The 57,671-nt window shown below is 31.4% G+C and carries 52 protein-coding genes and 1 riboswitch (1 of these 53 running past the window's edge); of the genes, 13 read left to right on the forward strand and 39 right to left on the reverse strand.

Translation table 11 applies throughout. The features are described 5' to 3' along the window. Positions 1-546 (reverse strand): hypothetical protein (locus tag CCE28_RS06315; protein WP_141228327.1); only part of this gene is annotated, 546 nt, incomplete at its 3' end. Positions 547-916: 370 nt separating this feature from the next. Here CCE28_RS06315 and CCE28_RS06320 point away from each other — a divergent pair. From CCE28_RS06320 to CCE28_RS06335, 4 genes are all read left to right on the forward strand, one after another. Next, positions 917-1,996 carry an HD-GYP domain-containing protein gene (locus CCE28_RS06320; protein ID WP_095132107.1) on the forward strand — a complete coding sequence of 360 codons (1,080 nt, stop codon included), beginning with the start codon at positions 917-919 and terminating at the stop codon, positions 1,994-1,996. 340 nt (positions 1,997-2,336) lie between these two features. Beyond that, on the forward strand, positions 2,337-4,457 hold the full coding sequence (locus CCE28_RS06325) for a BglG family transcription antiterminator (protein WP_095132109.1): 2,121 nt from the start codon (positions 2,337-2,339) through the stop codon (positions 4,455-4,457). After that, on the forward strand, positions 4,450-4,734 hold the full coding sequence (locus CCE28_RS06330) for a PTS sugar transporter subunit IIB (RefSeq protein WP_095132111.1): 285 nt from the start codon (positions 4,450-4,452) through the stop codon (positions 4,732-4,734). Before CCE28_RS06325 ends, CCE28_RS06330 begins: the two co-directional genes overlap by 8 nt. Continuing rightward, the gene (locus CCE28_RS06335) at positions 4,721-6,016 is read left to right on the forward strand and encodes a PTS transporter subunit IIC (protein WP_095132113.1); all 1,296 of its coding nucleotides are present in this window, start codon (positions 4,721-4,723) and stop codon (positions 6,014-6,016) included. The genes CCE28_RS06330 and CCE28_RS06335 overlap by 14 nt, the downstream gene beginning before the upstream one ends. Before the next feature lie 154 nt (positions 6,017-6,170). Here the strand turns inward: CCE28_RS06335 and pgtP are convergent, their stop codons facing one another. Then, positions 6,171-7,523, reverse strand: a complete 1,353-nt coding sequence (gene pgtP, locus CCE28_RS06340) for an MFS transporter (RefSeq protein WP_095132115.1) — start codon at positions 7,521-7,523, stop codon at positions 6,171-6,173. A gap of 341 nt (positions 7,524-7,864) precedes the next feature. Between pgtP and CCE28_RS06345 the strand changes: the two genes are divergently transcribed. Further along, complete coding sequence (locus CCE28_RS06345; RefSeq protein WP_095132120.1) at positions 7,865-8,875, forward strand: ABC transporter substrate-binding protein; 1,011 nt, start codon at positions 7,865-7,867, stop codon at positions 8,873-8,875. Positions 8,876-8,907: 32 nt separating this feature from the next. On the opposite strand, the gene CCE28_RS06350 is transcribed toward CCE28_RS06345, so the two are convergent. From CCE28_RS06350 to CCE28_RS06425, 16 genes are all read right to left on the reverse strand, one after another. Further along, the gene (locus tag CCE28_RS06350) at positions 8,908-10,551 is read right to left on the reverse strand and encodes a YegS/Rv2252/BmrU family lipid kinase (RefSeq protein ID WP_095132122.1); all 1,644 of its coding nucleotides are present in this window, start codon (positions 10,549-10,551) and stop codon (positions 8,908-8,910) included. A gap of 70 nt (positions 10,552-10,621) precedes the next feature. After that, positions 10,622-10,921, reverse strand: coding sequence for an MGMT family protein (locus tag CCE28_RS06355; RefSeq protein WP_095132124.1), 300 nt, complete (start codon positions 10,919-10,921; stop codon positions 10,622-10,624). A gap of 91 nt (positions 10,922-11,012) precedes the next feature. Beyond that, a complete protein-coding gene (locus CCE28_RS06360; protein ID WP_095132126.1) occupies positions 11,013-11,213 on the reverse strand; it encodes a cold-shock protein in 201 nt (66 codons plus the stop codon). A gap of 175 nt (positions 11,214-11,388) precedes the next feature. Further along, complete coding sequence (locus CCE28_RS06365) at positions 11,389-13,152, reverse strand: flavin monoamine oxidase family protein (RefSeq protein ID WP_095132128.1); 1,764 nt, start codon at positions 13,150-13,152, stop codon at positions 11,389-11,391. 109 nt (positions 13,153-13,261) lie between these two features. Next, positions 13,262-14,650: a sodium:solute symporter family protein gene (locus CCE28_RS06370; protein WP_095132130.1), complete on the reverse strand. Its 1,389-nt coding sequence runs from the start codon at positions 14,648-14,650 to the stop codon at positions 13,262-13,264. A gap of 130 nt (positions 14,651-14,780) precedes the next feature. Further along, a complete protein-coding gene (locus tag CCE28_RS06375) occupies positions 14,781-15,212 on the reverse strand; it encodes a GNAT family N-acetyltransferase (protein ID WP_176461695.1) in 432 nt (143 codons plus the stop codon). A 43-nt stretch (positions 15,213-15,255) separates the two neighbouring features. Then, positions 15,256-16,140 carry a transposase gene (locus tag CCE28_RS06380; RefSeq protein WP_095132133.1) on the reverse strand — a complete coding sequence of 295 codons (885 nt, stop codon included), beginning with the start codon at positions 16,138-16,140 and terminating at the stop codon, positions 15,256-15,258. 135 nt (positions 16,141-16,275) lie between these two features. After that, a complete protein-coding gene (gene mnmA / locus CCE28_RS06385; protein ID WP_095132135.1) occupies positions 16,276-17,370 on the reverse strand; it encodes a tRNA 2-thiouridine(34) synthase MnmA in 1,095 nt (364 codons plus the stop codon). Between the two features lie 93 nt (positions 17,371-17,463). Beyond that, complete coding sequence (locus CCE28_RS06390) at positions 17,464-18,153, reverse strand: FadR/GntR family transcriptional regulator (protein ID WP_095132137.1); 690 nt, start codon at positions 18,151-18,153, stop codon at positions 17,464-17,466. 347 nt (positions 18,154-18,500) lie between these two features. Next, entirely contained in the window at positions 18,501-20,069 is a 1,569-nt protein-coding gene (gene sdaAA, locus CCE28_RS06395; RefSeq protein ID WP_095132505.1) for an L-serine ammonia-lyase, iron-sulfur-dependent, subunit alpha, read from the reverse strand. 9 nt (positions 20,070-20,078) lie between these two features. Then, on the reverse strand, positions 20,079-21,044 hold the full coding sequence (locus CCE28_RS06400; RefSeq protein WP_095132139.1) for an ornithine cyclodeaminase family protein: 966 nt from the start codon (positions 21,042-21,044) through the stop codon (positions 20,079-20,081). 329 nt (positions 21,045-21,373) lie between these two features. Beyond that, a complete protein-coding gene (locus CCE28_RS06405) occupies positions 21,374-22,252 on the reverse strand; it encodes an alpha/beta hydrolase family protein (protein WP_095132141.1) in 879 nt (292 codons plus the stop codon). A 179-nt stretch (positions 22,253-22,431) separates the two neighbouring features. Beyond that, positions 22,432-22,962: an O-acetyl-ADP-ribose deacetylase gene (locus tag CCE28_RS06410; protein WP_095132143.1), complete on the reverse strand. Its 531-nt coding sequence runs from the start codon at positions 22,960-22,962 to the stop codon at positions 22,432-22,434. Between the two features lie 15 nt (positions 22,963-22,977). After that, the gene (locus CCE28_RS06415) at positions 22,978-23,403 is read right to left on the reverse strand and encodes an HNH endonuclease (protein ID WP_095132145.1); all 426 of its coding nucleotides are present in this window, start codon (positions 23,401-23,403) and stop codon (positions 22,978-22,980) included. A gap of 1,141 nt (positions 23,404-24,544) precedes the next feature. Further along, a complete protein-coding gene (locus CCE28_RS06420) occupies positions 24,545-24,922 on the reverse strand; it encodes a RidA family protein (RefSeq protein WP_095132148.1) in 378 nt (125 codons plus the stop codon). Between the two features lie 195 nt (positions 24,923-25,117). Next, positions 25,118-25,822, reverse strand: coding sequence for a B3/B4 domain-containing protein (locus CCE28_RS06425; protein WP_095132150.1), 705 nt, complete (start codon positions 25,820-25,822; stop codon positions 25,118-25,120). A gap of 196 nt (positions 25,823-26,018) precedes the next feature. On the opposite strand from CCE28_RS06425, the gene CCE28_RS06430 reads away from it, so the two are divergent. Both CCE28_RS06430 and CCE28_RS06435 read left to right on the forward strand, forming a co-directional pair. Beyond that, a complete protein-coding gene (locus tag CCE28_RS06430; protein WP_095132152.1) occupies positions 26,019-27,116 on the forward strand; it encodes an alanine racemase in 1,098 nt (365 codons plus the stop codon). A gap of 38 nt (positions 27,117-27,154) precedes the next feature. Then, positions 27,155-28,606, forward strand: coding sequence for an aminotransferase-like domain-containing protein (locus CCE28_RS06435; protein ID WP_095132154.1), 1,452 nt, complete (start codon positions 27,155-27,157; stop codon positions 28,604-28,606). 60 nt (positions 28,607-28,666) lie between these two features. Here CCE28_RS06435 and CCE28_RS06440 read toward each other — a convergent pair whose 3' ends face one another. From CCE28_RS06440 to CCE28_RS06520, 17 genes are all read right to left on the reverse strand, one after another. Then, positions 28,667-30,664 carry a molybdopterin-containing oxidoreductase family protein gene (locus CCE28_RS06440; RefSeq protein ID WP_095132156.1) on the reverse strand — a complete coding sequence of 666 codons (1,998 nt, stop codon included), beginning with the start codon at positions 30,662-30,664 and terminating at the stop codon, positions 28,667-28,669. Between the two features lie 340 nt (positions 30,665-31,004). Then, positions 31,005-31,619 carry an energy-coupled thiamine transporter ThiT gene (thiT, locus tag CCE28_RS06445; protein WP_095132158.1) on the reverse strand — a complete coding sequence of 205 codons (615 nt, stop codon included), beginning with the start codon at positions 31,617-31,619 and terminating at the stop codon, positions 31,005-31,007. A 12-nt stretch (positions 31,620-31,631) separates the two neighbouring features. Continuing rightward, entirely contained in the window at positions 31,632-32,294 is a 663-nt protein-coding gene (gene tenA, locus CCE28_RS06450; RefSeq protein WP_095132160.1) for a thiaminase II, read from the reverse strand. A 269-nt stretch (positions 32,295-32,563) separates the two neighbouring features. Beyond that, positions 32,564-32,663, reverse strand: a riboswitch (TPP riboswitch). 50 nt (positions 32,664-32,713) lie between these two features. Continuing rightward, on the reverse strand, positions 32,714-33,184 hold the full coding sequence (locus CCE28_RS06455) for an NUDIX hydrolase (RefSeq protein ID WP_095132162.1): 471 nt from the start codon (positions 33,182-33,184) through the stop codon (positions 32,714-32,716). A 14-nt stretch (positions 33,185-33,198) separates the two neighbouring features. Beyond that, a complete protein-coding gene (locus CCE28_RS06460; protein WP_095132164.1) occupies positions 33,199-33,987 on the reverse strand; it encodes a hypothetical protein in 789 nt (262 codons plus the stop codon). 167 nt (positions 33,988-34,154) lie between these two features. Continuing rightward, on the reverse strand, positions 34,155-35,687 hold the full coding sequence (yfcC, locus tag CCE28_RS06465; RefSeq protein ID WP_095132166.1) for a putative basic amino acid antiporter YfcC: 1,533 nt from the start codon (positions 35,685-35,687) through the stop codon (positions 34,155-34,157). A gap of 152 nt (positions 35,688-35,839) precedes the next feature. Then, positions 35,840-37,894, reverse strand: a complete 2,055-nt coding sequence (locus CCE28_RS06470) for a sigma 54-interacting transcriptional regulator (RefSeq protein WP_095132168.1) — start codon at positions 37,892-37,894, stop codon at positions 35,840-35,842. Between the two features lie 103 nt (positions 37,895-37,997). After that, entirely contained in the window at positions 37,998-39,173 is a 1,176-nt protein-coding gene (gene iadA, locus CCE28_RS06475; RefSeq protein WP_095132170.1) for a beta-aspartyl-peptidase, read from the reverse strand. Positions 39,174-39,306: 133 nt separating this feature from the next. Then, entirely contained in the window at positions 39,307-40,020 is a 714-nt protein-coding gene (locus CCE28_RS06480) for a YaaA family protein (RefSeq protein ID WP_095132171.1), read from the reverse strand. Between the two features lie 193 nt (positions 40,021-40,213). Then, on the reverse strand, positions 40,214-42,031 hold the full coding sequence (locus CCE28_RS06485) for a copper amine oxidase N-terminal domain-containing protein (protein WP_095132173.1): 1,818 nt from the start codon (positions 42,029-42,031) through the stop codon (positions 40,214-40,216). A 219-nt stretch (positions 42,032-42,250) separates the two neighbouring features. Further along, on the reverse strand, positions 42,251-43,441 hold the full coding sequence (locus tag CCE28_RS06490) for an anti-sigma factor domain-containing protein (protein ID WP_095132175.1): 1,191 nt from the start codon (positions 43,439-43,441) through the stop codon (positions 42,251-42,253). Next, complete coding sequence (gene sigI / locus CCE28_RS06495; protein ID WP_176461696.1) at positions 43,431-44,165, reverse strand: RNA polymerase sigma-I factor; 735 nt, start codon at positions 44,163-44,165, stop codon at positions 43,431-43,433. Before sigI ends, CCE28_RS06490 begins: the two co-directional genes overlap by 11 nt. 214 nt (positions 44,166-44,379) lie before the next feature. Beyond that, entirely contained in the window at positions 44,380-45,327 is a 948-nt protein-coding gene (locus CCE28_RS06500; protein WP_095132179.1) for a DUF1848 domain-containing protein, read from the reverse strand. Between the two features lie 187 nt (positions 45,328-45,514). Further along, entirely contained in the window at positions 45,515-46,747 is a 1,233-nt protein-coding gene (locus CCE28_RS06505; RefSeq protein ID WP_095132181.1) for an FAD-dependent oxidoreductase, read from the reverse strand. Positions 46,748-46,765: 18 nt separating this feature from the next. Then, on the reverse strand, positions 46,766-47,323 hold the full coding sequence (locus tag CCE28_RS06510; protein WP_095132184.1) for a YeeE/YedE thiosulfate transporter family protein: 558 nt from the start codon (positions 47,321-47,323) through the stop codon (positions 46,766-46,768). A 38-nt stretch (positions 47,324-47,361) separates the two neighbouring features. Then, entirely contained in the window at positions 47,362-47,589 is a 228-nt protein-coding gene (locus CCE28_RS06515; RefSeq protein ID WP_095132186.1) for a sulfurtransferase TusA family protein, read from the reverse strand. A 22-nt stretch (positions 47,590-47,611) separates the two neighbouring features. Next, positions 47,612-48,328, reverse strand: coding sequence for a YeeE/YedE thiosulfate transporter family protein (locus CCE28_RS06520; RefSeq protein ID WP_095132188.1), 717 nt, complete (start codon positions 48,326-48,328; stop codon positions 47,612-47,614). Positions 48,329-48,683: 355 nt separating this feature from the next. Here CCE28_RS06520 and CCE28_RS06525 point away from each other — a divergent pair, with 355 nt between their 5' ends. After that, complete coding sequence (locus CCE28_RS06525) at positions 48,684-49,583, forward strand: LysR family transcriptional regulator (protein WP_095132191.1); 900 nt, start codon at positions 48,684-48,686, stop codon at positions 49,581-49,583. Here CCE28_RS06525 and CCE28_RS06530 read toward each other — a convergent pair. Then, positions 49,580-49,798 carry a sulfurtransferase TusA family protein gene (locus CCE28_RS06530; protein WP_176461697.1) on the reverse strand — a complete coding sequence of 73 codons (219 nt, stop codon included), beginning with the start codon at positions 49,796-49,798 and terminating at the stop codon, positions 49,580-49,582. The two genes, CCE28_RS06525 and CCE28_RS06530, sit on opposite strands and share 4 nt — an antisense overlap. Positions 49,799-49,899: 101 nt before the next feature. Between CCE28_RS06530 and CCE28_RS06535 the strand changes: the two genes are divergently transcribed. The 3 genes from CCE28_RS06535 to CCE28_RS06545 all read left to right on the forward strand — a co-directional run bounded on the left by CCE28_RS06535 (position 49,900) and on the right by CCE28_RS06545 (position 53,980). Next, positions 49,900-50,673, forward strand: a complete 774-nt coding sequence (locus CCE28_RS06535; RefSeq protein ID WP_095132197.1) for a glycosyltransferase family 2 protein — start codon at positions 49,900-49,902, stop codon at positions 50,671-50,673. Next, on the forward strand, positions 50,609-51,880 hold the full coding sequence (locus CCE28_RS06540) for an ATP-grasp domain-containing protein (RefSeq protein ID WP_242972919.1): 1,272 nt from the start codon (positions 50,609-50,611) through the stop codon (positions 51,878-51,880). The genes CCE28_RS06535 and CCE28_RS06540 overlap by 65 nt, the downstream gene beginning before the upstream one ends. A 633-nt stretch (positions 51,881-52,513) precedes the next feature. Then, the gene (locus CCE28_RS06545; RefSeq protein ID WP_095132200.1) at positions 52,514-53,980 is read left to right on the forward strand and encodes a methyl-accepting chemotaxis protein; all 1,467 of its coding nucleotides are present in this window, start codon (positions 52,514-52,516) and stop codon (positions 53,978-53,980) included. 474 nt (positions 53,981-54,454) lie between these two features. Here CCE28_RS06545 and CCE28_RS06550 read toward each other — a convergent pair whose 3' ends face one another. From CCE28_RS06550 to CCE28_RS06555, 3 genes are all read right to left on the reverse strand, one after another. Further along, a complete protein-coding gene (locus tag CCE28_RS06550) occupies positions 54,455-54,637 on the reverse strand; it encodes an aspartyl-phosphate phosphatase Spo0E family protein (protein ID WP_095132202.1) in 183 nt (60 codons plus the stop codon). Between the two features lie 370 nt (positions 54,638-55,007). Then, positions 55,008-55,166 (reverse strand): hypothetical protein, encoded by a 159-nt coding sequence (locus CCE28_RS22180; RefSeq protein WP_176461698.1) that lies wholly within the window; start codon positions 55,164-55,166, stop codon positions 55,008-55,010. Positions 55,167-55,326: 160 nt separating this feature from the next. Beyond that, positions 55,327-55,587, reverse strand: coding sequence for a hypothetical protein (locus CCE28_RS06555; protein ID WP_095132204.1), 261 nt, complete (start codon positions 55,585-55,587; stop codon positions 55,327-55,329). Between the two features lie 551 nt (positions 55,588-56,138). Between CCE28_RS06555 and CCE28_RS06560 the strand changes: the two genes are divergently transcribed. After that, complete coding sequence (locus CCE28_RS06560) at positions 56,139-56,309, forward strand: DUF362 domain-containing protein (RefSeq protein ID WP_095132206.1); 171 nt, start codon at positions 56,139-56,141, stop codon at positions 56,307-56,309. 418 nt (positions 56,310-56,727) lie between these two features. Next, positions 56,728-57,671, forward strand: partial view of an arsenic resistance protein gene (locus CCE28_RS06565; protein WP_095132208.1) — the 5' portion only. It continues 31 nt past the right edge of the window; 944 of the gene's 975 nt are visible here — the first part of the coding sequence; its start codon is at positions 56,728-56,730; its stop codon lies beyond the right edge, outside the window.

Here is a 57,671-nt window from a genome sequence, read left to right on the forward strand (position 1 = left end):
ATGAGAATCTATTACTGCACCAGGTTGATTTTGGGTAGGAGATGTGGATCCAGGTTGAGCTGTTGGTATTGGGGTAGCTGGTAAAAATTCCGTAGAAAAATACATTCCCACTGGAGCATCTAAAACTTGTACTTCGTATTCTGTCACTGCAGTAATATCAACTGGTAAAAATACCGTTGATTGAGGTTGAACTTGTATAGTTTGACTAAAAAATAATACTTTTTGTTCTTGTACTAGGCAATTATCCTTTGTTTTAGTTTCTTTTTTGCCAGGAATAAAAGGAGCCAAGTCATAGAAATATACAGTTGCCGTTTGAGGTCGACTTGTATTATTTAATGCTTTAACTATTACGAAGTTAGGAGTTGGCTGTTGTTTCAGTGAATTATTATCAAATCTAACAGGTTTAATTACAGGCCCTGTAGTATAATTACGTTTCTTTCTTCTGCATGATCTTTTTAAAAGTTCTGCAATTTGTTTTAATTCTGGTTCTGGTTCTAATATAGCAGCCTTAATTTCTTTTAAAATATCCTTTTCATTAGATAGCATTTTTTATCTCATCCTTTTTAATTTTTTGTGTATTGAAAAAACCATACTCATAATGAGGAGTAAATATTAGTAAAATCACTTTCTCCCCTTTGTAGTTTTTTCACTTCAATATATGTACAAATAAATATTTTGTGCCTTTTATGAATAATTAAAAATCCTAATTAAATTTCACAAAATAATATTGTTTGATTATTAAAAAAGAAAAGTATAATATATTAAATAGGAAAACACGTGAGAATATAGGTGTAGAATTTAATAAAGTTCAAACTTTATTTGAAAATATATAGATACTTGGTACGAAGTTTCAAGGTTTATAGACAATATTTGGTTCAATATTTATTTTAAAAATTACACTAGGGGGGGAAGACCTATGAGATTTGTACCAACCTTTTGTTTAAGAGAAGGTATGATAGTAGGTAAAAAGCTGTATGGAAACAATGGACAAATATTAATTTCTGAAAACACAGAAATAAGACAATCCTACATAGATAAAATTAAACTTTTAGGATTTAGTGGAATTTATGTGGAAGATAATATTTCAAAAGATATCCATATTAAGAATGTGATAGATGAAGATTTAAGAATAAAAACAGTTAAAGGCATTAAAGAAATGTTTATAGAGTCAGAAAAAGGCAATAAAATTTCTACACCTAGAATTAATGAAGCCAGGCTAATGGTTGAAAATATTATAGAGAATATATTAGAAAATAAAAATTTGATGGTAAATATGATTGATTTAAAAACCTTTGATGATTATACATTTTACCACTCTGTAAATGTGGCAGTATTGTCAATTGTAATTGGAGTTGCATTAAATTTAAATAAAAATGAATTATATAAACTTGGTTTAGGAGCTCTAATGCACGATATAGGTAAGGTTTTTATAGAAAAAGAAATTTTAAATAAGAAGGAAAAATTAACAGATGACGAATATGTGGCAATTAAAGAACATTCTGAACTAGGGTATAAGTACTTAAAAGAAAATTTTGATATACCAATCACATCTTACGTGGGTACTTTACAGCATCACGAAAGATTTGATGGCAGTGGATATCCTAATGGAAAAAGTGGCAAAGATATTTCACTTTTTGGAAGAATAATAAGTATTACTGACGTGTATGATGCACTAACTTCAGATAGACCATATAGAAAAGGCTTACTTCCGTCTGAAGCAATGGAATATATTATGGCTAGCGGAGGTTCACTCTTTGATCCTGACTTAGTTAAAATATTCGTAAAAAAAATTGCAGCATATCCTATTGGCACATGCGTAAAACTTAGTAATAATATTACAGCCATTGTTGTAGATAATTTTGAGTATTTTGTTATGAGGCCAAAAATAAAAGTGTTAACAGATGAAAATGGCCACATGGTTGAACCATATTATATTGATTTAAAAAATGATAAAAATTATATGAATGTTACAATTGTTGACATTGCAGATATGTAACATATAAAAAAAACACCCCCTAAAGTATTTATAGATACTTTAGGGGGTGTAATGCTTCAATACCCTAATCTCATTACTTATATATGCTTATAAAACCCATTTAAAATCTCAGGTGCTCATACATGGCATTATTCTTCTCACTATATATGTATGCAATTGGTTCCTATAACGGGACAAGTTAAATTGAATTTATTCATAAAATCCTATTCTTTTTCTCATATTGGAATATCTAAATAAATGGTTAATTATGATATACTTATATGATGAGAAATGTTTAACAAGGCTATTAAAAAAGTTTTTAATATATTAAACTTTTTTAATAACCTAAAGGAGATCTTTTATGACTTTAAAAAATAGAAGTTTACAACAAATTATAGATATTTTAAAATCTGATACATACATACCCTATAGTTTTTTTACAACAAAATATAATATAAGCGAAAGATCTTTAAGAAATGATTTAAACCTAATAGATAATTGGCTTTCTTCAAAAAAATTACCTATTCTTAAAAGAAATAAGTTTGAAGGTATATTTTTAGATGTTACTCCACTTATTAAAAATAGAATTATGAGTAAGTTTAAAGACCTTTCCCTTGAATTATATGTAAAAAATAGTTATGAACGAAGCATTTTCATATTAATAGAATTATTTTTTAAAGATTCTATGACCTTATCCGAATTAAGTGATTCATTAAATGTAAGTAGAAACTCCATCTTAAAAGATTTAAAATGGATAGAATCCTATGTGAAAAATTTCAATTGCAAATTGGAGAAGAAAAAAAGAGTGGGCCTATATATAGAGGGCAGTGAATATAACATTCGTAACATGTACATAAATCTTTTAATAGACCACTGTCAACTGGACCGTTGGGACATGTTTTCTAATGAAATAATAGATGAAAAATACGACTTTTTTTACAGGAAGATAATAAACCGAATTTTTAAATCTTTAGATAAAACTTTTTTAATAAATACTATGGAAACTTTAGAAGAACAATTATCCTTAAAATATACGGATAGATCTAAATACATGACCATGGCAGCCATGGCCATTACTAAATCTAGAGTATTCCGTGGAAAATATATAAGCTTCAATAAAATATTATTTTATGAAACTTTAAAAATATCTAAAGAGTATAAAATTCTAAAGGATTTACTTGAAAATTCTTTTAACTCTTTTAAATCCTGGAATAAGGAAATAGCTTACATATCCATATATTTACTTACTAAAACTGTTCTAGATGGAAGTATTGAGGAAGATAGCTTTGATAACTTAAAAGAAATCGTTCATAATATGATCGAAATAATGGAAGATAGTTCCAATACCCAAATTAAGGATCGAGAAAAATTATTGAAAGGTCTAGTCCTTCATTTAGAACCAGCCATATACAGAATGAAATATGGCATTCATATAGAAAATCCTTCCATAGATCATATTAAAACAAAATATACTTCTGCTTATAACGCCTCAAAAATGGCTTGTAGCTTTTTAGGGGAACAATTAAAATTAACTATTCCAGAGGAAGAAATATGTTATGTGGCAATTCACTTTGGAAGTGCCATAGAAACTCAAAATAAAGTAGTCCAGACAAATATAGTTCTTGTATGCAATGCGGGTATAAGTACAGTAAAAGTATTAGAAAAATCCTTAGAGGAAAATTTCAGTAACTTTAAAATTATCAATATACTTAGTTATTTTGAATATATGAGAAAAAAAGATTTAATTTCTGATTTGATAATTACTACAATACCCTTAAAGGAAAGGGAAGATAAATTTATACAAGTAAACCCCTTTTTAACAAAGGAAGATATAGAAAAATTATCTGGCTATCTTGTGAAGAAAAAGGAAGTTAAACAGGAATCAAAATCTCTAGATCTAAAAGATATAATTGGAGTAGTAAAAAAATATTGTAATATATATGATGAAGAAAAACTCAATCAAGAATTAGACTTCCTTCTAAGGGGAATGAAGCAACCTTCTTTATTAGATCTAATTCAAAAAGATAGATTCCACATTGTAGATAGTATTTCCACTTGGGAAGATAGTATAGACTTAGCTAGTAACCCCCTTTTATCTAAGGGCATAATAACGGAGAACTATATTAATGTTATGAAGAATAATATAAAAAGGCTCCGTGCCTATGTGGTTATTAAGAAGGGCGTGGCCATCCCCCATGCTAAACCTAACGATGGTGCATTAGAGCTGGGATTTAGCCTTTTATTAATTAAAAAGGGAGTAAACTTTAATCACAAAAAAAATGATCCTGTTAATGTTGTTTTAGTAACATCGTCCCTAGACAGAATAAGTCATCTAAAGGCCTTAAACGAATTTTTAGATATTGTAAAAAAAGATACAAATCTAAAGAAATTAGCGAAGGTTAATAATTATAATGAATTCAAAGAACTTATAGAAATCCTACTAAAAAAAACACAGTCCAAGGAGAATGTAGACTATGCTTAAGATAATTGTTGTATGCGGTATGGGGTTGGGAAGTAGCCATTATATTTCTATGAACGTAATAGATATTTTAAAGTCTCATGAAATTCATGCTAACGTGGAAAATTGTGATCTTTTAAGCGCTTTTTCAAAGGAAGGTCATATATTTATAGGTGCAGATTATTTTATGGAACAATTAGAGGACCAGCCTTTTAAAGTATGCCTTGATGACTTATTTGATAAAGAAGAACTAGAGAAAAAATTGTTAGAGGCGGTGGACTCATTCTATGAATCTAATTGAAGCCTTAGGGGTAAATATATTTAAAAATACATATCTCATAATTGCCTTTTATATGTTTTTAGGATCCTTTTTTGATAAAAAAAGCATCACAAAGACCTTTAGTTCTCTTTTCAAGACTTTAATGGGACTATTTATAATGGAAATTGGATTAGAAGTAATCATTAGTAGTGTAAGTAATTTAAACTATATGATTCCAAGAGCCTTTAAGTTCATCAGCATAATTCCACAAAATGAAGGAGCCGCTGCCCTTGGAGAATTTAGATATGGTGATGTAATCAATAGCATCATGTTTATTGGCATGATAGTAAACCTTTTAATAGCAAAGTTCACCCGATTTAAATATATATTCTTAACAGGACAACAAATCATATATATGAGTAGCTTATTGGCCATAGTATTTATTCCCTTAGGAGTAGACAGCCATAAAGCTTCCCTAGTGGGAGGAATCCTCCTTGGTGTATTAATGAGTATACTTCCAAGCTTGATTCACCCTTATACTATGAAAATAACTAAGAATAAAAACATAACTGTGGGGCATTTTAGTACCATAGGTTTTTACCTTAGCTGTAGGATAGGGGAAATGGTAGCATCTACTGCTCGAAAGATAAAGTTCCATAGGCAGTTATTTGTACCTAAAAAAGAAAAAAATATGAGCCTTAAAAAATTAAATATAATGTTTTTAGATTCTACCTTAATAACAGCCATTTTTATGGTCATAATATTTCTGTTAAGTGCCTTTTTATCTGGAAAGGAATACGTGGAAGACATAAGTGGTGGAAGTAGCTTTATAGTATTTTCATTTAAACAAGCGCTACTTTTCGCCTGTGGCGTATATATAGTTCTAACTGGAGTTAGAATGCTAATTCAAGAAATAATTCCAGCCTTTAGATCTGTGGCAAAAAAGATTGTGCCAGAAGCTGTAGTTGCCCTTGACGTATCCATACTATTTCCTTATAAGGAAAACATCATGTTATTAGGATTCATATTTAGTTTTTTAGGTGGAGTACTGGCAACTTTTATAACTTCTATTAATAGTGTTTTGGTAGTTCTTCCATCCATATTAATACACTTCTTTACAGGAGGTGGTTGTGGAATATACGGCTATACCACAGGTGGCAAGAAGGGATGTATTATAGCATCCTTCATAATGGGATTTGTAATAAGTCTAACACCCTTTTTATTAATAGACCACTATAAAAGTATTGGTTTTAGCAGAATAGTTTTTGGTGAAATAGATCTTTCTTTAATAGGATTCATGTTAAAGAAACTAATAGAATTATAAAAGGGATGGTTAAATAACCATCCCTTTTCCCATAATTGAGGATATTATAGGAATACTAATATGCACATATGGGACAAGGGCTGGAGTTCCCTTTCATAAATGTCCCTGGCGCAAACTATCTTTCATATATAATATAAGTGAGTAAAACTCATTGTTATGCTGCTTTTTTACTTTGTGCTCTTACACTGTTAGTATCTGCATTCCAAGTAAATGCTAAGAATATACTTGCTAATACAGATGCACCGATCATGAACATGAATCCTGAGTTCCATCCATAGTTGTCAACAATGTATCCGATAGCAACGTTAGCCATTACTGAACCACCCAGGTATCCGAATAATCCTGTAAATCCAGCTGCTGTTCCTGCTGCTTTCTTAGGTACATAGTCAATAGCTGCAACACCGATAAGCATTACTGGTCCGTATATTAAAGCACCAATCATTGCTACTGAAACGTTGATAAGTATTACACTTGTGCTTGTCCAGTATGTAAATAATGCTGCTGTTACACCAACCATACAGATAATTCCAATAGGAGCACGTCTTCCCTTGAATATATTATCACTAATCCATCCAACAATGATAGTTCCTGGAATAGCTGCAAATTCGAATAAGAAGAATGACCAGCTTGAACTTTCCATATCAAATCCTTTAACTTCTGTTAAATAAACTGGTACCCAGTCCATAACACCATATCTTACAAGATAAACAAATATATTAGCTAAAGCTATAGCCCATACAAACTTATTAGTTAAAACATAGTCGAAAAGAATTTCCTTAGTAGAAAGTTCTCTTTCGTTGTCTTCAATTGCTTTTTTATCCATATTTTCTGGATAATCGTTCTTATACTCTTCAATAGGTGGTAATCCTACAGATTGAGGAGTATCCCTTGCAAAGAAAATAATTCCTAATGCTACCAATATACAGATAACTGCTGGTAAATAGAATACACCTGCTTGCCAAGTAGCTAAAGCACCTACACCAAACATTGCAAGTGGTGCTATGATACCTCCACCAATGTTATGAGCCGTATTCCACCAAGCCATTTTAGTTCCACGCTCTTTGTTAGAGTACCAGTGGGCCATAATTCTACCACATGGTGGCCATCCCATGCCTTGGAACCATCCATTTAAGCACATTAAAACGAATAATAAAGTTACACTTGTAGTAAATCCAAATGCAATGTTAACTATTGCTGATAATATAAGTCCTGCTGCCATAAAATATCGAGGATTACATCTGTCTGATATGTTCCCCATTATGAACTTACTAAGCCCATAAGCAATACCTAAACCTGAACCAATAAAACCGATTTGTGTCTTTGTGAATCCAAGTTCGTTAATAAAGTATGGAGATCCAATTGCAAAGTTCTTTCTTATTAGATAATAAGCTGCATATCCAATGTAAATGCTAAGGAATTGTTGTAATCTATACTTCTTGTAAGCTGAATCAATTTTCTCCTTCGGCAGTCTCTCTATGGGAGCTGGAGGAGCAAAAAATTTAAACATCCAATATAGCCTCCTTTTTAAATCTTTTTTTGCCGTTAAAATTTTCATTTATTACTTTTCGCGAAAATTAATTTACAGGATTGATTATAGATGTGGATACCTATTATTTCAATGTTTTTTCCCATAATTCTTAATACCTTCCATAAAATCTTTTATAGGAAAACTTTTTCCTGACCTGTCAATTTCAACGCAGGAAAACAATTGCTTTTTAATAAAAGTACTTTTTTTGCCGCATTTCTTTGTAACCTAATATATATTAGAACATATAACTATGTCCTTTTTAGGTAAATGGATTTTTGGTATGATATAGTTAAAGTTAAGTTTTAATTAGGAGAGTATATATGAAAAGATTTTTTGTATTTATAGTAATAATAACAATTATTTTTAGCACCCTTACAGTTGGACACAGGGATAAAAAATCAGATATGGAATTAACTATATATGCCTCACTCATGGAGGAACAGGCCATTGCAGCTGTTGATAAGTTTGAAAGGGAGACTGGCATAAAAACCAATTTCATACGAATGAGTAGTGGTGAAATACTAAAAAAAATAAGGGAAGAAAAGGATTCTATGAAAGCTTCCGTCTGGTATGGTGGAACAGCCGATACTTTTATAGCCGCTTATGAAGAAGGGCTAATCGAACCTTATATTTCTCCTAATGCATCTATTATTCCACCTAAATATAAGGATGGAGATGGCACATGGACTGGAATCTATGTGGGTTACTTAGGATTTGTTGCTAACGATAGATGGTTAAAGAACAACAATTTAAATATGCCTAACTCTTGGGATGATCTTTTAAAACCAGAATTTGAAGGAAATATAGTACTTCCTAACCCGGCCACTTCTGGAACCGCTTATACTATGGTATCTACCATAGTTCAACTTATGGGAGAGGAAAAGGGATTTGAGTACTTAAAAAAATTAGATAAGCAAGTTATAAAATATACTAAATCGGGCCTAACTCCTGGAATAGTTGTGGGCATTAACGAAGCAGGAGTAGGAGTTACATTTTTAAATAATGTAGTTAGATATAAAAAGGACGGATATAGAAACATAATAATGTCTACTCCTATGGAGGGGACTGGCTATGAAATTGGTGCCGTTGCCCTTTTAAAGAATGCTCCCAATAAGGATGCTGCCAAAATGTTTATAGATTGGGCCTTAACAGAAAAAGCTCAAGAGATAGGTCAACAAGTTGGTTCTTATCAGCTCCTTACCAACCCTAAGGCTACACCGCCTAAAGAGCCTGAATATCTTACTAAGGTAAATTTAATAGATTATGATTTTCAATACGCAGGAAAAAATAGAAATTACTTAATAGATAAGTTTATAAAAAACACTAAATAATTAAGGACGGTTAAAAAACCGTCCTTAATTATTTATTCCAATATTTCATTTAAAAACATTTTACTACAATACTCTAGAACTCTTTCATAATCTAACTCCACAAAATCTGTAGGCCTCACTTCTTCAGGCTTTTTGTTAAAGTATTCTAAGTTGGCCACCTTTAACATGGTATACACAAATTGAGAACAAAACATAATATTTTTCTTACAGGAATAGGGTAGAAAAAGTCCTAATAAATTATAAGAACTTCCCTGTTCATTTATTTTTCTAATTTCATTTAATACTATCTCTTTCTGTTCCCTAGTAGCTTTTATTTTGTAAACTATTATATTTGCATCCTTCTTTTTATTAAAAAACTCAATCATCTCTTGATTTAATCCTGGAGAATAAATATTTTCTCCTCCATTATAGCTAATAATAGTCTTTAATTCTTCATCAAAGGATATGGAAGCATGGGCATATTCTCTTTTAGTAACCTTACCTATTATTTTTCCCGCTGCACTTCCCGTACTAGATAGTACAATATATAAATATCCATTATCTAAAGTCTTTTGAGCTTCCATAAAATATTCTTCTTCTAGGGATTCCTTGTTCACATAACTAAAGGTATTGTGCCGTGGCAAATCTTTAATTATGGTCTTTATATCCTCTACTGCTGCCACTTCTATATTAATGTCCGATAAGGGCCTTTTGATTTCTTTTAAAACGCCCTTTGACACATTAGTTACCTGTCCAAATGTATTTTTCACATCATAAAAACTAAAAGATCTTAAAGATGAAAACCCATCTTCATTATTAGCCTTTGTATTTATTCTAAGTTTCTTATTTACCACCTTTATATCTAATGGGAAATCACATCCCTCTTCTCCATCCAAATCTGTACTAACTTCTTCATCACATTCTATTTTTAGATGGTCTGTTTGAAAATACTTAACGTATGGGCTAGAAAAATGCTCTCCATTTACTACCTTTACAAGTAATGGGAACAAATCATATAATGGGCATTTCTTAAATATAAATACGTCCAACAAACCATCGTTAATAGATGCAAAGGGAGCCACTTTCTTAAATCCACCTATTGATTTACCATTCATGATTAACATAAAGTATATATCTTCTTCATACACTATATGTTTTGTAGTAACCCTAATAGGTATGCGCTTTAAACCTGGTATTCCTTCTACACCTTTTAAATATTGTTTAAACATACTTATGTTATTCTTAAAATCCTTTTCAACATTCTTACTCATATCTACTATAAACCCAAGGCTGGCCACATTTATAAAATATCTATCGTTTATACGTGCCACATCGCAAGAAGTGTAATTATCATTTAATATTATATCTATCATTTCCTCAATGTTTTTTGGTAGATTAAAATATGTGGCATAATCATTTGAAGCTCCAGCAGGTAAAATAGCTATAGGTAAATTAACATCATATTTAAGAAGTACATTAACTACCTGATTAACTGTACCGTCCCCACCTGCAATTACTATTTTTTTATATTCTTTTTCATTTAAACTGCTTATGACCTTTTCTAATAAATCTATATTCTTTACCCTATGAGGTATTATTTGAAGATCTTGTTCTTGGAATTTTTCAATTATATAATCCAAATGATTTTTAAAGGACTTATTTCCCGATATGGGATTATATATAAGCATAACTTTCATCTTATGATACCTCCTCAACCCTTTACACTATATAATAATACCATCAAATTTTTATTTAGTTCAATATTTTTTACATATATTGGTATGATTTTAAGTTTATCGAACCATTAGATTCAAATATTATTCCCTCCTCTTCTAAAAGAGTTCTTTGCAACATATATCCCTCATCTTTTAAGGATATTTTACCCTGTGAATTTATGACTCTGTGCCAAGGCAAATCATGCTTTCTACTCATGGAGTGAAGTATACGGGATACTTGTCTTGCACTTCTTGGATTTCCGCCAATAGCAGCAATTTGACCATACGTCATTACTTTTCCCCTAGGTATATTCTTTATAACTTCTATCACTTTCAAAGTAAAGGTTATCATATTACTCCCCCTTTTTTATATATGCAAAAAAGGATGTGTCTAAGATATGACCCTTAGATACATCCCATGTTTGTCATTTTCAATGAAAAGTTTATACTCTTGTGACGTTTTTAGCTTGAGGACCTTTGTCTCCGCTCTCAACATCAAATTCAACTTGTTGACCTTCTTCTAAAGATTTAAATCCCTCTCCTGTAATAGCAGAGAAGTGTACGAATATATCGTCTTCACCTTCTACAGAAATAAATCCAAATCCTTTTTCACTGTTAAACCATTTTACTACTCCAGTTTTCATTAAAACATCCTCCAAAAAATTTATTGATTTGGCTTCAATTGATAATGACCTTGCTAAAACTTATTTTTCAAACAATTGATAGCACATTTTCTATATTGTATTATTATCAAAATTAACAAAAAATATTAATTTTTTATTGATTTTTTTTAACTTATTAATAATTTTATCATAATTATTAATAAATTTTATTATGTCTTTTGCAATGTCTAACTAAATTATTAGCCGCCTTCATTGCACTTTTTAGAGACCCCTGTATCCAAGCGTGCATTTCAGATGCGTGTTCACCTGCAAAAAATACTCTGTTATTATATTCTGGTTTTACAATGGCATATGAAAAAATTCGTTTTTGCTCAGGTGTAAAATAGGCAAAACCACCATAATACCAGGGTTCCCTATCCCACTGTATAGTTTTGAAATCCTCTACGATAGAATCAAGATCTCCTTTTTTTAGGCCATGAACAGCTTCAATCTGATTTTTTATTATTTTAATGCGTCTGTTATCCTCTATGTTTCCCAATCGTATTGCATCTAAGGTAAAATTATATGACGCTAAAAGTACCCCCTTCTCAGAAGGTGAACACCCTTCTTTCAATGTCCATTTATCTAAAGGAGATTCAATATAACAAGTTCTGTTATTATTTATATGTTCATTAATGCATTTCCCATGATCTGAAGGATACCATACGGTTGAAATAGAAAGGTCCGTCTGGGAACCTCCTCCCACAATTTGTTCATGGGGACCTCCCTCTTCCCAAAATCGTTTATTACAAAGGAAAAGGGTTTTTTGAGTAGATTCATAATTCAATTCCCTTATTGCTTCCATCTTTCTAGGACTAAATGGAGGATTTACATCCACATTTCGAAGACTTGAAAAAGGGATAGTACAGATAACATAATCAAAGGATTCCTGTAAAGTTTTATTCAAACTCATATTTTTGTATTTTAAAAGAACTTTATGACTTCCATCACATTTATATATTCCAGTGACGCCACTGCCACCTTTCCAGGTTACTTTTCCTAATGCTTTATTTGGAATTTTACCATAGGAATTAGGATTTTTAGAAGTTAAATTCCTATAAAATGAAAGGGGAAGATTTACGAGCCCTCCTATAATTTCATATAAAAATGAAAAATTCACAGGATATTCTTCTATTAAGTGTTCTGAATAACTATTGTAGAAAAATTGACCTACAAAAGGAGAAACACTTCCAATAAGATTTAAAGCACCTTGGCTCAGTCCCATTTCTTCGCACACTTGCCTCTGATTATATGCCGTCCAATAATTCATCTGAGGACTGTATTTAGGCTTGATTTGTAAAATTTCTCTTCTCAATCCAGGCCTCATACCGCTTAGGACCGTGCTTAATCCATAATCTATAAGCTTCTGCCATGATCTATTTCTCTCCCATGGTGTCAACTTAAATTCTGGATAAATTTCTTTCATTACATTCTTTCCTTCTGGATCGTTTCTAACTCTTATATTCCTCGTATAAATATAGGCATTTTCATTTGTCTGAATAAATGGTCTTGTATCTAAATTAAAAAGATCAATATAATGCCAAGCCGTTTCATGACTAACGGGAATTCGCATAGCTCCAAGTTCACCATATAATTTTTTATCCTCGTCAAAATAGTACGTATATATTCTTCCTCCAATACGATCTTCAGATACCTCAAATACGGTAATATCAAATCCAAGTTTTCTAAGTTCAAAGGCTGATGATAAACCAGCTAACCCTCCACCTATTATTCCTACCTTAATTCCTTTGTACTGTCCAGGAGAACCTATCCTTGTAATATCCGGTGGAGGACTTAGTAAGTCTACTATATTATTAAAATCTTCTAGTCGATTTACATTATTCAAAGCATAGTAAAGCAATTTATGTCTTTGTTCTACAGTAGGATTGTTAGGTTGTATAGGTGATGAATTTTTAGTCATAATCACTTTAACTCCTTTTAATAACAAAATTTTCTTATATATTAAGCATATTAAAAGACTCTATACAAAATGATTACACATTCTATTTATTTAAGTAGATCATGACCTTTTACTTACTCAATTGACCTTTAATATCTTTATGTGAAAAGACCGTTAATAATATAAAACTACTTGCCAATCCAATATATAAAGAACTTATATTACTTATGTGAAATACCTCCCATACTACTGAAATTATGGGTGCCACTATAATTGCCACAAGCCCAGCCTCTTTATTTACTTTTTCTTTAAAATATAGTGCGCCTAACAATGGAATAAATATGGTAGTTCCTCTCAATGTCATTGATACAAATCCCCATTTCAGTATCAATGAATTCATATTTGTAAATACCATAATCATTGTTAAGATAGATATAATACATACTGAATATCTTAAAACCATCAATTGTTTTTTATCATCTGCCTTTGGATTAATGCATTTTACATATATATCTCTGTTAATCATTGTACTAATACCTAATGTGAGCCCTGCTCCTGTTCCAATAACAGATATGATCAAGGTTGCAATAGCAACTCCACCAATCCATGGATTTAGATACATAAGAATGAAGGATGGCAGAGCTTCTTTAGGTATTATTTCTGGATGGGTTGCACGCATATATAAACCAATCAATGTACATATAAGGCCTACAGGAGGTATTAATAATGCAGAAATACAAGCACCCTTTCTTGATGCTTTCTCATCTTTTCCTGAAAACATTGCTTGAAGATAGGTTTGGGTTGATACTATGCCAACAACCATGGAAAAGCCCTGAGCAATTCCTACATATATTCCATCACTAAACAAGTTAAACCAGGGTTCTTTTGGAAAAACAGCCACAAGGCCTCCCATACTATGAAAATAATTATATGCAATTATTCCACTAATAACTAATGTAATATATAATAAAATTGATTTTACAATACCCACTGTACTTGTTCCCAGAAAACCACCAAAGAATATATAGGATATTATAAGTAGAATAGTTATACATACTGCTAGAATCATACCTATATGAAATGTGGATGTGAGTATGGCCACTGAAGAAAGCACTTGCCCTGTAATATGCACAAATATGGCAAAGGAAGTGATGATACTTGCAGCAACACCTGCATATGTACCATATGTTCTAGCTAAAAACTGAGACACCGTATCTACTTCTGCCCGCCTCAAAGGCCCTGCCATAAATAATCCTAAGAATAGACAAGCTACACTTGCCCCTAGTGTGAACCACATGGCATTCATACCCTTTTGAAAAGCCAATTGGGCTGTTCCTATTGTGGAAGCCCCTCCCACAATTGTAGCAATAATACTTCCAGATACTTGAATACCACTTAGCCTTCTTCCTCCTACAGCAAAATCTTCAGATGTTTTTACATTCCTTGTAGTATGGTATCCTAAATAGGATACTAATAACAATGTCATAAAAGTACTGAAATAATGGACAGGTGTAATCATACAATCATCTCTTTTCTTTTATAATTATAAATTTATCTCCCATCATGATTTTACCATTTTTTTCAAGTAGAAATATAAATAAAAGAGAACTAATATATCTAAATATCAGTTCTCTTTAGTAAAAGTAAATTTATCTTAATTTTAAAGTACATATGTATTCATCTAAACCCAATTCGTTTTCCACTAGTTTAGTTCTAAATCCGCACTTTTTATAAAAATCCACCATATTATGGGTAGTCTCTGCTCTTATTTCATCTACCTTATCATAGGTACCTGCTTCTTTTATCATATTTTTACCAATGCTTTTATTTCTCATATGTTCATCCACACTAATATGAAGAATATCTAATCTATCATTATTTATTCGCTTAAGTCCTATTATACCTACAATCTTATCATCTTCCATAGCCTTATAGAACTTGCCCTGTTGCTTAGAATATGTACTTTGAGCCACACTTTGAATTCTTCCTATTGTGGGTCTTACCATACAATTAAACATTAACTTTACAATCTCATTATTTTCATATATTTCTTTATGATCTGTAACTTCTACTAAATTCAATATATTTTCCTCCTGCATAAGCTTTTTCACTTATTATATCATGTTATTGGTGTAAAAACCCATCAAGTATACTGCTCTCTTTAGCAACTAGTTCTGCTCCCATAGAAGATAGTTTAGAAGCTCTAGTTTGAGTTATATTGCCTAATACTTCACAGATTTCTCTTCTATTTATATTACAATAGCAAGTCATAAAATGGCATGCAATAGCTCTTAATTTAGTATATTTTTTATTATGTTTCATATGAATTAAATTTTTATCCATATCAAAATACTTTGCCACATATTCTATAACTGCCTCTGGAGTATGGTGCCTAGTTAATATTTTTCTTTGGCTTCTATACTCTGTCCTTTCATTACTGAAATTCACATCTATTTCGTCTTCATTGGTCTTGATTATTTCTAGATAATCATTCATATTGTTATTATAATTATTATTTAAAATTCCTTCTAAAAAGTTCTTCTGTAAAATATCATGATCATTTGTCTTATAAACATATTCTCTTAAACTACTAAATGGATATTCTTCTAATGAACTTTCATACTCTACTAGATCAAGGGGAATCCTATGAACCTTAGCAGAGAATTTAACTAATTCCTCATCCGTTTCTATTATTCTGCTTTTAAACCTATCATAGAATACATGACCATATCTTTTATACTTTCTATTATAGTATTGAGCATATGAAAAATTAATAAAGTGCATTATCCTAGAAATATCTCCACCATTACAGTCAATAATCAAATGTCCATGGTTTTTCATTATACAATAAGCGTATATCTTAAATTTATACCTATCTTGATACTGCTTTAATAATGTGAAATACTTGTATTTATCATCATCTTCTCTGAATAAATCTATCTCACTTATACTTCTAACCATTATATGGTATATACTTTCATCGCTTTTTACCCTTGCTACTCTTGGCATTTAAATACTACCCCTTTCGTTTTTTCTATATGGGGTATTATTGGTATTTTTTTCAATTCTTATACTTCTTAGTCGTCCCTATTTTAATGAATATTAAAATAGAGAAAACTCTAGCTAATGACTAGAGCTTTCTACTTACTTTATAACTTCATCTATTATTCCGCCACCTAAACATTCCTCACCATTATAAAAGACTACAAACTGTCCTTCCGTAACGGCTTTGGCAGGCTCATGGAATTCTACTTTACAGCTTCCATCAGATTTTGGATATACAGTTACTCCCACGTCCTTTTGTCTGTACCTAAACTTGGCAGTACATTTGAAAGTTTCCTCTGGTATGTCTCCACTTATCCAGTTTATATCGTTACTTCTTAATCCACTGAAGAACAGTTTAGGATTATTCTCCCCTTGAACTACATATAATACATTCTTTTCTAAATCTTTTCCAGCCACAAACCAAGGTTCTCCTGTGCCTACTCCACCTATACCAAGGCCCTTTCTTTGACCTATGGTATAATGCATAAGACCATGGTGCTCCCCAAGCACTTCACCTTCATATGTCATCATCTTGCCTGGTTGTGCTGGTAAATATCTGCCTAAGAATTCATCAAAATCCCTTTCACCAATAAAGCATATACCTGTACTGTCCTTTTTCTTAGCCGTCTCTAAATTAGCTTCAAGAGCAATTTTTCTAAGTTCTGGCTTAGTCAAGTGACCTATAGGGAACATGGCCTTAGATAATTGATATTGGTTCAATGCACATAAAAAATAGGTTTGATCCTTATTAGAGTCAGCACCACGTAAAAGTCTGTATTTGCCATCTTTAAAATCTACTTGTGCATAATGTCCCATGGCAATATAATCACCTTCTAGTTTTAATGCATACTCTAAAAATTCTTTAAACTTTATTTCCTTATTACAAAGCACATCTGGATTAGGAGTTCTTCCCTTTTTATATTCATCTAAGAAATAGGTAAATACATTATCCCAATACTTTTTCACAAAGTTTACTGTATAATATGGAATCCCTAGCTGGTCACAGACTTTCCTCACATCCTCATAGTCCTCAGTGGCAGTACAAACACCTTCGTCATTCTCTTCATCCCAATTTTTCATGAAAAGTCCTACCACATCATAGCCTTGCTCTTTTAACACTAGGGCTGCCACAGAAGAATCAACTCCACCAGACATGCCCAATATAACCCTTGTATTTTCAGGAGATTTTTTCATACCTCTCACCTTTCTATGTAACTTTATTATATTATTTTTTGCCTTTTAATTTTTTTTATCCTTTAATCTAGTCATTCTTATGACATGTAAAAATTACTCAAATTGCTCCTTTAACACATTATCTATCAAATGGATATGGTTGTGATATAATTTTTCTGCTTCCTCACCATTTCCAACTTCTAAATAGTCTATTATTTTTTCAAAATCCTTAACTGTAGATTCTTTAGTTTCAACACCAGATTTTTCAAAGGCCTCTTCATTTTCATTTATTCTCTTTATTATTATTTTCATTATTTCCACAATAATATCATTGTGAGTGGATTTAGCCAAGGTCAAATGGAACTCTAAATCTAACTTTAAAAATTCTGCCATATTTTTATGGCAGCACTTTATTTTTTCCAAAATACTTCTTAGATTATCTATATCTTCTTTAGTTATTCTCTTTATGGCTAAACTAATGAATTTTTCTTCTAATAACATACGAACTTCCATTAAATCCAATATGGGAGCCATGGTCAGAGCCTTATTTAAATCTGCACTTGCATATGTATTATGTAAATAATCATCACATACAAAGGTACCCCTTCTTTCTATAGATTGCAGGTATCCCATAGTTATTAAATGTTTCACGGCTTCCCTTACAGATGATCTGCTGACCTGTAATTCTTTAACGAGGGTTCTTTCAGAATGAAGCTTTTCTCCCACCTTTAATTGTCCAGATTCTATTTGTTCTTTTATATATTCAGCTATTTTAAGAGGCATGCTCTTTAGTTCATCATTCATATTTCTCACCTTAACAATTTTTTTGTATAGTCTTATATTGATATACCACTTCCAAACTCAATGAACTCTATCTACTTACAAGGGAATATGAATGAAAAATTTTTATAAGGTGGAACATCAGAACATCTTCTGCTGTAAACAATTGTGAACCTTCTACCGTGAATATAATATTCACATTCTATAGTCTGATGGTGACTTACCTTCTAAAATATTTTTATTCATATGACCGAAGTAAGTTCATATACATTTAGATTGGACATGGTTTATCTATATGGTAAAGAAAATATTTGTAAAAAGCAACTAAAAGGTGTAAAGAAGTTGTTAGCTACCTTACACCTTTTATATAATTAATTCATATCCTTATATATTCTTTGAGCTGTTTTAGTTATGGATAACCCACCATATCCTGTACATCTTAGTTCTGATGGTAGCATATGTCCTACCTTGTACATGGACTCAATAGTCTCATCAAGGGGTATTACCTTATCAAATCCTGCTAATGCCATATTAGCACAAGCTATAGCATTTGCCCCAGCCATTACATTTTTACCAAGACAAGGCACTTCAACTCTATCTGCCACAGGGTCACATACCATCCCCATTATATTTTGAAGAGCAATAGAAGCTGCATCCACACCTTCAGTAGCACTACCTGCCATAAGCTCAACTAATCCTCCTGCTGCCATTCCAGAACCGGCCCCACACTCTACTTGACAACCACCTACTTCAGCTGCAAAGGTAGCATGTTCTGCTATGAAAAGTCCTATTATTCCTGCTGCTAACATGGCCCTTGTGGCATCTTCTATAGATAAACCAAGTTCCCTAGTGGCACCTATTATAGTTCCTGGTAATCCTCCACAGGAACCAGCTGTTGGTGCTGCCACAATAACTCCCATAGAACTTTTTACTTCCATCATGGAAGTTATGGAACTTATTACTCTATTTAATACATTTCCAGGCACTAATTTACCTGCCCTTTGGGTTTCTTCTATCTTATGAGATTGGGGTCCTAATATTCTATCCTCATAGTCAGTTCCCTTTAATCCACTTTCTATTGACTGATCCATTAAAGTAACTATTTCTTTCATCTTTTCAAAGACTTCTTCTTCTGATATGTTGCCTCTGGCACTTTCATATAAAACAGCCAATTCCCATAGCTTTAGATTTTTTTCCTTACCTACCTTAAGCATTTCTTCTGCATTAATAAAAGGAACTTCACAGTTTTTCCTAGACATGATAGGAAGTACAGGAGAAAGGCTCATCACATTTAATACTTCCTCTTTACCTTCTATCTCTTCTACTATTTTATTACTCAAAGGTTTTGCCCCTTTTATGTTTATAAGAACTTTTTCGTCCTTTAAACTTTTATTTATATAATCAATTTCATATTCCTTATTCTCTATATATTTTACAATTTCATCTGCACACATACTATCTTTTATAAAAATTAAACTCTCATAAAAATCTCCTGCAATGTTGACTTCAAATCCTTCTATATCCTCATATTGTATCATTCCACCACCAGTAGATATGGAGGTAGTCTGTACTTTTTCTCCCCTATCACTTATTAAAGTCATCTTATAAGTATTAGGATGGTCTGCTTCATAGTCTACCACATGGAAACTCACATCTAACCCTTCTTCCCTTGCTATGGCCACAGAGTTAGTGAGTCTAGAATCTTGAGGTTCATAATCAAGCAATCCTCCCACAAGGCCCATATCAGAACCATGGCCATGATAAGTGGTAGCTAATGAACCCTTAGGGTCAAACTCTACTATTACTTCCTTTAAATTGCCCTTAACCATTTGACGACCTAACTTACCTATCCTTGCTGCTGCCGCCACATGAGAACTAGATGGTCCCCTCATAACAGGACCTATAACGTCATTAAAAATGCTAGCTGGTTGTTTATCCATTTTTTTCACCTACTCTCCTAACTTTTGTCCAATGCACTTTTTAATAGCTTCATCGTATATGGCCTCTGCCACTACTAAATCAAATAAGGCCATTCCCACAGATTTATATAAACTAGTGCCCTTATTTTTATTTATATTCTCCTTATCTCCTAATAACTTTCCAAATACTTTTACTTGTTCTGACCTTATCCACCCTTCTCTTACTGGAACTATCACATCTCCAGATTCTTCTGCTGCAAATTCCGTATCTATATAAAGCTCATCTAATAATTCATATAAACTCTTAGGTATTTCTCTCATTTCAAGCTTATAAGAGCCTATAGCTATAACGTGTTTTCCCTTTAATAATTCCTTGTCATCAGGTAATACAGGACTTTGAGCTGGAGTTGCCGTAATAATTATCTCTGAATTCACAACTAAATCCTCTGGACTTTGAACTATCTTAATTTCCACATTTTTTAATTTTTCTTCTAATCTTTCCTTAAAGAAATTTACCCTTTCCTTTGATAAATCATAAATATATATTCGTTTTATAGGTCTAGCCGCACAAGCGTACAATAGCTGATAAAAACCTTGTACTCCCGTTCCTATTAATCCTACACTTTCACAATCTTCCCTAGTAGTATGCCTGATACCTACACCACCAACTGCTCCTGTTCTATAGGCAGTAAGTGCTGCACCATCCATCATGGCTAAGGGTTCTCCCGTTTTACTTTTATTTAAAATCATAGTTCCCTGAATTGATGCTATCCCATCTTTAATATTTTCAGGAAAAGTGGATACTATTTTAGTACCTGATACAGTATCTGTAAAGCAAGGCATATATAAAATAGTTCCCTCTTTTCGATCCACATGCATCCTATCAGGCATTTGAAAATTCTTGCTTTCATAGATTTTAAATGCCTTTTCAATAGAGTCCATCATTATATTGAGAGAAATTACTTCTTCCATATGTTTCTTACTTATATATAACATTTCTTCAATCCCCTTTCTTGGTCTGACCAGATTCTTTAAGTAGTAAATTCTATAGATTTTTAAAAAATCCTCCTTTAATTTTATAAATAAAAAAGGTGTACTTCGTACGCTTCGCTATGGAACCCTATGGTTCCCTTCGGCGCAACTGTAGTTGCTGAGCACCCTCCTTTAAAGAGGCAGGGGAATTCTTCCCCCACACCCCCTTATTTTTTTATACTTATACACAGTTTTGAAAATTTATAATTTCCTATTGCGTAAAAATAAAGGCTATGAAAATAATTCATAACCTTTGTTTCTTTATTCCCTTTAATCTGGAATTTTGTATTCATTTAATTTCCATTAATTATGTCTATACTCTTTTTTACTGCTCCTTCTATGGCGCTCAAATGATTTCCTTCTACTATATGAATCTCACTTTTACCACCCTTTTCATTTACTTCCTTACTAAAACTTTCAGTTAACTCTTTAAGGTTTGGTATGTGACTATTTGATTCTACAAACATATATAATGGTTTTTGCACACTGTCAGCATATTTTATTGGAGTCCTTAAACTAAACTCTATTTCATTATCCATGTTAAAAGGTATAATGTTTTTTAGTTGTTCATTGGCATCTAATTCTCCTTTAATATCTAATGGAGCAGCTCCAAAGGTTATGACACTTTTATATTTAGATGGCATCATTGAAGCTAATATGGAAGTGGCTCCTCCTAGACTATGACCTACAAGATATATATTCTTTTCATCCACATAGGATAGTTTACTTACATATTCACCTGCAGCTATTATGTCATCTACCTCTCCATATAATAATTCATAGTTACCATCATTCCCCTTTTCCCCTCTAACCATAGGAGTCATAACAACATACCCTGCATCCATATATGGTTTCATAAGATCCCAATAGGATTCATTTAATGAAAATCCCCCATGGACAAATACAATAGCTGGTTTCTTTATATTTTCTTCTTTATTCTCCGAAATCCATCCCTTTAATTTCAGTTCCCCAGATTCATAAGTTATCAAAGAAGCACCATTAGGCGTATTTAGTTCCTTACTTTTCCCTGGCACAGGTCCTCTTTTTATAATTTCACTTTTATGTTCCTCCCGTAGGGACATGAAAGTATTTTTGTCTTCTGCCTGACTGCATCCAGCAACAATAATTACTAACATTGTTAGAATTAATATAATTGACACTATTCTTTTCACTACGATTCCCCCTTTTAAATAATCATATATACCCTTTCAATTTAAATATGCTTTTTCCTCTTGAATTCCTTCTAAAAAAATTAAATAGGACGATTACTCTAACTAGAATAACCGTCCTTATATTTAATTAATTATCTCTATTACTTTAGAACTCTCTACTTTTCCTATATATGTAAAAACTATATTCTATTTAACTTTCTTTCATACAAGTCATAATCACCTTGAGAAAATAATACAAGCATTATTTCTTCTAAAGAATTATTTTTATCTATGAAATCCAATATGGCTTTTATGGCTATATCTGCTGCTTCATCTATAGGGTATGAATAGGCACCAGTAGATATGGCTGGAAAGGCTATAGTCTTTATATTATTTTCTCCCCCTAATGTTAGTGAACTATTATATGCATTGTATAAGAGACTTTCCTCATGATTATTTCCACCCCTATATATTGGTCCAACCGTATGGATTACATACTTAGCATCTAGTTTTCCAGCCCCCGTTATTCTAGCTTCTCCTGTAGGACAACCTCCTATGGTTTTACATTCCTTTAATATATCTGGTCCACCAGCTCTATGAATGGCTCCATCTACTCCGCCACCACCTAATAAACTATTGTTTGCCGCATTCACTATAGCATCTATTTTTATTTTTGTTATATTTCCTTTTATAATGCTTATCTTTGTGCTTTTATACATATACTCTTTCATATATGAAAATTCCCCCTAACCCTTTGTATTCACCCTTACAATCTTGTGTATCATGTTATCTTTTAAATATATTCTGTGAGTATGGCTTTGAAATACTATGTGTTTGTTCATGTCTTCTATTCTATGTACTTTATCTGTTAATTCTATCAATTCATCTTTCTTCATCTTCATATGACTAGTAGTTATATATCCATCAATTACTGCTCTTTTGAATAACTCTAAAATACTGTCCTTATAATCTAAAGGTATCTCATCTCTTTTGTATTTATTACATTTTTTACAACTACATGCTAGGTTAAATATATCGTTAGTACCACCTCTACTTTTAGGTAAATAATGATCTAAAGTCACTTGTTTAAAGAGCAGCTTTCTTCCACAAAATCTACATATTCCTTCATCCCTCATATAAACATATCTTCTTTGACTTTTCTTATCCCACATATTTTCCCCTTTCAAAGTCAGTCTTATATATTATACTTTATGCCAATATAGTGGTGTTTATCAGTGTTATGATGTTGGAAAAATAAAATAAGAATATGAGCTTTAAAGGTATTTTGAGAATTTTAAATACAGACTAAAAAAGACAACTCCTTCACTATTTTTAGTAGAGTTGTCTTTTTCAATTTATATTTGATTGTGAATCATTCATCCTTTGGTGGACTCACCCCTTTTTTCTAAATTTCATAAATACCTATGTTCTATTTGTTAAAATATTTTTTTAAAAATAAATAATATATTCTTATAACAAATCCATCTTACTAACTTTACATGTGTATTATTTTTACTTTTTAATTTATATTTGGTTGTAAATCCTTAATTTTTTGGCGGACTCACCTCATTTCTTTAAATTTCTTTAAATTGTTTAGTTACTAAAATTCTAGTTCCTTTAACCATCTCCTTTTAATTTTCCTTTTCTATATTTCTTATATACCCATGTCCTACTCGTTGAAACAATTTTCTGAAAATAAATAATATATTCTTATAAAAATTTCATCTTACTAACTTTACATGTGTACTATTTTTTACTTCTCACTTTATATTTGATTTTAAATCATTAATTCTTTGGTGGACTCACCCCTTTTCTTTAAATTTCTTTAAGTTGTTTAATTACTAAAATTCTAGTTCTCTTAATCATCTCCTTTTTCTTTTTTCTTTTGTATGTTTCATATATACCCATGAAATATTTATTGAAACAATTTTCTGAAAAAATAATATATTTCTATAAAAATTTTATATAAATAAAAAAGACAACTCCTTAACTATTTTTAATAGAGTTGTCTTTTCTACTCTGCAATTGTTTGTGAATCATCCATGCTTTGGTGGAACCACTCCTTCTCCTTAAATTTCTCTAAGTACTCTCCTTTCTAAGATTTTCTTTCCTCTCACCATCTCCTTTACTTATATATATTATATATATATTTCATTTTCATCCATAAAATTCCTATTTGAATGATTTTATTTCAATAAATATTTTTTGTTGAATGTGAACACAGTATTTTACTTTAGTTATAGTTCATTATATTCATAATGTAAAAAGACTGCTAACATATTCTGTTAACAGTCTATATATGTTTATCATAAATTATACAGTGGCTACAAACTCAATTTCAACTAATGCGTTTTTAGCTAATTGAGTTCCCCCTACAGTACTTCTGCTCGGGAAGTTTTCACTGAAGTATGATCCGTAAACTTCGTTCATTTTAGCAAAGTCAGAAAGGTCCTTTAAGAATACTGTAGTCTTAAATACTTTTGACATGTGACTTCCAGCAGCTTCTAAAATAGCTTTTCCATTTTCAATCGCTTGCTTAGTTTGCTCTTCTATAGTAGCTGGCACTTCTCCTGTTTCAGGGTTAATTGGTAATTGACCTGAAGTATATACAAAGTCCCCAACTCTAACCCCTTGAGAATATGGCCCAATTGCACCTGGCGCTTTAGTTGTTGAAATAATTTCTTTATTCATCTGCGATTCCTCCTAGTTTTTAATTCTTTAAGTATTATCGCAATATTTATGCCAAAGATGAATGAAAGCCTATCCCTAGCTGAAACCTAGTATTTTACTTATTTTAATTTTAATATATATATTATTAATCTTTAATTGTATATAAAATAGGTTATGCAGTACAACCTATTTATACCACTTTCCCCAATTTAATATCTATATGACTATTTCTTTATTGTCCTTATTCATTATGTATGTACTACAACTTCCACCTAGATTATTTATTACTAAATTTTTTAATTCCGCCACTGCCTTTTTTAAATCATCTTCCCTGACTTCATCTATAGATTCTATTACTAAAATAGCATTTTTAGTTTTCTCTGTAAGGATAGTTCTCTCAGCTTCTCGCCAATTTAAACAACGGCATATTACACTTTCATCATCCTTATATACAATTTCGCCTTCCTTTGGACTTTTATTATCAGTCTCTCCAAGGGGTATAAAGGATTCATCTCCATCCGCATGAGTAAGTCTTAAATTCCCTACAAATTTGTCCATATCCTCTCCACCACAAGGTAGGGCGTAATTAAGTGATATGGAATTATATATATCCACTAAAGGATTTATATTTCCTATTTCATTTCCCTTGCTAACTCTTTTCAGTAGATTTTCTATTGAAGCTCTACTTCCCTTTTTAGTTGGGAATTTTTTAAAAGCATCTCTCCATATGGATATACATTTGTTTTCACTAAATTGGCCACTACTTATATGATGAGTAGCCTTTTTTTCAGCTTCCCTAAGAAGGCTTTCATATCTAAAGCCATCTTTTATAGAGTTATCTATATGATTACATACTAATACTCCTATTTGAGCTTGAGGAAATAGATTCCAAAAGCCTTCTTCTATTATGAATTTTTTCATATGTATACCTCCCCTTTTATCCCTATTATAGCCTCCTATGTATTAAATGTATCCAACCAACTCAAAAATTTTTGTACCAACCAATATAGTTTTTTGGTTGCCTATGAAATCTTTGTTATGGATGGAGTAATCATTGTGATTTTGTATTATATTTACTTTAAAGTTAAATAATCCTATGTGTATTGGAGAGATTGCTATGAATAATGAAAACATAAAATATCCAATTCTTGAGATAAATTTAAATTCCATTTATCATAACGTGAACGAAATAACCTCTCGCTGTCATTGTAAAAATGTAAGTGTAGCTGGAGTTATTAAAGGCTGTGGTGGCATACAGGAAATTGCTGAAGAATTTATTAAAGGTGGATGTGATTTCTTAGCCAGCTCTAGAATTGAACAGCTTATCAAGTTAAAAAATAATAATGTTTCATGTGAAACTATGCTCATTAGAATTCCCATGTTAACAGAAGTAAGTGACTTAGTTCAACATGTAGATATTAGTCTCAATTCTGAAATTGACATTCTAAGGGCTATAGAAAAAGAATGTATGATACAAAATACCATCCACAAAGTAGTATTAATGTTTGATTTAGGAGATTTAAGGGAAGGTTGTATAAATGAGGATGAATTTATTCAATTAGCCCTCTTTGTAGAAAATGAATTAAGTCATGTTAAATTATATGGAATAGGCACTAATGTGGGATGCTATGGTTCTGTTAATCCTACTATTTCTAATCTTACTAGACTTTGTAATTTAGCTTCTTCAATTGAGGATAAAATCGGTAGACCATTAGATCTAGTATCTGGTGGAGCCACTTCATCTTTATTATTGCTTTTAAATGAAACTATACCATCTAAAATTAATAACCTAAGAATAGGCGAAGCCCTATTAACAGCTAGAGATTTACCAAAATATTATAATTATGAAATGGATTATATGAAACAAGATACCTTCACCTTAAAGGCCGAAATAGTTGAAATTAAAGATAAACCGTCTTATCCCATAGGTGAATTATCTGTAGATTCCTTTGGAAACAAACCCGTATATGAAGATAAAGGCATCCACAAAAGAGCACTCTTAGCCGTTGGAAAACAGGATTTTGGATCCCATGATAAACTTATTCCTAAGGACCCTAATCTTGAGATTATAGGTAGTAGTAGCGATCATTTAATTGTCGATATGGAAAAGGCTATACAAAATTATAAAATTGGAGATTCTATAGAATTGGCCACCTATTATCAATCTGTTTTATATTTAAGCAATAGTTCCTCTGTGACTAAAATTTGTATATAATTAAAATAAGTACAATTTTTCATAGAGAGAGGTAAGACATGATTAGTATTCACTGGAAACCAGACAAAAACTCCATAGTGCCTTTACGTAGGCAGATCATAAATTATTTCACTGATAAAATCAGTAAAGGACAGTGGCCCATTGGTTCCATTATTCCTCCCCAAAGGGATTTAGCTCGCTTATTTAATGTAAATCGCAGTACCATAGTGGCTGCATTAAGTGAATTGAAATCTCAAGGTTTAATAGAGGGTAATGGTAAAAGTGGTACAAAAATCATCAGTAGTTCAATTTTAGATTTAACAAAATCTCAGCCTGATTGGCAAACCTATATGAGAGAAGGAATACAAATTCCTAACTATAAAACTATAAAAACTATAAATGATATAGAATGGGATGACAAAATAATTAGGCTTAGCTCTGGAGAACCTTCTCCAGAGTTATTTCCAGATGGAAACATGAAAAAAATAGTCAATAAAGTATCAATAGACATGAACAACTTAGGTTATGAATGCCCCCATGGAATGTATCATTTGAGAGAAGAAATAAGTAAGTATTTAAAGGCACAAAATATTGATGCAGCTCCATCCTCCATACTCATAGTATCAGGAGCATTGCAAGCCATACATCTAATATCCATAGGCCTCCTCCAACCTGGGTCATCCGTGTTCATAGAAAAGCCATCATACATGTATTCTCTTCAAATACTTCAGACTTTAGGTATGAGAAGATTAGGTATTCCAATGGATCATGAAGGAATCATGGCCAAAGAAATCCCAAAATATGTGAAGAAACATAGATCTTCCATATTATATACCATACCCAATTTTCAAAACCCTACAGGGAACGTCATGTCTCAGGAACGTAGGAAAGAATTAATTAAAATATGCAAGGAAGAGAAGTTACCCATAATAGAAGATGATGTATATAGGGAACTATGGATTGACAACCCACCGCCCGATTCCCTTAAAAGTCTTGATAAAAGTGGTAACGTCCTATATATAGGTAGTATGTCTAAAGCCCTAAGTCCAGGTCTAAGAATAGGTTGGATAGTAGGTCCTGATTCTGTCATATCCCATTTGGCAGATATAAAAATGCAAATGGATTATGGTTCCAGTTCCTTATCTCAATTAACCGTTGCTAAATGGCTATCTACAGGTCTTTATGAAGAGCAAGTTGATTTTTTAAGAAAGGAACTTCGTATAAGAAGAGACATTGCGTTAAACGCCCTAAATAAATATTTTTCAAATATGGCCACATGGCATATTCCCCAGGGAGGATATTATGTATGGGTAAAATTAAAGGGGAAAATAAATATGCATAAACTCTTTGAAGAAGGATGTAAATCTGGTGTTTTACTTTATCCTGGATATGTATATGAATCTAATTCAAATACTAATATTAGAATCTCTTATTCTTATGCATCCCATGAGGACATAGAGAAGGGATTACATATATTATCTAATATTGTACAAAGACTTCTTCATGATTAACTATATTAATTTGTAAAAGAGTCTAAGATGTTTTTCTTAGACTCTTTTGTTAATTCAGCTTTATATTTTTTCCACTTGTACGACACAATTATGAAAGGCCGTATTGTCTCCTATATCTGTTAATCTATCTTTTATTAAATTATTTACTCCATTTTCATTTTCCCAATTGCCAAAGAATACATGAACTATACCTTCTTTTATACTATCCGTTATTTTAGCCTTTAAAGTAATTGTCCCTATTTTATTAAATATTTTTACTAAATCTCCATTTTCTATATGTCTATCTTTAGCATCCTTAGGGTTTATACTCAATATACTCTCTTCCTTTAGTTCATCCACATTAGCATATTGAGAATTAATTCTATTCTTTGAATGGGTAGTTAAAAAACTTAAGGGATATTTTTTGACTATATCTGAATCTTTTCCCTCTTCTGGTTCTATATATTCTGGTAGTGGACTGGCTCCCCATTCTTCCTTTACTCGCTCACAATAGAACTCTATTTTCCCTGATTGTGTATTAAATTCCAAATTCTCAAAGGCAATGTCTTCGCTGTTTTTAGGTAGATATGGTTTTTTCCTAAGTTCTTCAATAGTCACATTATGGCTAGATTCTCTCAATATATTTTTTATCAAATCTTCATCATTATCTAACAGATATTTTTCATCAAAACCAAACCTTTTACTTAAAAGTTTATAGATTTCACTCTCATGTTTACATTGTCCTGGAGGATCTATTAGCTTATCTTGAAGATGGATATACGGATGTCCATAACTTTTAATTAAATCATAGTATTCAAAGGGGCTAGCTACAGGTAATACTATATCTGCCATCTTTGAAGTATCTGTCATGAATAAATCACAGACTACTACGAAATCCAGATTATTCATATTCTCTCTTAATCTTTTAGTATTAGGATTGGAAGTCAATGGGTTTGCCATTTGAATCCACATACCTTTAATTGGAGGGTTTTCCTCTGTTCCTAAGATAGTGGCTAACTTACCAATAGGTATGGACCTAATTTCATCTGGTTTTTCAGGGCTAATGGGCCACTCAAAACCTTCTCCTTGTCCATTATCCACATATAGACAGGCTCCACTTTTACCAATACTTCCTGTTAAAGGAGGTATTAAACTTATGGCTCTAGAAGTTTGCCCTCCATTAGTGTAACGTTGAACTCCAAATCCCATTATTAATGCATACTTTGGGTGTTTTTTAATTAAACTAACTAGCTTTTCTATTTTTTCCTTGTCTATTTCAGTTATTTCATTTACTTTTTCTAGAGAATAATCTTTAACTAATTCCTTATATTCTTCATATCCATAGGCATATTTATTAATAAATTCTTCATCTATACTATTTGATTTTATAAGCTCATTTCCAATACCTAGGGCTAAGGCTCCATCAGTTCCTGGTCTTGGGCATAAATGCAAATCACTATTTTTACTCGATTCATTTATTCTTGGATCAATAGTCACTAATTTGCTTCCATTTTTAACTGCCTTATTTATATGATTCATCATTTGTGGATGGGTAAAAGCAGGATTCTTCCCCCATAAAATAATCAAATCTGAGTTTATAAGGTCTTCCATATCATTATGTTTCCTATCTCCATAAGTTAAATTTATTGCTTTAGATATGGCCCCCTGGCATAGACTTCCCTCTTTCGTGGTAAATCCACCAAATTGATACCAAAATCCCCTATCACATTCCCTAGCAATTCCAAAGGTCCCCGACCCTTTGTAATACATGACAGATTCAGGCCCATGATTATCTCTTATGGCAGATAGATTTTCATAAATAGCATCTATTGCCTCATGCCAACTAATAGGCTCAAATTTATCTTCGCCCCTATTTCCTACTCTCTTTAAAGGAGCCATTAATCTACCTTCATTATTTACTATATTATGAAAATTATTTCCCTTAATACAACTTATACCCCTTGTAACAGGATGATCCTTATCTCCCTTTACCTTTAATACCTTCCCGTCCTTTATCTGTACCTTAAGACCACACGTACCAAAGCAATCCCTAGGGCAGACAGTTCTATAATCCTTCATATTACTTCACCCCTTATACTTCACTTATTTTCTCCATTATACTATATATAAACTAACTACAAATCAATAAACTCTGGATACCTACAAGTTTCTATAAATAAAAAATTTTTCAGCAGGTGGAACATCAGTATCCCACTCGCTGCAAACATTTACGAATCTTCTACCCTCATTATAAAATTCACACTCTAGAATCTGATAGTGACTTACCTGTGAAACGTTTTTATTTATAGAAACGTAGTAGGTTAACACTACGCCTGGATAACAAATAATTTTCCCATATATTTAAACAGGGATAGTGTCTCCACTATCCCATAAATTAATAAATCATATAAACCTACTTTTATTCATTTCCTCCAGTAATTCTTCCTTTTCCTAATGATATGAACTTCTTAAGTGGCATCAATCCTATTATTATAGTAGTAAGAACCCCTTCCAATCCTGCACTAGAATAGTTATATACTATAGAGTACCACCATACATTCATACCCTCTGGTGCATACTGACCAAAGAATATAACTCCCGATAATACATTTAAATTTACACTTACAAATACGGCAAGTAAACAACCCAATATCACTTTTACCTTTTTATGATTTCCAAAAGATCCTGCAATACCTAGCATCATAGTAGATAATATATAGTCTAATAAAAACTGAATAGGATGAACTATAAAATAACCATTTAATAATTTTAGGAAACCAAATATTAATCCTCCTGTAAGACCTACTGCATTTCCATATATTAAGGATAATAACATTACAGGCAACATGGAGAATAGGCTTATACCTCCTCCTTGAGGATATTTTATAAATTGAATAAGGTATAGTATATAAGACAGGGCACTAAACATGGATACTATCACCATAGTTCTAGTGTCAAATTTATTTTTTCTAAGTTTCATTATGTAATATGCAAAGAATATTACACTTAATAATCCTATAATTCCATTAATCATAATATGTCCTCCTTATGTTCTTTCCTTGTAAGCCATATGCCAAAATTCCATCTCATATATACTAGCTTTAATAAATATATCCCTTAATTTTTTCCTTTCTGACTCACATATATTTTCACAAATTCTATCAGTATACTCAATCCATGCATCTGAAAAATCTGTAAATCCTTCTGAACCATATAATTCTATCCAATGTCTATAAAAATTATTTTCTAATTCGTTCCCATGATTTTCTAATAAATACTTACCTATGTAGTTATAACTCCATGTGCAAGGTAATGTGGCTATGGCAATTTCTCTTATGTCTCCAGTTAGAGCCAATGCTTGCATATAACTTGTATAACTAGATGTGGTTAGATCATATTCACATTTTTCCACTTCTTCCGGTTCCATTCCAAAATCTTTTAAATACTTTATATGAACTGCCGTTTCGTCTTCCATAGTTCCCTTTATGGATTTGTAGAAGAATTTCATATCTTTCATGGTCTGGGCTTTCACTACACCCACACAAAATACCTTTGCATATTCCTTAAGATACAAGTAATCTTGTATAAGATAATATTTAAACTTCTCCTTGTCTAAAGTTCCATCTGCTATTTCCTTAATAAAGGGATGGATTAAATACTCTTCCCATACGGGCTTTACTTCCTCAAATAAATAATCAGTAAATTTCATTTTAGTCACCTTTCTTCATATTTGCTAGGTCCTAGTAAGTAAAAAAGGCATACTCCGTATGCTTCGCTAAGGAACCCTATGGTTCCTTTCGACGATTACTAACGTAATCTGAGCATCCTCCTTTAAAGAGGCAGGGGAATTCTTCCCCCACACCCCTTACTTTTTTTACTTATGCACAATTTGGAGAATATGATAATTTCCTAGTAAGTAAAAAAGCCATATTCCAGCATGGAATATGGCTTTATAGTTCTATTTTACAAATATAACTATGTATATTTAACAAGCTTTCCTCCGCTGGTATTATCCAGATCAGGTACAAGAGTTGGTGAATATTCACCTCTCAGCCTTTAGGCACCCCTAGCAAAATATTTTATTTTCATATTAATTATAAATGATTCTTAAATAAATATCTATCTATTTTAGTAGATATCCTTATTTTTAAAGGTTTTTATGAAATCCTCTATTATAGGTTCATCTGGAGGATTTATTGATTTTGGTATATCATCTATATTAAAAAATCTTAGATCTTTACTTTCATCTTTATCTAGTTTTAATTCTCCCTTATAATCCCTAGTTATATATACGGAAGATACAATATATACTTCATCTCCATTTGGATATATATGATGCATCCTCTCTCCTGAATATGTTCCAAACAACTCTAAATTAGATACAGTTAATCCCGTTTCTTCTAATACTTCTCTCTTTGCTGTCTCTTCTAATAATTCTCCTAACTCTAAAGCACCGCCAGGTATACCCCACATGTTATTATCTGTCCTTTGTTGTAATAAAACTTGACCATCTTCGTTAATGATTAAAACTCCTGCTGCACACATAACTAAAGGCCTATGTCCTACTATCTTTCTCAACTCCATTATATAGTTTCCCATAACATTCTCCTACCCTATAATCTTAATTTATCTACTGGATTAATAGATGGATTATAAGAATCCTCTAAATAAATTTCTTTAATTATATTGTCCTTTGTAATTACATTCATTGTAGTACTTAGGGTATATCCCTCTTTGTTTATTGCATAATACACATGCATAACTAATCCCGTATCTTTTCTTACTATTTTAGTAACCGGTATATAATGATTGATAAACTCATTAAACTCTCTTAACTCTTTTCCAACAAATTTATCATTAATTTCCTTTTGGGCTAACTCTCTATTTTCAAAATCTAAGGAAATGTTTTCTTCTTTCGGTTGCTTTTCTAATTGGCCTGAATTTGTAAATACAACGGTCTCATCCTCTTTCCAATCTAAGTTTACAGAACCATTATATTCATCTAATTTAGCATTAACTATATAGTCATTTTCTATATATAAATAAAGGGCCGTTGAATCTTCATCTTCCGTTCCTTCATAGATATACATTATATTTACATCTGGATTATCACCATCTTCATCTTTTAGGAAAGTGACCATTGTAGGCTCATTTTGTAAGTACTTACCTAGGTCTTCATCTAATCCAACAAAATTCTTTATTTCTTCACTCACTTCTATTATATTTCCATCAGTAATCTCTATTTTTTTCTGTTCTACCTTATTTTGGGTTTCTACAACTTGTTCCTTTACTATATTTTCTGATTTTACCTCTTCTGCTTTAAAACCCATACAACCTGCTAGTCCTAATGTTAATGTACCAATAACTGATAATGCTGCCAAATAATTTTTATATTTTTTCATTTTATTAAATCTCCTCATCATATAGTTACTTCATCTTATACTACAACCTATCTTTTATCTATCCCATATATATATTATCATGAATTCATTATTATTATGTTAACAAAATCTTAATTTCCATTATTGGATAAAATATAAGGGCGTACTAAAAAGTACGCCCTTATATTTTAATTATATCCTATCATTACAGCAAGTATCATTACAATAGATGAAAGTACAAATAGTATTCCTTGAAATTTAAGCTGGAATTTAGCCCATTTACTCCAATCAAGTCTTGCAACAGCTAACATTCCCATCAAACAACCTGAAGTTGGTACGATTAAGTTGGTAAAACCGTCTCCTAGTTGGAATGCAAGAACAGCCACTTGTCTTGTAACACCTACTAAATCGGCAAGTGGTGCCATTAAAGGCATTGTCAATGCTGCTTGTCCTGAGCCAGATACAACAAAGAAATTAAACACTGATTGGAATACAAACATAAACCAGGCTGAAACAGCTGCTGGTAAAGATCCTATAGTATTTCCTATTCCATGAAGAACTGTATTTAATACAGTTGGCGTTGTAGGATCTGATCCTCCAAGAACAAGTATAATTCCCTTTGCCATACCAACAACCAATGCTGCACCAAGTAAATCTTTGGCTCCCTCTCTAAATGAACTAGCAATATCATTTAACCTCATGTTATTTAAGTTGAAAATAATACCTATAACCCCTGAAACAATCCCCATTACGAAGAATTGGGTAGCAATTTCAGGAAGGTAATATTCATATTTCATTACTCCATATATAACCCAAATCATACCTAAAAATACAGTTAATAAAATTAACTTATGACCCATCTCAAATTTAACTTCAATATTTTCTTTATTCTTAAAGTCCTCTCTATACTGTTTATCTGATTCATACGAAAGGGATAAAGTAGGATCTTTCTTGATTTTTTTAGCATATCTCCAAGTATAGATAATTCCTATAGTTGTAAAGAATACCCACAAAGAAAATCTAACACCAGCTCCCGACATAACAGGTACTCCTGAAACCCCTTGAGCAATAGCAACACTAAATGGATTCATCCATGAAGTTGCAAAACCTATTTGTGTTGCCGTGTACGTAATCATTATACCCGTTATACCATCATATCCCATCCCAATCAATATGGGCACAAGGATCATTGCAAAGGGTATAGCCTCTTCACCCATACCAAATACTGCTCCACCTATAGAAAATAGTGCAAATAATATTGGTATAATAGCGCTTTCCGCACCCTTAGTCTTTTTAATCATTGCCATCATTCCTGTTTCAACTGCACCCGTCCTTAATATGATTCCAAATGCACCACCAATCACAAGAATAAATGCAACTACGCCAACTGCAGAACCCCATTTACTACCACTAACCAAACCTTCAAATGCGTAGTTAACAATTCCTACACCACCACCTGGTTCAAACCATTTAATACCATTCTTTACTGAATTCCCATTATCGTCTGTTAAAATTTTAAAACTCTCAGGAATAGGTACGGTTCTTGATTTTTCTACACCTTTGTAAACATAGGTTATATCTTTCGTTTCAAATTGCCCAACTGGAATTAAATAAGTTAAAAGTGCGGCAAATAATACGACAAAGAAAATAATTACATAAGTATCAGGCATTTGCCAAGATTTATTCTTTCTTTGTTCCTTCGTCTTGTTTTCTACTGACATAATAACTCCCCTTTCTTCATTCTCTACTATTGAATTTATTTTTCACATTATTATATAGGCAAGTTCTATGCCAATGTAATAACAGGGAATTTTATGTTTTTAAAGACTAAATATTCTTTAATGGTTACTTATTGACAACCATTAAGCAACCATTAAACGCCATTATGAACCATTAACCCCTTTAATAATACTTCTCCTTTAGGACTTAATCTTGTTCCATGTTTTCCTTTATTTTTAATGATTAATCCCATTTTCTCTAATTGTTCTAGTCTATTGCGCATCTGATATTTTGTCATTTCATATTTCGTTCCAATTGTTCCTTCACTCAATTTCTCTCGCCCTACTATTTGGCCCTTTCTACTAAATATATCTATCTGTTGTAATATATATATTTGTTCTTCATTTAAATGGATATCTATATTTTTACTCTCTCCATTATTTTCATTATGAATTATGTCATGAAAAAATCCTTTATCCGGTATGTCTTTCAAAGTTAGATATTTTCCTTCTCTAACGGCTAGCATATAAGTCAATGTATTTTTCAATTCTCTCACATTCCCATGCCAATCATACTTTAATAATTGATTCATTGCATCATGAGATATTTTTATATCTTCTGTGGTTCCAACTTCTATAAAATAGTCCATTAAATTTGAAATATCCATTTTCCTCTCCCTCAAAGGAGGTAATTGAATATATCCCATTTTCAATCTATAATATAAATCTTCTCTAAATTTTTTCTCCCTTACCATTTTAACCAAATCCTTGTTGGTTGCTGCAATGATCCTAACATTGATAGGCTTGATTTCTGTTCCACCAATTCTCATTACTTCCTTTTCTTGAAGGACCCTAAGTAGTCTTGCTTGTACTTTTAATGATATATCCCCAATTTCATCTAAGAATATAGTTCCTCCATCAGCCTGTTCAAATAGACCAGCTTTTCCTCCTTTTTTGGCTCCAGTAAAGGCCCCCTCTTCATATCCAAAAAGCTCACTTTCAATCAACTCGTCTGGTAGGGCACTAAAATTAACTGCTAAAAAAGGTCCTTTTCTTATTTTTGATTCCCTATGAATAGCACTGGCAAATAGCTCTTTACCCGTTCCGCTTTCCCCTTCAATCAGTATGGTCAAACCACTTATAGCCAGTTTTTTTGCAATTGCTTTTACTCTTTTTATAGACTCACTCTCTCCAACAATATCCTCAAAGGTATATTTTGCATAAAAGCCTTTATTAATCAGTTCTCTTCTCAGTTTTTCATTAGTCTCAATTGTTTCTTTTACACCCTTAAAAACTGCAATGACAGAATCATCTTGAATGAGATACAATTTGTTTACGAAAACTTCTACCCCATTAATATTGAAAATCTTTCCTTCACATATGTTTTTATCCATTAAAAAGGAGAGTAGATTTTTATTGTAAATTACATTGTTAACACTTTTTCCTATTGCTTTCCTATAACCTAACTTTAGTAGCTTCTTCAAATTTTCATTAAGAACGCTCACATTTCCATTTTTACTATAAACAAGCAATCCATCATTAAGTCCGTCCATAACCAAATGTAAATGATTATTCAATTCTAATATTTCATTCCTTGACTTTGCTAGTCTCTTTGCCACATTAATAATCTTTTCAAGATATTTCTGTGAAAATATGCCAGCTTTTTCATTAAGGATATCTAGTCTACTCAATATTTTTGTTATTGTTGTAAAATCCATAATTCTTGTTCCTATATCATATATTTCTTCCACAAAGCCAGGCACCTTGTCTACTTCCCCTGGGGTTATGGCAATATTAACTTTTTTAAAAGATTCTTTTATGCCTGGATAATAGGGAATATATTTTAAGTAGTCAATTCCTATCCTCTTTAATATTTCAATACTTTCATAGGTTGATTCTGGGTCATCATTAACTAAAAGTACCTCTGTATCAGGGGAAAGTAAGACAATTTTATCAATAAAATCATAACTTACAGTTCTCTGAGCAGTGACTATTTCACAGGTAGTATCCAATAGTTTTAACTCTAACAAATCATTTTTTACGGCTTCACTAGATAATATGACTAAATCGTCCCTTATTATTTCATCTATTCCTGCTTCTGTGGCATAGCTATTTATGAAAATCCTATCCGATAAATACTCCTTTAACTGTTTCACTAATGCGCTCCTAGTCTGCTCTGAACCAGCTATAAGGGTAATACTTTTTTTCATATGTACACCTCCCCAAAATCTTTATTCATTAAAACTAATTTCATAATAAAAACGCTAGATATTATACATTATATAGTATCCAGCGTTAAAACCATTATACTTCTTACTTTTCAAAGGTTCCTTTCACTAAAATCTCTCCATTTAGAATCATTACTTTCCCCATGGCAATCACCGTGTCTATCTCTAAATTATCTTTATTCAATAAGACCAAATCTCCATCTTTGCCTTCTTTTATATAACCCTTTTGCGTTAAATTTAATAGATCAGCAGGATTTGCAGTAATAACTTTAAGTGCAGTAGATATATCTATTCCTTCATCAATTATAGCATCTCTAACTTCTCCATATAGGGATGTGACCTTTCCTATATTTAAGCCTATAAATTGACCCTTTTCATTGAAATTAGGAAGACTTCCTTGTCCATCAGAAGTAAAGGTTATATTTTTTATAGAAACACCTTCATCTAGCATAATCTTTAAACCCTTACTACACTTAGTTTCCCCTTCTTCTAAATCTTTCTTCGTAGTACTTGTAGTAAAATCTACTATCCCACCTTTTTTTGCATATCCAATTCCCCTATTGAAAATAGATTCATTCCTATTCATATGAGTTGGTATGAATTGTCTTATTGGTATCTCTGTCTTTTCAATGATTTCTTCTAAAAATTGAAGCTCTCTATGGCCATCTCCCATGTGAATATTTACAACCCCTCCTTTTCCAGATAATATACCGCCTACTCTTGCTTGAGCAGCAAGCTTTGCAATATCTTCAACAGTAGGCTGTGAAGAACGATGGTCTGACAGAGCAATCTCTCCAACACCAATTATTTTATCTATAAGGATAATATCGTCTTGAAGATTTCCAGTGACTGTTCTAATAGGCACCTGATAAGAACCTGTATATGCATAAGTACTAATACCTTCTTCTTCTAATGCCCTTGCTTTTGCCAATAGATTTGTCATAGTTCTTGTTGTTCCATCTGTTCCTAAACATCCAACTACAGTTGTAACACCTCCTGTAGTAATATCCGTTAGCTGAATCTCTGGTGTTCTTGTTCTAAAGCTACCTTCTCCTCCGCCACCACAAATATGAACATGAGCATCTATAAATCCAGGTACTACAATTTTCCCAGTGGCATCAATTATTTCAACATAAACAAAACTTTCAGGCATATGAATATTATCTAAGATATAACCAATCTTATCTCCTGTTATAAGAATATCTTTTTTCCCTATATAATCAGGTGTATATACTTCTCCATTTTTTATTAGCTTCAACATAAAAGTACTCCTTTCCATATATAAATAGTTCTCTTTTAAAAATATTGCATATTTCATGCCAACTTTATCTATTTTCATATATACAAAAATAAAAACCATTTAAAGATATGATCTTTAAATGGTTTTTATTAGGTTATCTTGTAAATACATAAGTATTATTATCTGACATACTTTCATTGAAACTGTAGTTATCTTCTTTAAATTCTTTTAATAACTCCATATTTTCTATTTTATTTTTTATAATGTAATCTAACATGCTTCCCCTAGCCTTTTTGCTATATGTTCCTATAGTTTTATATTTACCATGAGAAATCTCTTCCTTAAATTCAATAGTAATCATATCTTTCTTAATCATCTTACTAAATTCATTTGAAGCCAGGTTAATTATACACTTCTCATCTTTAAATATATTATTTATTTCCTTTTGCCAATAGGAATATAAGGTTTTATTAGGACATACATTCATCTTCATATCTAAACGATATGGTTTTATTTCATCAAATGGACTTAATACTCCATAGAGAGCAGATAATATATACACATGCTTTTGTAAAAACTCATATTCATCCTTAGAATAATTGTACATATCTAATTGTTTAAAAACTTGTCCTGTATAGGCTAAAATAGCTTTATTAGTTTCTAGCTTTTCATGATTTTCATACTTTTCATAGGTTTCTTCTAATATTTTTCCTTTTAATTTTAGTTTTTTTGCCATTTCATCCTTAGTAAAAGTCTTTATCTTCCTAACTAATTCATCTGCCTTTTCTTGAAATGTTGGTATATATGAATTTTCATTGTTTTTATTAGTAAAATCCTGTGTTTTACTTGGTGATATAATTATTTTCATGGGTTTTCTCCTCTTTAAATTATTAAAATTCCTTATATATTTTTTACCCCTATTATATTTTATATAAACTAATACCTTTCATCTATTATTAATTTTTTCATTACTATAGTTTAAAAGCAAACAAAAAAGAATCTAATAACATTAGATTCTTTTTTGTATTATGTAACGAATTCGTTACTTTACTATTTTCTTATTATGCAGCATCTGTAGTTTCATTATCTTCTTCATCTACTACTTCTATTACGCCTTCTTCTTCTATTACTTCTATTACTTGATCTTCATCAGACTTCTCTTCTTCGTCTTCTTCCACTACTTGGTCTTCATCAGACTCTTCTTCTTCGTCTTCTTCCACTACTTGGTCTTCATCAGACTCTTCTTCTTCGTCTTCTTCCACTACTTGGTCTTCATCAGACTCTTCTTCTTCGTCTTCTTCCACTACTTGGTCTTCATCAGACTCTTCTTCTTCGTCTTCTTCCACTACTTGGTCTTCATCAGACTCTTCTTCTTCGTCTTCTTCCACTACTTGGTCTTCATCAGACTCTTCTTCTTCGTCTTCTTCCACTACTTGGTCTTCATCAGACTCTTCTTCTTCGTCTTCTTCCACTACTTGGTCTTCATCAGACTCTTCTTCTTCGTCTTCTTCCACTACTTGGTCTTCATCAGACTCTTCTTCTTCGTCTTCTTCCACTACTTGGTCTTCATCAGACTCTTCTTCTTCGTCTTCTTCCACTACTTGGTCTTCATCAGACTCTTCTTCTTCGTCTTCTTCCACTACTTGGTCTTCATCAGACTCTTCTTCTTCGTCTTCTTCCACTACTTGGTCTTCATCAGACTCTTCTTCTTCGTCTTCTTCCACTACTTGGTCTTCATCAGACTCTTCTTCTTCGTCTTCTTCCACTACTTGGTCTTCATCAGACTCTTCTTCTTCGTCTTCTTCCACTACTTGGTCTTCATCAGACTCTTCTTCTTCGTCTTCTTCCACTACTTGGTCTTCATCAGACTCTTCTTCTTCGTCTTCTTCCACTACTTGGTCTTCATCAGACTCTTCTTCTTCGTCTTCTTCCACTACTTGGTCTTCATCAGATTCTTCTTCATCTTCTTCCACTATTTGATCTTCATCAGCATCTTCGTCTTCATCATCTATTTCAATAGTACCCGTTTCTCCATCATAATCTACCTTTAATCCTAATTCTTCTGCAATAAATCTTAAAGGTACAATTGTTCTATTGTTCATTATTTGGGCTGGAACATCAATAGTTTTTTCTTCTCCATTAACAAAAACTTTTCCATCTTTTAATTGGAAAATAATTTCTGAATCTCCCTTGCTAACTATTACCTTTCTTTCTTCACCATTCCATGTAACATTTGCTCCAAGACCTTCTGTAATAGCTCTTACAGGAATTAATGTTCTACCATTCTTAATTACAGGTGGTGTATCAAATTTAAAGTATCCTCTTTTCTTTATAATGTTCTCTACAGGAATTACCTTAGCATCAGGATTTTTTGCTGCAATTTCCTCTGCTCTTTTTCTTAAAACATTTAATTCTTTTTCTGAGTATATCTTTTTAATTAATCTTTTCATTTCTGATTTTATCTTTTTCATTTCTTCTTTTACTTCTTTTAAATCCATCTCTGCATCTTTAAGATCTTTTAATAAGCCTTGTGCCTCTTCAAGTTTATCACTTTTCATTATTTTCTCTAATCTTTTTGCTACATCTTCTTTTTGAAGTTTTCTTTTATTTTTAATATATTTTTCTAACTGATTTTTCTCTAGTTCTCTTGCCTTTTCCAAGTGATTTTGAGCCATTTTCTTTGTTTTTTCAGCTTGTTTTTTAACCCTTTCTCTTGATTTTTGTAACTGTTTAGTAATATTGTATTTATACTTATTTTCTTTACACCAATCCTTTTTACCCTCTTTTTTCTCTGCATTTGCAACAATTCCAAGTGGACTGGCAAAAACAAATGCTGTCATAACAGATATTGACACTATTTTCTTTAACTGCTTATTCACGGTTTTGTCCTCCTTTGTTTTTGTAACCTGAATCTATCATAGGATACGTATATATATTTTTTTTAGGTACCTCATATGAATTTTTTTTTATATTTTGTCGGTTTTTTTTATTTTTTAGTATGATTTATGAAAATTTTATAAGAAGATCAAATTAAAAAGTACTGGCTTAATAAATTAAGCCAGTACTTTTATAATTTTTAATTTTCTTTATTCTGTTTATTAATCGTCGTCTTTTTCATCATCGTCATCATCTTTTTCTTTATCTCTTTTTGACTTTTTATTTTTCATCCCTTTTTTTGACTCTAAATATTCTTTTCTCTTTTCTTCATCTTCACGTTTCTTATTTTTATTAAACTCTTTAATTCTTTCTTTAATTCTTTTTTTCATCTCTTCTTTAATTTTTTCTTGTCTCTTTTTCTTTCTCTCTTTCATAATTTGAAATTTTTTCTTCTTATTTTCCTCTAAGAGTTTTCTATGTTCATCTTTATATATTTTTTTAAGTTCCTGAACTTTATTTATCCTAGTAGGATCTAAATTTTTCTTTTTAAACTCTTCTTTAGAGATATTTTTCTCTTTTAATTTCTCTTTTAATCGCTCTTTATTATCCTCTATTTTTTTATCACTTTTCCTATTTCCTTTATCTTTCTTAGTCTTTCCTTTTGATTCAACTAGGCCTTCATCCACTATATCTTGTACTTTCATTTTCTTAATCTGTTCTAGTGTTTTATTTTCATTTTTTTCTTTTGATTTCTTATAAACCTCATATTTTCCTATGGATACTTCCTGCTTTTTAGCTTCTTTTAAATCTTCTTTATTTCCTTCCACATATACAAGATTTACTTCTTCTAGTTCTATCTTTTCTTTCATCTTGCTTTCAATGTGCTTTTCTAACTCTTTAGTTTTTTCTTTAAAATCATCCTTTATGACAGTAGTGGATATAAGTACTGAATTTTTTTCTTTTGTAATATATTCCTTTTCCTCTGCATTTCTGATTATGATAGATAGGGCTTCTTCAATAGGCTTGCCCTTAAGATCTTCATCAATAAGTTCCTTTCCTTCATTATTAAGAGGCACTGCCTTTATTACTTCATTCTTTTTATTAATTTCAAATTCTATACTAGGATTAATATCTACACTAACTACTGCCGCAGCCCCATGACTTACATGATTAAATATATTCATCTTATTTATTAATGTAACAGAGAAAATCATCATTATAAAAATAGCAGCAATTAGGCCAAGATTTTTATAAGAAACTTTTTTCTCCTTATAAATATCATCTTTCACAAAAATAATTCTTTTTCCCACATCTAAATTATCTTTTTTTACAACCTTTATATATTCCATGCTATCCGTAAGAATAATTGCAAAGTCTTCTTCTATTTTCATAACACATCCTCTATAGACCACTTTGTACACCTCCTAGAGTCTGTCCAATATAGTTCTTTAATAGTTCTAAATCACTACCTAATATCACCACTGTAGCTATAATAAATTTTCTACTTCTTTTTAAAATTTTTGCAGTGACATCTAATTCTTCAATTATTTTTTTACTTGGCAAGGTCTTTTTCCGCATTAATGCTTCTTTCAATTCTTTATTATTTGCAATATGTTTAGCAATGCGTAAACCATTGGCCCTAGTATCTACATGCTTTGGTGCTTCCTCTACCAAATCAAAGAATGTAATGTCAAAGGGTTTTAATCTTTCTTCAAGCTCTTTTATTTCATTTTTTAATGTAAGGGATTTTGTAAAATCTTCCATTTGAAAATGTTTCTGAAGCTTGTCCTTTTCATCCTCTTCAAATTGACTTATTGGAACTACTTTATTATGTTTGCTATTTTTCCTCAGATAATCTGTAATTCTATTTTTTATAACGATTTCTGCAAATCCTATAAAACTTCCTCGAGAAGGTTCATATTTATCAATTGCTTCATTAAAAGCTTCTATCCCTATACTATATTCCTCACTGTTCTCTGATTCAATATATTTATTCAATTTATTAGATATGGTCTTTATGATAAAGGGTATATACTCTTCAATAATTTTTTCTCTTTCCTGTGTACTTCCGTTTTTAATTTTTTCTAGTCTTTTCGTTAAGGAGTCCTTACGAAAAAAATCAAATAGGCGCGCCAAATTATACACCTCCGTATATATATATTCGCAAACCCATGGAAATTTAGGTACCATCTTTTAAATTTAATTAATGATAGGCTTTGTTTTAGTTTACATAATATATCTTACTTAAGTATATACGTTATGTAAATCAAAACAAAGCCTATGGAATAAATTACAAAAGAGACGAAATTCGTCTCTTTTAATATATGATTCAGTATTTAATTTATAAAATCTATATATTTAACATTAACTGAACTGCATTAATTTTCACTTTTATTGACTTCATTTGTCTACTGGTTATTTTCTCATCACCTATTAATTTGCCCACTAACAGAGGAGAATTTACTGAGTGTTTTTTATAATTTTTATTTACTTGCCTATAATTATAGTTAGCATAACAATATAAACAATTATGGGCACATGTATTGTACTGGCCTATATCTATACTTTTCATACACCCACAAAATTCCCTTTGATTATTATCTTTTTCCATATCTATATTTGACCCTATTATTTTACTTATTAAATTGCCATCTATACATTTTCCCTTTTTAATTCCACAGCTACTTAAGTCTATTGGTTCTGAACAAGTTTCAATGGTTATATTATACCTTTGTCCTATGTTAGAAAATTTATTTGCCAATTGAAACATATCCCTTTCTTCTAGCTTAATTAACTTTAAGGACTTTGCATTTTTCCTAGTATTTTTATATGGGTCAATAAAACTTATTATACACCTTTCTGTGTAATTACTTAGCTCCTCTGCAAATTTCTCAAACCATTCGTAATGGTACTCTTTGCTATAATTTTCATTAATAAGTATGGGATCATATCTCCATATGACCCTTTCTTTCCCTATTTTCATAGATAATTCTTTAAAGGTACTTATTATATCCTTCTTTTTTCTCATATTAACTTCAATATCTTCCCTATAGGGAGTTAATGTAAATTGAAAATAATAAGGATAATTCTTTAGTTCTTTTAATCTATCCATCATAGGCAGAGGATCTTTAGTCCAAAATACAAAACAGTCTACCACATGAGGATTTAACTTAATTTCACTTACTTGCCTTCTATTGAAAGGATTTTTCACATAGACATACCCCTCTTTTAGTCTATTAAAAAACCAATCACTATAAAAAGCTGGTATATCAGTTCTTCTGCTCGCACTTATAATCATAATGACGTCCCCTTTTGTAGTATATTCCCTCTTATATCTTATCATTTATCAATTGAGAAAAAGGTCATTTATTAATGGAGAAAAAGGTCATTTATTATTGAAAAAAAAGGTCGTTATATGATGAAAAGCCCTTTAGTTTTCAAACTAAAAGGCTTTTGGGGTTTATTATTTTATTAAGGGGCTAGGGCTATATATTTAAAGATTCCTTTATTACTTTTTCCGTTAGATTCTCTTTAATTATATTTGATATTTTACCATTATCTGTTGTAACCACACTTGGGAAAGTATCAACAGATAATCTCTCTGCAATTCCCTTTGACTTATATACATCAACTCTTGAGACAGCTATCTGTCCTTTAGTTTCTTCTTCTATTCTTTCAATCACTGCTAATAATTCTCTAGAAGCTTCGTCTATCGCATTATATAGATATATAAGTCCTGGTTTTTCACATTGCATTATTTGATCTTTAAATGCTTCTTCTTCTGCTATATATTTTTCTGCAGCAAATCCAGCTATGGCTCCATCACCAACGGCTGTGGCCACTTGTTTTAGCCATTTATCTCTCACATCACCTACTGCATACACTCCACTTAGGTTTGTTTCCATCCTGTCATTAGTAGGTATATATCCTCTGTTATTAAGAGTTATCTGATCTTTAAACAATTCCGTATTAGGAATATATCCTATGAACTCAAAGCAATTGTCACACTCTACAGGTATTAGTTCATTAGTTTTAACATCCTTAAGAACTACTTTATCTAAGTGTCCATCACCTTCAAAACTATGAACTACCGTATTCCATACGAACTCCATCTTTTCATTCTTAAGGGCTGCTTCTTTAGCGATCTCATTACAATCCATAATTCCTTCATCATGCATAACAGAAACAGTAACCTTCTTTGCAAACTTAGTTAAGAACATGCCCTCTTCAATAGCTGCATCTCCAGAACCTATGACCACAACATGCTTATCCGTGTTAGCTGCTGCATCGCAAGTAGCACAAAATGAAATTCCCTTATCAAATAGATAATTTTCTTCATTTTCAGCACCAGTAACTCTTGGACGTCCACCTGTGGCAATAATAACTACCTTTGCTTTATATATATTTCTAAAAGTCTCAACTATTTTTTCTTCCTTTTTCAAATCCACAGATTTAACAGCAGTTAATTTAAATTTAACTCCCATTTTCTCCGCTTGTTTCTTCATTAGATTAGTGATTGATTCCCCCTTAGGGCTATCTGGAAATCCTGGATAATTTTCAATTTCGTTAGTATAAGTGGCTAAACCACCTACAAGGGCCTTTTCAACTAGAATTGTCTTTAGTCTAGCCCTTCCAGCATATATAGCAGCAGTAAGACCTGCTGGTCCACCACCAATGACTACCACATCATAATTTTCTACCTTTTTTTCTCTTGCCATCTTATTCACCTCTGTTCCTTACATAAAGTATTTTACTAATAACTTACTTCCTATAACTGCACCTACAAACATGGCACATGCAAATACCCATCCTGAAAGTGATAATGATGCCACTCCACTGAATAGGGCTCCTATATTACATCCAAATGCAATTCTAGAACCATATCCCATTAATGTTCCACCAACAACAGCAGCCACAATCTGCTTTTTATTTTTTATCTTTTTAATCTTAAATTGAGAAGCCATTAAAGTTGCAAGTAATGCTCCAAATATTATACCTAGGTTTCTCATAGTCCCAGGATGATTTAAAAAACCTGCATCTAAAGTTGCTTGGGCTCCCCTTGAACTAAAATAGTACCATTTATCAACGCTACCACCTAGTCCTTCGTAGATCCATGCTCCCCAATTGGCAAATACACCTGATACACCCCAAGGGTTTTGTGTAGTAGCTAGTGTAACTATTTGAAATAAAGATAGAAGTACAGCTCCTGTTATATAAGTATAAGGGGTCTTTAGCCATTTTTTATAAAACTCATTATCTTTAACTTTATTGAAAAATTTACTTTCCTTTGCCAAAGTTACACCTCCCAAACGGAAAAATGAACTCTTTCCATTTACTTATTTTTCTCTATAATTATTTCCCATTCACCATCGTCGATTTCTTCCACTTCTACGTTATATCCTTCTTTTCTAGCCCACTCAGGTATATTTTTCATAGCGCAGCTATGATCTATTTGAAGTACTAAGATATCATCTAATTCAATTTCTTTCATTTTATTTTGTGCCTTTACTAAAGGTACTGGACAAGCTTCTCCAAAACAATCTAAAACATGCTCATTCATAATTTATTCCTCCTAAAATAATCTATTGATTTTTACTTTCTTCATATTTCATTGCAAATACATATAAGGAAGCTATTAATGCTAGTTGTATAATAAGTGCGCCTCCCCATCCAAACACATCAGGTAAAAATATGGCTTTCCCCTTGGAAATAAAGTTATATTTCCACCAGCCAAAATCATGAGCTCCCCATAGGGAACCTATCACGAAAAATACTAAGGATAGAACCTGCATCCAAAAACCTTCTCCTACTCTCATCAAAGTTCCTGATGCACAACCACCTGCTATAACCATTCCTATTCCAAATAATATGGCTCCAATAATAGTTGCAAAGCTTATAGGTACCACATAGGACATTCCTGGAACTGGAAGGCCTTGTACATGAGCTCCATATTTAATAGCTGTAAAACCTATAGTAGTTATGGCAAAAGCTATTAATACGGCCCTTGTTAAAGAAGTTCCCCCTGTTAAATAAGGATCTCTCATTGATGCTGTGAAACAAAATCTCGACCTCTGAAGTATGAAACCAAAGGAAATTCCCGTTACCCAAAATAAAGCTAGCTTTTCAGATTTCAGGTTAAGGAAAATACCTATAATCACAAGGCCTATGAATAATGCCACACCATAAGGTATTTGATTTTTCTTAGCCTTTTTACGTCGAGAACCCCTTTGACTACTAGAGCTTCTTCTTATGGAGGAAGTTTTAACATTGCTACTTTCAGCATTTGACGTTTCAGTCATGAAACCACACTCCTTACTTTTTTAGGTTTACTAACAAAATAGATTGTTTAATAATTGAATTTTTTCTTAAAAAGTGAATTATATGTTCAATAAATTTTCTAACTTCATAATATCATAGAAAGTTATTATTTTAACATTCCCAACCTTTATGTTATATTAGATTTCCTTATGGCATATATAATGAAAAGTTATAGCCAGAATGGTATAATCTAAGTAATTACGTTAAGGGAATTTATGGAATATAAGTTCCCCTTATATTCATCCATATATTTTGTAAGATCTTATTATGTTTTTTTCATGTTTACAGTTATTATATCGTTAAAATAATAAGTATCTATATAATAAGGAGGCTAATATGCATATTAAAACTCTAGATTATTTTCAAAAAATTGTAACTACTAAAAGTATATCTAAAGTAGCCACAATGGAGCATATTTCTCAATCAGCTTTAAGTCAGTTAATTCAAAAGATGGAAGATGATTTCGGGTGTAAGCTTCTTATAAGAAGTAACAGGGGAGTCAAATTAACTCCTTTTGGAGAAATTGTATTTAAATATTCACAAAATATGGTGAGAATGTATGAAAATATGAAATCAGATTTGAATTTAGCAAAGGAAAATGAAGATGTGGTAAGGGTAAGTGCCAATTGGCCCCTAGCTACATATGCACTTCCATGTGTTTTGTATGATATAAAGCAAAAGTTTAAAAACCATACTTATCATTTATCATCAAATTTTCACAACGATAAAATTATTGAAGACGTGGAAAATAATATAGTTGACTTTGGGTTTGTCTATGGAAAGCCTGAAAGTACCAAAGTAGAATATATACCTATTGGAAAGGATAAGGCAACACTCCTTGCTTGTCCTGATTTTGCCATAGATGACACAATAAATTTAGAAGATGTATTTACATATGAAATGATAGATTTTGATATGGCCGAAAATATTATGGACCATTTAGATGAGAAGCTTAGATTACATAATAAAAGTGTGAAAGATTTTAAAATATTATTTAAGGTGGATAATATAGAAGGCGCTAAAGTATCTATTAAAAATGGCTACGGAATAGCTTTCCTACCTTATTCCACCGTAAAAACAGAAGTTTATAAAAAAACATTAAAAGAAATTGAAATACGAGATTTCAAAGTTCATTATGATATATATCTCGTATATAAAAAGAACAATATTCATACCCATTCTGTAAAGGATACTTTAAAATATTTATTAAATATGGATCAAAAGGATTTTTGTTAAACTTTTTTAATAATTATCTCCCATATGCCATTCATTATTTCTTCTGAAGTCATGGAAAGGGTATTTTTTGAAAAAGTTTCGCTTATATTTTGAGCTACACAACTATGATCTGTAGTTATTATAATAGGTTCACCAACATCTGATTTTTTTAATGCAGCTTTTATTCTGATAATAGGTATTGGACAGAATTCACCCGTTACATCAAGTTCAATCATAATCTTATCCCCCATATAAATATATTTTATATAATCATGATAACATATATATCTACAAGTTAGTATTCATATTTTAACATAGTAATAAGGAGGATTGCTAAATGCTTGTTTCCTTAGTTATACCCGTATATAAAAGTGAAAAATCTTTAGAAACTCTTTGTACAAAGATAGATTATGTTTTTAAAAATACTAATCTAGAATATGAAATAATCTTTGTGGATGACAATAGTAAGGACAATAGCTTTAATATAATAAGGTCACTGTCAGAAAAAAATCCTAAAATAAGGGGCTACACGTTAAAAAGGAACTATGGTCAACAAAATGCCATATTTTGTGGTCTACAGAAGGCAGTGGGAGACTATATCGTAACTATGGATGATGATTTGCAGCATAATCCTAAGCATATCCCTGTTTTAATTAATAAATTAATTGATGGATATGATTTAGCCTATGGTATTTTTCCTCACAAAGAAGAAAATCTGTTAAGAATTATTGGGGCTAAGATGAGAGATTTTATTTTTAATTGTATATTTCCAAGTAAGCCTAAACATATAAGAGTTAGTAGTTTTAGGGCTTTTAGTAAAAATTTAAAAGAAAAGATAATAGATTGTCCCTACTCTTTCATATATATATCTGCCCTCATGCTAAATAAAAATCCTAAAGTATGTAATGTGAATTTCAATTATGAGAAGAGATTACATGGGCAAAGTGGTTACAATCTAAAAAAACTTATAAAAATCTACCTTAAATTATTCATATATTACTATCCTTTAAGCTGTTTAAATCTATTTAGGGAAAAGGGTGATCAATTTGAAATTCAAATTTCACAAGAAAAAGAAAATAATGATACTGGGAGCAGGAAAACTTCAGCTTAATTGTATTAAAAGGGCTAAAGAACTAGGCTATGAGGTGGTAGCAACAGATTACTTAACAGATTCTCCTGGTAAGAAAATAGCTGATTATGAGGCCTTGGCAGATACCTTTAGTCCTTCCGAGGTTTTAAGGGAGGCAAAAAGATTTAATGTGGATGGAATCCTAACAGTGGGAACAGACCAACCCGTTTTAACAGCTGCCATAGTATCTGAAGAACTTGGCTTAAAAACCCTCTTAGACTCGGAAACTGCAAAGCGTGTAACTAATAAAAAATTAATGAAAAGTATATTTAAAAAAGAAAATATTCCTACCACAAACTACGTGGAAATTCCTATAGATTTTCAATCAGATGAAATATCTAACTTAAAATTTCCCCTTGTGGTAAAACCTGCTGATTCTCAAGGTCAAAGGGGGATATTTAAAGTTTATTCTGAAGATGAACTAAGACAATGTATAGCAAATACCTTCTCTTATACGAGGGAAGATAAGGTTATTTTAGAAGAGTATTATGAAAACATAGAAATAACAGTCACTGGCTGGGCCTTAGAAGGTCATTCATATATCCTATCTGTTACAGATAGAGTTACCTTTGAAGATGATAGTAAAATAGGGATATGTGTATCTCACGAGTATCCAACTATTAAGTTTAAAAACTATCATGAAGAAATCAGTGAAGTTACTCAAAAGATAGTAACTGCCATTGGTATTAAAGAAGGTCCTTTATATTTCCAAATGTTCATCGGAGAAGAAGGTTTAAAAGTAAATGAAATCGCCTGTAGAATAGGTGGAGCTTACGAAGATGAATTCATCCCACATATTACAGGAGTAGATATACTCACCATGAATATTTTAGATGTGATGGGCGAAAATATTGATACATCAATCTTAAAGGAATATGATTTTGTAAAAGATAATAAACTTTTATCTATTCAATTATTCTTTGCTAAGGATGGAAGTATTGAAAAAATGACAGATCTAAATAAAGTAAGAACTTTCCCTGGATTAATAAATGCAGGCTATAACTTTAAATGTGGCGACTACATAAAACCAATTGAAAACGCCACCCAAAGGGCTGGATATGCCATAATTGAAGGTTCTACTGAAGAAGAATTGAAAAAGAATATAGAGTACTTTTTTGATAACACTAAATTTGAAAATGATAAAAAAGACAACCTCATCATTAGAGGTAAAAGGGGCCATAGATATTAGGCCCATTATATGCAGATACACTATGAGAAAGGCACATGTATATTAACCTAAGCCATTTGATTACTAAACATCAACAAAACCATAATTACAGAAAAAATAATGAAATAAGTTAAAAAAGAAAGTAAAAAAGGCATACTCCATATGCTTCGCTAGGAAACCCTATGGTTTCCTTCGACGATTGCTATCACAATCTGAGCACATTCCTTTAAAGAGGCAGGGGAATTTTTCCCCTACAACCCCTTATTTTTTTACTTATCCATAGTTTTGAGAATATTATAATTTCCTATAGCGTAAAAAAGAGTATCTATTAACTATAAATAGATACTCTTTTTATATGAAAAACCTGGGCTAACAACACGTTTAGTATCATTTTCATTAATATGAAGTTGATAATTGGCAAAGTGTTAAAAAATTTAGAGAATGCCAGTTATGGTGTGTCCTAATTGTGATTCATATTTTTACTACGCTGGTGAAAAGAAAAGCAACAGAGTGACAAGTCACCCTATTGAGAGTCTCCGTTAATGGATTTTTTTACAAATCTATGAGAATTATTCTCAATTATGTGATGACATAGGTATTAGTATACTGTATAATAGACATGTACCAGGGCACCGTATAGGGGGGGGATTAAGAATGTTTGGAAATTCAAAAATAGTACGCCAAATGAATGCAATAGCTGAAAAGTTTGAAAGCAATAATACAAATAATATATATGAAATTGATGAAATCAATTGTCAAAATAAAACTGTGAAATTATTTGCTAAGATTGTTAAAACTTGTAAAAGTAGTATACCAAGAATCAATCAATTTATGAAAGGAATATTACTTATTGCAACAGAAATAAGCACTTTCAATGTTGAATTATTTCATTTCTCAAATAATATAAAAGAATCATCTTTAAAAATAAAAAAGTCATCAGAAACTATGGGGGCAGCTATTCAGCAAACAGATGCAAGTATGGTGCAAGTAGCAGAAACAATATCTGAATATGCATCATCTATTGAAGATATATCTATACAAGCAGATACTTTATTAGAGATAACAGAAACAAATAACCGTATAATTGAGCAAATGAAAAATGTAAACAGTGAAGTTTCTCAAAGAGCTGCATCAATGGATGAAGATACTAAAACCTTATTATCAGTAATAGAAGATATGAAAAAGATTGTTGCGGGTATTAGTGAAATTGCATCACATACAAACTTATTAGCATTAAATGCTAGTATTGAAGCTGCAAGAGCTGGTGAGAATGGAAGAGGTTTTGCAGTGGTAGCTGATGAAGTAAAAAAATTAGCAGAAAATACAAAATTACAACTAACTTCTGTTGAAGAGTTAATGATAAGTATGGAAAATGCTTCAAATAAAAGTAGAGAAAGTGTGAGGTATACATTAGATTCCATTAATAATATGAATACATATACAGAAAAAATGGTTACATCTTTTTCTAAGAGTAAAATCTCCATAAAATCTGTAATAAATGGAGTAAAAGTCATTGGTGATAGCATTGAAGAGATCAGTGCATCTAGTCAGCAAGTAAGCGCAGCCATGCATGCTACTAGTGAAGATGGTAGTAAATTATTAAATATAGCAGATGAACTATATAGGAAATCAGAAGGAATTGGTAAATTAGGAGAAAAAATAGGATCAATAGAAGATGAAGTATCTAGGCTTGCTAAGATCAGCGGAGAAATGGGAAATGAAGAACATTTTAAAATTAACAATAGTGATTTCATAGAGACATTAGAGCACGCCATTAAGGGACATATAGATTGGATACATACTTTAGAAAATATGGTTCAGAATATGGAAATTTATCCAATCCAAATAGATGGAACGAAATGTAAATTCGGTCATTTCTATTATGCAATGACTCCTAGTCATCCTAAAATCAAGAGCATTTGGAAAGAAATTGATGAAATTCATTTGAATCTTCATGAATTAGGACATGCAGTTATGGAACATGTACAAAAAGGAGATAAGATAAGCGCTCAAAGGGATAGCAAAAAGGCAAAGGATTTATCCAAAAAAGTAATGGAAATGTTCGTTAATTTAAAGGGAACCACACAAGACTTGTCAAGTCAAGGAATAGATGTTTTTTAGAAAGTGGAAGGCTGAATTCAGCCTTCCACTTTTTTATTTTTCTTTTTTTCAACGCAACATATTATGGATATATTGTATTATATGTTGTATTCAAACTAACAAAAATAAAAAGGCGATTATAAAAATCACCTTCTTTTCTTACATTTTCAATTGTTTGGTGGGTTTCACCGAACGCAACACAATTGTCATTGTGTTTCATTGGGACTGGTTGAATTATATGGGTTTACGAAAACCAAACACAGATTTATTTGCATACTCGCGTAATAATCTTCCCTAAGATATTTAGCAAGCATATTAATTTTTTCTTTTCAAGTACAAATTGTTAAATAAAAATAAGTAAAAAAAGCTATGGATTGAATTTAATCCATAACCTGCATTGCTTGTCCTATATTCATCTACAGATATAGTCACACAAGGATCTGTAGTCCATTACAAAAGGGGTTTTAGTGGTTAGCCATACCATACATATTTTATTTATTTCTTCATGCCTAAAACTTGTTTTCTATGTTCATTATTATATGAATTGAGTAATGTATCTAGTGACTGGCTAAGAGATACTATTTCTTCTGCAATAAGATTGTCATTTTGTTCGATTAGACAATGTAATTGTCTTTTTAAGTGCTGTATCTGTAACGAGATTTCTTTTAAACTTGTCATGTTCTCCCCCTGTTTTCTATTAAATAAAATATCAAATCGGACATCATTTTATCACTTTTTAGTAATGAAATTTGTCGATATTGGGTGAGTATGACAAATAAAAAAAAACACAGGGAAATAACCCAATGGCGTATGTTACTTTTNTTGTTCGATTAGACAATGTAATTGTCTTTTTAAGTGCTGTATCTGTAACGAGATTTCTTTTAAACTTGTCATGTTCTCCCCCTGTTTTCTATTAAATAAAATATCAAATCGGACATCATTTTATCACTTTTTAGTAATGAAATTTGTCGATATTGGGTGAGTATGACAAATAAAAAAAAACACAGGGAAATAACCCAATGGCGTATGTTACTTTTGTTCTATCAAATTACAATTTGCCTTGCAGGAACTTCTTCTTTAAGATTACATGCTTTAAATAATCTTCCTCACTTAATAAGCCTTTTTCTTTAAGTTCATCGAACATACTAATAAGCTTAACACAGAACATCTTTAATTCTGTCTCTATATCATTTGATTCATCACACATTATCGAACCCTCCAAAAAAGATATGTTAAATTATCAAGCAGTCTTTGTAATGCCATATTAAGATATCCCAATACTCCCTTAGAATTTTCCACTAATGTTTAAATATTCTGTGAAAATTCCTGTATTCCTTTATTTAATTTTTTTCCATTCTATCTGTTCGTCACATAATAGCATCTAACATCATAATACTATTACTTGTTAGGGCCTCAATTTCTGCATCTATTTCATCTAGTATATCCAACTGTTTTGCCATTTCTTGTAAAAATTTTTCTTCTTGAACTTCGACTTGGTATAGATTTCTTTTCAGGTTTTGTTCTTTTTCATATAGTTTCTGCATGGCGTGCTCAATTCTTCGTAGCAATTGCATGTGCTGTAATCTCTTAATTTTTAATAATCTTAATATTCCTTTTCTATCCAACATGGTTCCCCCCTAAATATTATCATATCTAAGAGTATTACCACTTTTGAAAGATTGTATTATCCAATGTGAAAAAACATAGGATGTTGTTTCGCAATAATTCTTTTTGTCCTTGTACTGGATATTATAGATAAAAGTATTACCATTTGGAAAAGGTTATATTACCTATGCAGAAAACCATGTATATTCATTGCATAATCCATGTATATCGATGTATATTTTATCATTTCACTACTTAAAAAATAGAGAACATAGTATTTGCAATACGTATACCAGACTTTCCAATGTATCAGAATCTAATTTCAGATACATAACAACTTACAATATTTATAAGCTACTCTGCACTCTATGACAGCTACCATTCTATTACCTCAACAAGTACGCTCACCTTCATAGACATTTGAATATAGAGTGATAATCATTATATATATGCATTTTTAGACAATTTTTTTTATTTTTTTGTTGTTCTTATATTTGTATTTTGTTACGATATAATCGAGTTAAAGATGAAGTAAATACTTAATGAAAATAAATTTTAGAGGAGGATTTTTATTATGGCTTATGTAATTAAAGATTCTTGCATTAGTTGTGGAGCTTGCGAACCAGAATGTCCAGTTGGAGTAATTAGTGGTGGAGACAACATATATGTAATCGATGAAGCAGGATGTATTGACTGTGGTGCTTGCGCAAATGTTTGTCCTGTAGATGCACCAGTTGCAGAGTAATTTAAACGAATACATAAAATAAGATAGTGCCCTATTCTTTGGATTAGGGTATTATTTTTTTGCATAATATTCTCCAAATTCATCAGACGATGTAGAACCAGGAACCGTGTCACCAGACGCAATGCAAATGTTAATATTTTGTGATTTAGGTACTAACTATTACTCTAATATATGTTTAGACTATAATTAAGTATCATAGATCAGAAGCACTTGGATTAATCCAAGTGCTTTTTTAACTGTGCTTTAAAGATTAATTTAGAGACTAGTTACCTTTAAATGTGTTTTTAGAATATAGTTAAAAGTCCATTACAAAATAAATTTTTTATAATCAAATATCATTCCCATTGTGGTAAAATATTGGTAACGATATTAGATTTCATATGAAATGCATTTTCAATGCAACCAAGGAGGAAATACTATGGAAAATATAAATAAATTCCAAAGCTTTATTATCTTATTTATGGTTGCAATAGGTATTTTAATAGGTCAAATAGAATTTATACAGACATATTCAGAATATTTAATAACGCCATCATTAATGATAATGCTATTTCTTGTGTTCATACAAATACCATTAAAAGATATTGGTAGTTCATTTAAAAACTTAAAATTTACACTAATATCCGTAATTATTAATTTTATATGTACACCAATAATTGTTTTTATTTTAGGAAAGTTATTTTTAAATAATAATCCAGATTTACTAATCGGGTTTATTATGCTCATGGTTACACCTTGCACTGATTGGTATTTGATATTTACAGGAATAGCTAAAGGAAATGTTGCGCTAGGTTCATCTATACTACCTTTAAACTTGATACTACAGCTATTATTATTACCACTATATATATTCATAATAGGTGGATCTAGTGTAGATATAGATGTAATGAGCTTAACTCAAGGAGTTATATATAGCTTGATGATACCTCTTTTATGCTCAGTACTGGCTAGAAAATTTATTATAAACAAAATAGGTAATAGCACATTTGAAGATAAGTTAGTTCCAAAGGCATGTGATTATCAAGGATATTTTTTAAGTTTAGCTATAATCTCTATGTTTGCTTCACAAGGTAAAGTACTTTTACAAAATATCCAGGTATTATTAATTCTATTAGTCCCGATATCATTATTCTTCATAATTAACTTTATAGTTGGAAGATTAGCAGGCAAACTGATTAACTTGAATTATGAAGATAGTGTTGCGCTAAATTTAACTACTCTTGCTAGAAATTCACCAATAGCTTTAGCTATTGCTGTAGCAACATTTCCAAATAATCCTTTAATATCACTAGCTCTTATAATAGGTCCTTTGATAGAGTTACCTATATTATTTCTAGTGTCTAAGATTTTATTAGTCATAAA

This window comes from Anaeromicrobium sediminis, from assembly GCF_002270055.1.
Lineage (GTDB): Bacteria > Bacillota > Clostridia > Peptostreptococcales > Thermotaleaceae > Anaeromicrobium > Anaeromicrobium sediminis.

Bases quoted from the DNA above. Each gene is read 5' to 3' on its own strand.
- CCE28_RS06320 (WP_095132107.1), top strand. From the start codon at position 917: ATGAGATTTGTACCAACCTTTTGTTTAAGAGAAGGTATGATAGTAGGT.
- CCE28_RS06325 (WP_095132109.1), top strand. From the start codon at position 2,337: ATGACTTTAAAAAATAGAAGTTTACAACAAATTATAGATATTTTAAAA.
- CCE28_RS06330 (WP_095132111.1), top strand. From the start codon at position 4,450: ATGCTTAAGATAATTGTTGTATGCGGTATGGGGTTGGGAAGTAGCCAT.
- CCE28_RS06335 (WP_095132113.1), top strand. From the start codon at position 4,721: ATGAATCTAATTGAAGCCTTAGGGGTAAATATATTTAAAAATACATAT.
- pgtP (WP_095132115.1), bottom strand. From the start codon at position 7,523: ATGTTTAAATTTTTTGCTCCTCCAGCTCCCATAGAGAGACTGCCGAAG.
- CCE28_RS06345 (WP_095132120.1), top strand. From the start codon at position 7,865: ATGAAAAGATTTTTTGTATTTATAGTAATAATAACAATTATTTTTAGC.
- CCE28_RS06350 (WP_095132122.1), bottom strand. From the start codon at position 10,551: ATGAAAGTTATGCTTATATATAATCCCATATCGGGAAATAAGTCCTTT.
- CCE28_RS06355 (WP_095132124.1), bottom strand. From the start codon at position 10,921: ATGATAACCTTTACTTTGAAAGTGATAGAAGTTATAAAGAATATACCT.
- CCE28_RS06360 (WP_095132126.1), bottom strand. From the start codon at position 11,213: ATGAAAACTGGAGTAGTAAAATGGTTTAACAGTGAAAAAGGATTTGGA.
- CCE28_RS06365 (WP_095132128.1), bottom strand. From the start codon at position 13,152: ATGACTAAAAATTCATCACCTATACAACCTAACAATCCTACTGTAGAA.
- CCE28_RS06370 (WP_095132130.1), bottom strand. From the start codon at position 14,650: ATGATTACACCTGTCCATTATTTCAGTACTTTTATGACATTGTTATTA.
- CCE28_RS06380 (WP_095132133.1), bottom strand. From the start codon at position 16,140: ATGCCAAGAGTAGCAAGGGTAAAAAGCGATGAAAGTATATACCATATA.
- mnmA (WP_095132135.1), bottom strand. From the start codon at position 17,370: ATGAAAAAATCTCCTGAAAATACAAGGGTTATATTGGGCATGTCTGGT.
- CCE28_RS06390 (WP_095132137.1), bottom strand. From the start codon at position 18,153: ATGAATGATGAACTAAAGAGCATGCCTCTTAAAATAGCTGAATATATA.
- sdaAA (WP_095132505.1), bottom strand. From the start codon at position 20,069: ATGGATAAACAACCAGCTAGCATTTTTAATGACGTTATAGGTCCTGTT.
- CCE28_RS06400 (WP_095132139.1), bottom strand. From the start codon at position 21,044: ATGTTATATATAAGTAAGAAACATATGGAAGAAGTAATTTCTCTCAAT.
- CCE28_RS06410 (WP_095132143.1), bottom strand. From the start codon at position 22,962: ATGAAAGAGTATATGTATAAAAGCACAAAGATAAGCATTATAAAAGGA.
- CCE28_RS06415 (WP_095132145.1), bottom strand. From the start codon at position 23,403: ATGTGGGATAAGAAAAGTCAAAGAAGATATGTTTATATGAGGGATGAA.
- CCE28_RS06420 (WP_095132148.1), bottom strand. From the start codon at position 24,922: ATGAATAAAGAAATTATTTCAACAACTAAAGCGCCAGGTGCAATTGGG.
- CCE28_RS06425 (WP_095132150.1), bottom strand. From the start codon at position 25,822: ATGAAAAAATTCATAATAGAAGAAGGCTTTTGGAATCTATTTCCTCAA.
- CCE28_RS06430 (WP_095132152.1), top strand. From the start codon at position 26,019: ATGAATAATGAAAACATAAAATATCCAATTCTTGAGATAAATTTAAAT.
- CCE28_RS06435 (WP_095132154.1), top strand. From the start codon at position 27,155: ATGATTAGTATTCACTGGAAACCAGACAAAAACTCCATAGTGCCTTTA.
- CCE28_RS06440 (WP_095132156.1), bottom strand. From the start codon at position 30,664: ATGAAGGATTATAGAACTGTCTGCCCTAGGGATTGCTTTGGTACGTGT.
- thiT (WP_095132158.1), bottom strand. From the start codon at position 31,619: ATGATTAATGGAATTATAGGATTATTAAGTGTAATATTCTTTGCATAT.
- tenA (WP_095132160.1), bottom strand. From the start codon at position 32,294: ATGAAATTTACTGATTATTTATTTGAGGAAGTAAAGCCCGTATGGGAA.
- CCE28_RS06455 (WP_095132162.1), bottom strand. From the start codon at position 33,184: ATGGGAAACTATATAATGGAGTTGAGAAAGATAGTAGGACATAGGCCT.
- CCE28_RS06460 (WP_095132164.1), bottom strand. From the start codon at position 33,987: ATGAAAAAATATAAAAATTATTTGGCAGCATTATCAGTTATTGGTACA.
- yfcC (WP_095132166.1), bottom strand. From the start codon at position 35,687: ATGTCAGTAGAAAACAAGACGAAGGAACAAAGAAAGAATAAATCTTGG.
- CCE28_RS06470 (WP_095132168.1), bottom strand. From the start codon at position 37,894: ATGAAAAAAAGTATTACCCTTATAGCTGGTTCAGAGCAGACTAGGAGC.
- iadA (WP_095132170.1), bottom strand. From the start codon at position 39,173: ATGTTGAAGCTAATAAAAAATGGAGAAGTATATACACCTGATTATATA.
- CCE28_RS06480 (WP_095132171.1), bottom strand. From the start codon at position 40,020: ATGAAAATAATTATATCACCAAGTAAAACACAGGATTTTACTAATAAA.
- CCE28_RS06500 (WP_095132179.1), bottom strand. From the start codon at position 45,327: ATGATTATAAGTGCGAGCAGAAGAACTGATATACCAGCTTTTTATAGT.
- CCE28_RS06505 (WP_095132181.1), bottom strand. From the start codon at position 46,747: ATGGCAAGAGAAAAAAAGGTAGAAAATTATGATGTGGTAGTCATTGGT.
- CCE28_RS06515 (WP_095132186.1), bottom strand. From the start codon at position 47,589: ATGAATGAGCATGTTTTAGATTGTTTTGGAGAAGCTTGTCCAGTACCT.
- CCE28_RS06520 (WP_095132188.1), bottom strand. From the start codon at position 48,328: ATGACTGAAACGTCAAATGCTGAAAGTAGCAATGTTAAAACTTCCTCC.
- CCE28_RS06525 (WP_095132191.1), top strand. From the start codon at position 48,684: ATGCATATTAAAACTCTAGATTATTTTCAAAAAATTGTAACTACTAAA.
- CCE28_RS06530 (WP_176461697.1), bottom strand. From the start codon at position 49,798: ATGATTGAACTTGATGTAACGGGTGAATTCTGTCCAATACCTATTATC.
- CCE28_RS06535 (WP_095132197.1), top strand. From the start codon at position 49,900: ATGCTTGTTTCCTTAGTTATACCCGTATATAAAAGTGAAAAATCTTTA.
- CCE28_RS06545 (WP_095132200.1), top strand. From the start codon at position 52,514: ATGTTTGGAAATTCAAAAATAGTACGCCAAATGAATGCAATAGCTGAA.
- CCE28_RS06550 (WP_095132202.1), bottom strand. From the start codon at position 54,637: ATGACAAGTTTAAAAGAAATCTCGTTACAGATACAGCACTTAAAAAGA.
- CCE28_RS22180 (WP_176461698.1), bottom strand. From the start codon at position 55,166: ATGTGTGATGAATCAAATGATATAGAGACAGAATTAAAGATGTTCTGT.
- CCE28_RS06555 (WP_095132204.1), bottom strand. From the start codon at position 55,587: ATGTTGGATAGAAAAGGAATATTAAGATTATTAAAAATTAAGAGATTA.
- CCE28_RS06560 (WP_095132206.1), top strand. From the start codon at position 56,139: ATGGCTTATGTAATTAAAGATTCTTGCATTAGTTGTGGAGCTTGCGAA.